At 72.0% G+C, this 54942-nt stretch carries 58 protein-coding genes (1 of these 58 only partly in view); 24 read left to right on the forward strand and 34 right to left on the reverse strand.

The window, feature by feature from the left end; translation table 11 throughout:
• Positions 1–645: 645 nt before the first annotated feature.
• Complete coding sequence (locus tag AB0F81_RS09165; protein ID WP_360193441.1) at positions 646–945, reverse strand: hypothetical protein; 300 nt, start codon at positions 943–945, stop codon at positions 646–648.
• Between the two features lie 417 nt (positions 946–1362).
• Here AB0F81_RS09165 and AB0F81_RS09170 point away from each other — a divergent pair, with 417 nt between their 5' ends.
• Positions 1363–1782: a hypothetical protein gene (locus tag AB0F81_RS09170; protein ID WP_360193444.1), complete on the forward strand. Its 420-nt coding sequence runs from the start codon at positions 1363–1365 to the stop codon at positions 1780–1782.
• 4 nt (positions 1783–1786) lie between these two features.
• Here AB0F81_RS09170 and AB0F81_RS09175 read toward each other — a convergent pair whose 3' ends face one another.
• From AB0F81_RS09175 to AB0F81_RS09200, 6 genes are all read right to left on the reverse strand, one after another.
• Positions 1787–2431: a response regulator transcription factor gene (locus AB0F81_RS09175; RefSeq protein WP_360193446.1), complete on the reverse strand. Its 645-nt coding sequence runs from the start codon at positions 2429–2431 to the stop codon at positions 1787–1789.
• Positions 2419–3660, reverse strand: coding sequence for a sensor domain-containing protein (locus tag AB0F81_RS09180; RefSeq protein WP_360193449.1), 1242 nt, complete (start codon positions 3658–3660; stop codon positions 2419–2421). The genes AB0F81_RS09175 and AB0F81_RS09180 overlap by 13 nt, the downstream gene beginning before the upstream one ends.
• A gap of 82 nt (positions 3661–3742) precedes the next feature.
• Entirely contained in the window at positions 3743–6223 is a 2481-nt protein-coding gene (locus tag AB0F81_RS09185) for an ABC transporter permease (protein WP_360193452.1), read from the reverse strand.
• Positions 6220–6945, reverse strand: coding sequence for an ABC transporter ATP-binding protein (locus tag AB0F81_RS09190; RefSeq protein ID WP_360193455.1), 726 nt, complete (start codon positions 6943–6945; stop codon positions 6220–6222). Before AB0F81_RS09190 ends, AB0F81_RS09185 begins: the two co-directional genes overlap by 4 nt.
• 88 nt (positions 6946–7033) lie before the next feature.
• Positions 7034–7747 carry a hypothetical protein gene (locus AB0F81_RS09195; protein ID WP_360193458.1) on the reverse strand — a complete coding sequence of 238 codons (714 nt, stop codon included), beginning with the start codon at positions 7745–7747 and terminating at the stop codon, positions 7034–7036.
• A gap of 22 nt (positions 7748–7769) precedes the next feature.
• Positions 7770–9014: an NADH:flavin oxidoreductase/NADH oxidase family protein gene (locus AB0F81_RS09200; RefSeq protein ID WP_360193461.1), complete on the reverse strand. Its 1245-nt coding sequence runs from the start codon at positions 9012–9014 to the stop codon at positions 7770–7772.
• 63 nt (positions 9015–9077) lie between these two features.
• Between AB0F81_RS09200 and AB0F81_RS09205 the strand changes: the two genes are divergently transcribed.
• From AB0F81_RS09205 to AB0F81_RS09215, 3 genes are all read left to right on the forward strand, one after another.
• A complete protein-coding gene (locus tag AB0F81_RS09205; protein ID WP_360193464.1) occupies positions 9078–9644 on the forward strand; it encodes a WHG domain-containing protein in 567 nt (188 codons plus the stop codon).
• Positions 9645–9775: 131 nt separating this feature from the next.
• The gene (locus AB0F81_RS09210; protein ID WP_360193467.1) at positions 9776–10585 is read left to right on the forward strand and encodes an acetoacetate decarboxylase family protein; all 810 of its coding nucleotides are present in this window, start codon (positions 9776–9778) and stop codon (positions 10583–10585) included.
• Complete coding sequence (locus AB0F81_RS09215) at positions 10582–12102, forward strand: succinic semialdehyde dehydrogenase (protein WP_360193470.1); 1521 nt, start codon at positions 10582–10584, stop codon at positions 12100–12102. Before AB0F81_RS09210 ends, AB0F81_RS09215 begins: the two co-directional genes overlap by 4 nt.
• Positions 12103–12145: 43 nt before the next feature.
• Here AB0F81_RS09215 and AB0F81_RS09220 read toward each other — a convergent pair whose 3' ends face one another.
• Positions 12146–12949, reverse strand: coding sequence for an alpha/beta hydrolase (locus AB0F81_RS09220; protein WP_360193473.1), 804 nt, complete (start codon positions 12947–12949; stop codon positions 12146–12148).
• An 83-nt stretch (positions 12950–13032) separates the two neighbouring features.
• Positions 13033–13395, reverse strand: a complete 363-nt coding sequence (locus AB0F81_RS09225) for an MmpS family transport accessory protein (protein WP_360193476.1) — start codon at positions 13393–13395, stop codon at positions 13033–13035.
• 70 nt (positions 13396–13465) lie between these two features.
• Between AB0F81_RS09225 and AB0F81_RS09230 the strand changes: the two genes are divergently transcribed.
• Genes AB0F81_RS09230 through AB0F81_RS09245 form a run of 4 tightly spaced genes read left to right on the forward strand, consistent with a single transcriptional unit; the run spans position 13466 to position 18248 of the window.
• The gene (locus AB0F81_RS09230) at positions 13466–16399 is read left to right on the forward strand and encodes an NACHT domain-containing protein (protein WP_360193479.1); all 2934 of its coding nucleotides are present in this window, start codon (positions 13466–13468) and stop codon (positions 16397–16399) included.
• A 51-nt stretch (positions 16400–16450) separates the two neighbouring features.
• Complete coding sequence (locus tag AB0F81_RS09235; RefSeq protein WP_360193482.1) at positions 16451–17668, forward strand: inorganic phosphate transporter; 1218 nt, start codon at positions 16451–16453, stop codon at positions 17666–17668.
• Positions 17665–17943 (forward strand): hypothetical protein, encoded by a 279-nt coding sequence (locus AB0F81_RS09240; protein WP_360193485.1) that lies wholly within the window; start codon positions 17665–17667, stop codon positions 17941–17943. Before AB0F81_RS09235 ends, AB0F81_RS09240 begins: the two co-directional genes overlap by 4 nt.
• The gene (locus AB0F81_RS09245; RefSeq protein ID WP_360193488.1) at positions 17940–18248 is read left to right on the forward strand and encodes a DUF3349 domain-containing protein; all 309 of its coding nucleotides are present in this window, start codon (positions 17940–17942) and stop codon (positions 18246–18248) included. Before AB0F81_RS09240 ends, AB0F81_RS09245 begins: the two co-directional genes overlap by 4 nt.
• Before the next feature lie 261 nt (positions 18249–18509).
• On the opposite strand, the gene AB0F81_RS09250 is transcribed toward AB0F81_RS09245, so the two are convergent.
• The 11 genes from AB0F81_RS09250 to AB0F81_RS09300 all read right to left on the reverse strand — a co-directional run bounded on the left by AB0F81_RS09250 (position 18510) and on the right by AB0F81_RS09300 (position 29090).
• Complete coding sequence (locus AB0F81_RS09250) at positions 18510–20024, reverse strand: MDR family MFS transporter (protein WP_360193491.1); 1515 nt, start codon at positions 20022–20024, stop codon at positions 18510–18512.
• Positions 20025–20094: 70 nt separating this feature from the next.
• Entirely contained in the window at positions 20095–20643 is a 549-nt protein-coding gene (locus AB0F81_RS09255; protein WP_360193494.1) for an AAA family ATPase, read from the reverse strand.
• Positions 20644–20671: 28 nt separating this feature from the next.
• Entirely contained in the window at positions 20672–21469 is a 798-nt protein-coding gene (locus AB0F81_RS09260) for an ABC transporter permease subunit (protein ID WP_360193497.1), read from the reverse strand.
• Positions 21450–22277, reverse strand: a complete 828-nt coding sequence (locus tag AB0F81_RS09265; RefSeq protein WP_360193500.1) for a 2-aminoethylphosphonate ABC transporter permease subunit — start codon at positions 22275–22277, stop codon at positions 21450–21452. Before AB0F81_RS09265 ends, AB0F81_RS09260 begins: the two co-directional genes overlap by 20 nt.
• Positions 22274–23326, reverse strand: coding sequence for an ABC transporter ATP-binding protein (locus AB0F81_RS09270; RefSeq protein ID WP_360193503.1), 1053 nt, complete (start codon positions 23324–23326; stop codon positions 22274–22276). The genes AB0F81_RS09265 and AB0F81_RS09270 overlap by 4 nt, the downstream gene beginning before the upstream one ends.
• Positions 23323–24369, reverse strand: a complete 1047-nt coding sequence (locus AB0F81_RS09275) for a 2-aminoethylphosphonate ABC transporter substrate-binding protein (protein WP_360193697.1) — start codon at positions 24367–24369, stop codon at positions 23323–23325. Before AB0F81_RS09275 ends, AB0F81_RS09270 begins: the two co-directional genes overlap by 4 nt.
• A complete protein-coding gene (locus AB0F81_RS09280; RefSeq protein WP_360193506.1) occupies positions 24363–25040 on the reverse strand; it encodes a phosphonatase-like hydrolase in 678 nt (225 codons plus the stop codon). Before AB0F81_RS09280 ends, AB0F81_RS09275 begins: the two co-directional genes overlap by 7 nt.
• A complete protein-coding gene (locus AB0F81_RS09285; protein ID WP_360193509.1) occupies positions 25034–26152 on the reverse strand; it encodes a TIGR03364 family FAD-dependent oxidoreductase in 1119 nt (372 codons plus the stop codon). The genes AB0F81_RS09280 and AB0F81_RS09285 overlap by 7 nt, the downstream gene beginning before the upstream one ends.
• A gap of 116 nt (positions 26153–26268) precedes the next feature.
• A complete protein-coding gene (locus tag AB0F81_RS09290) occupies positions 26269–27009 on the reverse strand; it encodes a GntR family transcriptional regulator (protein ID WP_360193512.1) in 741 nt (246 codons plus the stop codon).
• A 28-nt stretch (positions 27010–27037) separates the two neighbouring features.
• Positions 27038–28510 (reverse strand): alkaline phosphatase family protein, encoded by a 1473-nt coding sequence (locus AB0F81_RS09295; protein ID WP_360193515.1) that lies wholly within the window; start codon positions 28508–28510, stop codon positions 27038–27040.
• A 103-nt stretch (positions 28511–28613) separates the two neighbouring features.
• Entirely contained in the window at positions 28614–29090 is a 477-nt protein-coding gene (locus tag AB0F81_RS09300; protein ID WP_360193518.1) for an alpha/beta hydrolase, read from the reverse strand.
• Between the two features lie 208 nt (positions 29091–29298).
• Between AB0F81_RS09300 and AB0F81_RS09305 the strand changes: the two genes are divergently transcribed.
• Together AB0F81_RS09305 and AB0F81_RS09310 are read left to right on the forward strand one after the other, a co-directional pair.
• Positions 29299–29475 carry a hypothetical protein gene (locus tag AB0F81_RS09305; protein ID WP_360193521.1) on the forward strand — a complete coding sequence of 59 codons (177 nt, stop codon included), beginning with the start codon at positions 29299–29301 and terminating at the stop codon, positions 29473–29475.
• 93 nt (positions 29476–29568) lie between these two features.
• A complete protein-coding gene (locus AB0F81_RS09310) occupies positions 29569–29910 on the forward strand; it encodes an STAS domain-containing protein (RefSeq protein WP_360193524.1) in 342 nt (113 codons plus the stop codon).
• Positions 29911–29917: 7 nt separating this feature from the next.
• On the opposite strand, the gene AB0F81_RS09315 is transcribed toward AB0F81_RS09310, so the two are convergent.
• The gene (locus AB0F81_RS09315) at positions 29918–32461 is read right to left on the reverse strand and encodes a glycerophosphodiester phosphodiesterase family protein (protein WP_360193527.1); all 2544 of its coding nucleotides are present in this window, start codon (positions 32459–32461) and stop codon (positions 29918–29920) included.
• A 246-nt stretch (positions 32462–32707) separates the two neighbouring features.
• Between AB0F81_RS09315 and AB0F81_RS09320 the strand changes: the two genes are divergently transcribed.
• From AB0F81_RS09320 to AB0F81_RS09330, 3 genes are all read left to right on the forward strand, one after another.
• Positions 32708–32860, forward strand: a complete 153-nt coding sequence (locus tag AB0F81_RS09320; RefSeq protein WP_360193530.1) for a hypothetical protein — start codon at positions 32708–32710, stop codon at positions 32858–32860.
• A 91-nt stretch (positions 32861–32951) separates the two neighbouring features.
• On the forward strand, positions 32952–33449 hold the full coding sequence (locus AB0F81_RS09325; protein WP_360193533.1) for a SigE family RNA polymerase sigma factor: 498 nt from the start codon (positions 32952–32954) through the stop codon (positions 33447–33449).
• The gene (locus AB0F81_RS09330) at positions 33446–34258 is read left to right on the forward strand and encodes a hypothetical protein (protein WP_360193536.1); all 813 of its coding nucleotides are present in this window, start codon (positions 33446–33448) and stop codon (positions 34256–34258) included. The genes AB0F81_RS09325 and AB0F81_RS09330 overlap by 4 nt, the downstream gene beginning before the upstream one ends.
• Here AB0F81_RS09330 and AB0F81_RS09335 read toward each other — a convergent pair.
• From AB0F81_RS09335 to AB0F81_RS09355, 5 genes are read right to left on the reverse strand one after another with little or no spacing between them, the layout of a single operon-like run.
• Positions 34248–34421, reverse strand: coding sequence for a hypothetical protein (locus AB0F81_RS09335; RefSeq protein ID WP_360193539.1), 174 nt, complete (start codon positions 34419–34421; stop codon positions 34248–34250). The genes AB0F81_RS09330 and AB0F81_RS09335 overlap by 11 nt on opposite strands.
• Positions 34375–34653, reverse strand: coding sequence for a hypothetical protein (locus AB0F81_RS09340; RefSeq protein ID WP_360193542.1), 279 nt, complete (start codon positions 34651–34653; stop codon positions 34375–34377). Before AB0F81_RS09340 ends, AB0F81_RS09335 begins: the two co-directional genes overlap by 47 nt.
• 49 nt (positions 34654–34702) lie before the next feature.
• On the reverse strand, positions 34703–35740 hold the full coding sequence (locus tag AB0F81_RS09345) for an alpha/beta fold hydrolase (protein ID WP_360193545.1): 1038 nt from the start codon (positions 35738–35740) through the stop codon (positions 34703–34705).
• Positions 35737–35973 (reverse strand): hypothetical protein, encoded by a 237-nt coding sequence (locus tag AB0F81_RS09350; RefSeq protein ID WP_360193548.1) that lies wholly within the window; start codon positions 35971–35973, stop codon positions 35737–35739. Before AB0F81_RS09350 ends, AB0F81_RS09345 begins: the two co-directional genes overlap by 4 nt.
• On the reverse strand, positions 35952–36440 hold the full coding sequence (locus tag AB0F81_RS09355) for a hypothetical protein (protein ID WP_360193551.1): 489 nt from the start codon (positions 36438–36440) through the stop codon (positions 35952–35954). The genes AB0F81_RS09350 and AB0F81_RS09355 overlap by 22 nt, the downstream gene beginning before the upstream one ends.
• Positions 36441–36522: 82 nt before the next feature.
• Between AB0F81_RS09355 and AB0F81_RS09360 the strand changes: the two genes are divergently transcribed.
• Positions 36523–37563, forward strand: coding sequence for an LCP family protein (locus tag AB0F81_RS09360; protein ID WP_360193554.1), 1041 nt, complete (start codon positions 36523–36525; stop codon positions 37561–37563).
• A 59-nt stretch (positions 37564–37622) separates the two neighbouring features.
• Positions 37623–40370 carry an alpha-amylase family glycosyl hydrolase gene (locus AB0F81_RS09365; protein WP_360193557.1) on the forward strand — a complete coding sequence of 916 codons (2748 nt, stop codon included), beginning with the start codon at positions 37623–37625 and terminating at the stop codon, positions 40368–40370.
• Here the strand turns inward: AB0F81_RS09365 and AB0F81_RS09370 are convergent.
• The gene (locus tag AB0F81_RS09370; RefSeq protein WP_360193560.1) at positions 40343–40471 is read right to left on the reverse strand and encodes a hypothetical protein; all 129 of its coding nucleotides are present in this window, start codon (positions 40469–40471) and stop codon (positions 40343–40345) included. The genes AB0F81_RS09365 and AB0F81_RS09370 overlap by 28 nt on opposite strands.
• A gap of 290 nt (positions 40472–40761) precedes the next feature.
• Here AB0F81_RS09370 and AB0F81_RS09375 point away from each other — a divergent pair, with 290 nt between their 5' ends.
• Positions 40762–42774 (forward strand): transglycosylase domain-containing protein, encoded by a 2013-nt coding sequence (locus AB0F81_RS09375; protein ID WP_360193700.1) that lies wholly within the window; start codon positions 40762–40764, stop codon positions 42772–42774.
• 23 nt (positions 42775–42797) lie between these two features.
• Here AB0F81_RS09375 and AB0F81_RS09380 read toward each other — a convergent pair whose 3' ends face one another.
• Entirely contained in the window at positions 42798–43799 is a 1002-nt protein-coding gene (locus tag AB0F81_RS09380) for an NAD(P)H-dependent glycerol-3-phosphate dehydrogenase (protein WP_360193563.1), read from the reverse strand.
• Between the two features lie 111 nt (positions 43800–43910).
• On the opposite strand from AB0F81_RS09380, the gene AB0F81_RS09385 reads away from it, so the two are divergent.
• Entirely contained in the window at positions 43911–44627 is a 717-nt protein-coding gene (locus AB0F81_RS09385) for a sulfotransferase family protein (RefSeq protein ID WP_360193566.1), read from the forward strand.
• Between the two features lie 11 nt (positions 44628–44638).
• A complete protein-coding gene (locus tag AB0F81_RS09390; protein WP_360193569.1) occupies positions 44639–45037 on the forward strand; it encodes a VOC family protein in 399 nt (132 codons plus the stop codon).
• Between the two features lie 9 nt (positions 45038–45046).
• Here the strand turns inward: AB0F81_RS09390 and AB0F81_RS09395 are convergent, their stop codons facing one another.
• Positions 45047–46018 (reverse strand): CU044_5270 family protein, encoded by a 972-nt coding sequence (locus AB0F81_RS09395; RefSeq protein ID WP_360193572.1) that lies wholly within the window; start codon positions 46016–46018, stop codon positions 45047–45049.
• Positions 46018–46608, reverse strand: a complete 591-nt coding sequence (locus AB0F81_RS09400; RefSeq protein ID WP_360193575.1) for an RNA polymerase sigma factor — start codon at positions 46606–46608, stop codon at positions 46018–46020. The genes AB0F81_RS09395 and AB0F81_RS09400 overlap by 1 nt, the downstream gene beginning before the upstream one ends.
• Before the next feature lie 247 nt (positions 46609–46855).
• On the opposite strand from AB0F81_RS09400, the gene AB0F81_RS09405 reads away from it, so the two are divergent.
• Complete coding sequence (locus AB0F81_RS09405) at positions 46856–47416, forward strand: pyridoxamine 5'-phosphate oxidase family protein (protein ID WP_360193578.1); 561 nt, start codon at positions 46856–46858, stop codon at positions 47414–47416.
• A 4-nt stretch (positions 47417–47420) separates the two neighbouring features.
• Here AB0F81_RS09405 and AB0F81_RS09410 read toward each other — a convergent pair whose 3' ends face one another.
• On the reverse strand, positions 47421–47843 hold the full coding sequence (locus AB0F81_RS09410) for a DUF6157 family protein (RefSeq protein ID WP_360193581.1): 423 nt from the start codon (positions 47841–47843) through the stop codon (positions 47421–47423).
• On the opposite strand from AB0F81_RS09410, the gene AB0F81_RS09415 reads away from it, so the two are divergent.
• Positions 47842–48699, forward strand: coding sequence for a helix-turn-helix domain-containing protein (locus tag AB0F81_RS09415; protein ID WP_360193584.1), 858 nt, complete (start codon positions 47842–47844; stop codon positions 48697–48699). The two genes, AB0F81_RS09410 and AB0F81_RS09415, sit on opposite strands and share 2 nt — an antisense overlap.
• An 11-nt stretch (positions 48700–48710) precedes the next feature.
• Here the strand turns inward: AB0F81_RS09415 and AB0F81_RS09420 are convergent, their stop codons facing one another.
• Positions 48711–49163, reverse strand: a complete 453-nt coding sequence (locus AB0F81_RS09420) for a hypothetical protein (protein WP_360193587.1) — start codon at positions 49161–49163, stop codon at positions 48711–48713.
• A gap of 128 nt (positions 49164–49291) precedes the next feature.
• Here AB0F81_RS09420 and AB0F81_RS09425 point away from each other — a divergent pair, with 128 nt between their 5' ends.
• The 3 genes from AB0F81_RS09425 to AB0F81_RS09435 all read left to right on the forward strand — a co-directional run bounded on the left by AB0F81_RS09425 (position 49292) and on the right by AB0F81_RS09435 (position 52375).
• Positions 49292–50134, forward strand: a complete 843-nt coding sequence (locus tag AB0F81_RS09425) for a helix-turn-helix transcriptional regulator (protein WP_360193590.1) — start codon at positions 49292–49294, stop codon at positions 50132–50134.
• Between the two features lie 58 nt (positions 50135–50192).
• Entirely contained in the window at positions 50193–51563 is a 1371-nt protein-coding gene (locus tag AB0F81_RS09430) for an alpha/beta fold hydrolase (RefSeq protein WP_360193593.1), read from the forward strand.
• 128 nt (positions 51564–51691) lie between these two features.
• Entirely contained in the window at positions 51692–52375 is a 684-nt protein-coding gene (locus AB0F81_RS09435; protein ID WP_360193596.1) for a hypothetical protein, read from the forward strand.
• A gap of 55 nt (positions 52376–52430) precedes the next feature.
• Here AB0F81_RS09435 and AB0F81_RS09440 read toward each other — a convergent pair whose 3' ends face one another.
• Positions 52431–52901 carry a hypothetical protein gene (locus tag AB0F81_RS09440; RefSeq protein ID WP_360193599.1) on the reverse strand — a complete coding sequence of 157 codons (471 nt, stop codon included), beginning with the start codon at positions 52899–52901 and terminating at the stop codon, positions 52431–52433.
• On the reverse strand, positions 52898–54058 hold the full coding sequence (locus AB0F81_RS09445) for a hypothetical protein (RefSeq protein ID WP_360193602.1): 1161 nt from the start codon (positions 54056–54058) through the stop codon (positions 52898–52900). Before AB0F81_RS09445 ends, AB0F81_RS09440 begins: the two co-directional genes overlap by 4 nt.
• A 42-nt stretch (positions 54059–54100) precedes the next feature.
• Between AB0F81_RS09445 and AB0F81_RS09450 the strand changes: the two genes are divergently transcribed.
• On the forward strand, positions 54101–54942 hold the 5' portion of the coding sequence (locus tag AB0F81_RS09450) for a hypothetical protein (RefSeq protein WP_360193605.1). It continues 478 nt past the right edge of the window; 842 of the gene's 1320 nt are visible here — the first part of the coding sequence; it begins with the start codon at positions 54101–54103; its stop codon lies off the right edge, out of view.

The raw sequence follows: 54942 nt of genomic DNA on the forward strand, positions 1-54942 counted from the left end.
GCGGCCGACCCGAACGGACACTGGCCGCCAGCCGGCGGGCTCGGCTGCGCCTGAGTGTTGCTGCGGCTGGCCCGAACGGACGCTGGCCGCCGGCCGGCGGGCTTGGCTGCGCCTGGGTGTTGCTGCGGCTGGCCCGAACGGATCCTGGCCGCCGGCCGGCGGGCTCGGCTGCGTCTGGGTGTTGCTGCGGCTGGCCCGAACCAACACTGGCCGCCAGCCGGTTCGCTCGGCTGCGCCGGAGGAACGTTTCGGCCGGTCTGAACTGACACTGGCCGTCAGCCGGTCGGCTTGGCTGCGTCTGGGAGTTGCTTCGGCCGGCTCGATGCGACGCTGACGGTCAGCCGAGTGGTTCCACAATGGATCGCACAGTCCCGTTGTGGCGCGCTGAGCGCACCAACGTCACGCGGTCCGGCGTGGCAGTGGCCGGCGCTCTGGCAGGCACTTTCAGTCCGGCTGGTTCGCGTGACCTTGCGGCCCGGTCTTTCGCGATCTCGTCAATTCCGGCGCACCGTCAGAATGGACCTCAATGAACTCTGCGAACGGGCCCTGCCTCGGGAAGCTGGTGTGGAGCATCGCGTTGGCCGGCGAGTGTCTGCGCTCAGTGTGTGGAGTAAGTGTTGATGATCCACGCGCGCTGAGCGGTGATCAGAAGGTGAAGCGGGTGGCATCAGGCTCGCAGAACGATGTGCCCGCCGCCGGCCCGCGGCACTGGCCGTCGACGAGGGGCCGGCCGTTCAGCGGCTCACCGAGATCCACCTCGTAGGGCACTTGATCATTGCCCTGGCAGGAGGCCACCTCACCCGGTGGCTTCGCCGCCACGCTGAACGTCACCACCACCTCGGACCTGCGCGGCTCGATCCGGGGCGCCAGCACCTCGCCGGTGACGCCGCTGTTGCAGCCCAGCCGGGAGACCAGCGCGGTGAACGTCGTGGACGACCGCTGCAACCGCTGGTTCTCCGGCAGGAACCAGACTGCCGCGTCGCCGGGCGGACCCGGCGTGCCCGCTGATGCCGACGGACGCGGCGCGGCCGCTGAACCGGGCGGACCAGGCACGCCAACTGAACCCGACGGACGCGGCGCGGCCGCTGAACCGGACGAAGTCGGCACGCCCGCTGAACCGGACGGACTCGATGCGGCCGCTGAACCGGAGGAGCCCGGCAGGCTCTCGGCCGGGCCGTCCCCGCACGCCGGCAACGAGGCCATCCCCAGCACCATCACGACAAGCCCGCCTCTGATCCTCACCCGGCTGAGACGCCGCGCGCCCGGCGCCGGTTCCACGCCCGAAGGGGGACTCAACTCCCCCCCCCGATCCGGTGGCTGGCAGGAGTGTTCCCCGCCGCCGCCCGGCGAAGGCTTACCGGCATGACAACGACGACCCCAACCACCACCACCCCGTACGCGATCCGCGCCGCCTTCCTGTTCTGGATGGGCGCCCTGGCCGCCGGCGTCGCCGAGATGATCCTGCAGGTCGCCGAGTTCCCCGGTGTCGCCGTGCGGCTGGCCGTCTACGCGATCGTCGCCGCCGTCGCGCTGCGCATGCGCGCCGGCCGCAACTGGGCCCGCTGGACACTCGCCGTCGGCCTCGGCGTCTTCGGCACGCTGTCGCTGGTGATCGAGCCCATCACCTGGCTGCTCGACGGCAACGCGCTCGGCGACGCGCTCGCGCGTACCGATCTGACCGGCGTGCTCACCGCGGCCAGCCGGATCCTGCACATCCTGTGCGTCTGGGCCGCGGTGCCGCTGATGTTCAGCCCCGGCACTGGTGCGTACTTCCGGCGCTGACGCCTCAGCTGTTCAGGTACGCCAGGACGGCGCGAACCCGCCGGTGCGCGTCGTCGGCCGGCGGCAGGTCGAGTTTGCCGAAGATGCTGCTGATGTGTTTCTCGACCGACACCGGGGCGAGCACGAGGGCGGCACAGATCGCCGAGTTCGACAGGCCCTGCGCCATCAGGTCGAGCACCTGGCGTTCGCGGGGGGTGAGCCCGTCGACGCCGTGGTTGCGGGTGCTGCGGGTGAACAGCTGCCGCACCACTTCGGGGTCCATGGCGGTGCCGCCGGCGGCCACCCGTTCCACCGCGTCGAGGAACTCGTCGAGGTCGGTGACCCGGTCCTTGAGCAGATATCCGACGCCGCCGCGGCCGTCGGCGAGCAGTTCGGCGGCGTAGGCCCGCTCGACGTACTGCGAGACGATGAGCACCCGGGTGTCCGGGTCGGCGGCACGCAGCTTCAAGGCCGCGCGCAGCCCCTCGTCGCGGAACCCGGGCGGCAGGCGTACGTCGACGATCGAAAGGTCGGGCTGGTGCTCGCCGACCGCGGTGATCAGGCCGGCGGCGTCGCCGACGGCGGCGACGACGGTGTGCCCGGTGTCGGTGAGCAGCCGGACCATCCCGTCGCGCAGCAGCAGCAGGTCTTCGGCGATCACGATTCGCATGGCATCTCCGCGAGCAGAACGGTGGGCCCGCCGGGCGGGCTGGTCAGGGTGAGCCGGCCGTCCAGGGCCTCGACGCGCCGGCGGAGGCCGTCGATGCCGGATCCGTCCGGGTCGGCGCCGCCCCGGCCGTCGTCGCTGACCCGGACGGCGACGCCGCCGGGCGTACGCCGGACCGCAACCACGCACCGGTCGGCGTGCGCGTGCTTGGCGGCGTTGGCGAGTCCTTCGGCGACGACGAAGTACGCCGCCGACTCCACCGCCGCCGGGTAGCGCTCGTCCGCGTCGGCGTCGATCTCGACCGGTACCGGGCTGTCCCCGGCCAGCGCGGCCAGGGCGGCCGCCAGGCCCCGGTCGGTGAGGATCGGCGGATGGATGCCGCGCACGAGCCGGCGCAGTTCCGCGAGGGCGTCGTCCAGCTGCCGCCGGGCCAGCTGCACGTCGGCGCTCACCTCGGCCGGCTCGGTCGCGGTGCGCAGTTTCCGGGCGGTGAGCGCCAGGGTCATGCCGGCCGCGACGATGCGTGCCTGAGCGCCGTCGTGCAGGTCGCGCTCGATCCGGCGCAGCTCGGCGGCCTGCGCGTCCACCACCCGCCGCCGGCTGCGGGCGAGCTGTTCGGCGGTCTCCACCAGCCGCCGGTGCTCGCCGGGTGCGAGCAGTGCCCGGGCGAGCCGGATCTGCCCGGCGGCGAGCGACCGCAGCAGGGCCGCCACCAGCGGCGCCGCCAGCAGGCCGAGGACGACCAGGAGGAACCGGCCGCCGGTGGTGGTCATCAGCGGGTCGGCGGGGAACGGCGCCCGCGGGTTGGGGACCGCCCACAGCCAGACGGGCGCCACGATCGCGCCGAGGGTGAGCAGGGTGGTGACGATGGCGACGACCCCGCCGACCAGCCCGATCGGGAAGAGGATCATCAGCCAGGCCAGGTCGCGCCAGGTGGCCGGCTGCGTGCCGACCGCGGCGACCCGCCGGCTCAGCGGGCCGTCCGGCGACGGCAGGTACGGCGAGGGGATCGGCTCGCCGAGCACCCAGCCGGCCCGGCGCCGTTCCAGGCCGGCGAGCCGGCGGGTGAGCCAGGCGGCGCCGAGGAACGCCGGCCCGCCGGCCTGGGTGATCGCCAGCAGGGTGACGCCGAGGGTGGCGGCCAGGCTCCACAGCAGACCGGCCGCCCCGGCGACCGGTCCGGTGGCCAGGTAGGCCAGCGCCCGCAGGGTCGCCTTGATCCGCATCGACATCGCACCGGATCCTAGGGCCCGCCGGGGGCATCCGGCACCACCTGGACCTCGCCCTGCCATCGTGTGACGCATCAGATAGGCCTCAGACCTGGGCGGGGAGGCCACCGCGGCGCAGCATCAGCCGGGCCGGCAGGATTCCGGCGGCCAGGCCGAGCAGGGCGACCGTGCCGGCCATCGCCGCGTAGGTCCCCGGGTCGACGATCAGCCGCAGCACCCCGTCCTGGGCGACGCTGAACGTGCCCACCACGATGCCGCAGACGGCGGCGCCGAGCAGCAGGCCCACCGCGACCGTGATCGCCGCTTCCCGGCCGGCGAGCCGGTGCACCTGGCCCGTGGTCGCGCCGACCAGGCGCAGGTCGGCGAACTCGCGCCGCCGTGCGGCGGTGGCGATGGCGAACGTGTTGACGACGGCGATCGCGGTGAATCCGAGGGAGATGGCGACCATCAGCTCCCACGCACCCTGCTGTTCGGACTTGTCACCGGCCGCGACGACCGGCGGCGCGGTCGCGCTGTCGCCCGCCACGTCGCCGCTCAGTGCCACCGAGGCGACCAGGCCCTTCGGGTCGTGTGCCGCCACCAGCTCGGCGGGCAGCACCAGCTCGCCGAAGCCGCGCGCCCGGGTGTAGGTGGCGGACAGCCGGAGTTCCACCCGGGTGCCGTCGGCCAGCCAGAGCGGCACCGTCTCGCCGATCCGCCATCCGTACTGGCCGATCACGTAGGAGCTGGCGGCGAACGTGCTCGCACCGCCCAGCGCGCCGCCGGACAGGCCCAGATCGAGGGCCGGGGTGGTGCCGGTGCTCAGCAGGCCCTGCGCGGGGTAGTCCTCCGGTTTGCCACCCTTGACCGCGATCACCCGGGTCGGCAGCAGCGCGGCGGCGCCGGTCACCCCGGGCTGGGCGGCGATCTGCCGTGCGGCGTCCAGCGGCATGCCGCCGGGCGCGCCGACCAGCGCGGTTGCCGGGGCGGTCCGCTCCCGCTGCTCCTGCCCGGCGAGGCGGTCCAGCAGTGAGCCGTTGAGCAGCATGGTCGCGTTGACCGCGAACATCAGCACCAGCGGCACGGCGACCGCGGCGACCCGGCGCGACTCGGCCCGGCTGATCAGGCCGGCCAGCCCGAACGGGCGGCTCAGCACGGCGGTCAGGGCGCGGACCAGCAGCGGGCCGGCCGCCGCGACCGCGCAGAGCAGCAGGGCGGACGACACGAAGCTCATGCCCATGCCGAGCGGGCCGCCCAGCGGCACGAAGCTGAGCACCGCGACCGCCCCGGCCGTGGTCACCAGTGCGACGACCGTACGGACAATCCTGCTGCCGCCCGGCGCCGTCGTGGTCTCGGTGAGTGCCTGGGTGGGCGCGATGCGCGCCGCTCGCCGCCCGGCGATGCGCGCCGCGATGAAGGTCACCAGGATTCCGGCCAGCCCGGCCGCCAGCAGCACCGGCACGCTGACCGCCACGGTGAACTGGGCCGGCACGACGCCGAGCGCCTGGAAACGGGCCGCCACGACCTGCGCGAAGAACACTCCCAGCGGGGCGGCGGGCAGCGCGGCCAGCGCGGCGAGCAGCACGCTCTCCACGCCCAGCAGGGTGCGCAGCCGGCGCGGGGTCGCTCCGATGGTGCGCAGCAGCGCGAGTTCGCGCAGCCTCTGCCGCACGCTGAGGGTGACCGTGCCGGTCAGCACGAACACCGCCGCGAACGCGGTGATGCCGAGAACGAAACCGAAAATCGAGATCGGGGCGATGTAGTCGGGCAGCGCACCCGGCAGGTCGGCGCCGACCCGGTCACCATCGGTGAGCACGGGTGCTCCCGCCGCGTGCTCCCGGACGGCCGCCGCCAGCGCCGGCACGTCCGTGCCGGGCGCGGCCAGCACACCCATCGCGGTCGGTCCGGCCAGGCCGGACACCGCGGCCACCTCGCCGTCGGCGAGGAACACCGCGCCCTGCGCGGGCAGCCCGTCGCCGCCGGCAGGTGCCGCGACGCCACTGATCTCGACGGTACGGCTACCGGTACGCGTCGTCAGCACCAGCGGGTCACCGACCGCGAGCCGCCCCCGTCCGGCCAGGTCGGCGTCGATCACCACCTCGCCGTCTCCCGGCGCCCGCCCGTCACGCAGCGTGTACGGCGTCAGTGCCGCCGACGACCAGCCGTGCCCGATCACCGGCGCGTCGTCGGCGCCGCGCACCGGTGTCCCGCCCCGGGTGGCCGCCTGCACCGGGAAGGCGGCGTCGGCCACCACCCGCTCCACGCCCGGCAGCCCGCGCAGCCGGCCGGCCAGCTCCGCCGGCAGGGTTCCCGCGCCGGTGAGCCGTTCGGTCTTGACCTTGCGCTTGAGCTTGGTCTTGCCCTCTTTCTTCTTCTTGGTGGTGACCGTCTCCACGCTGACGTCCCGGGCGCCGGAGACCACCACCGCGGCGGCGGCGAACCGGTCGGCCGGCGGTTTCGCCGTCAGCACCGAGAACAGCAGCAGTCCGCCGCCGGCCAGCAGGGCGACCGCCAGGAGGGCGGCGAGGAACGTGCCCGCGTACGCGCCGCGGTGCCGGCGCAGTGTGCCCAGGGCCAGCCGGATCATCGGGTCACCGCCGTCAGCTGCTCGGCGACCTTCTCCGCCGACGGCGCGTGCATCTCGGTGACGATCCGGCCGTCGGCCAGGAACACCACCCGGTCCGCCCAGGCCGCCGCGGCCGGGTCGTGGGTCACCATGACGATCGTGGTGCCGAGGTCGTCGACCGCCTCGCGCAGCAGGGTCAGCACCTCGCGGCCGCTGGCCAGATCCAGCGCTCCGGTCGGCTCGTCGGCGAAGACCACCTCGGGCCGGGCCGCGAGCGCCCGGGCCAGTGCCACCCGCTGCCGTTGTCCGCCGGAGAGCCGGCCCGGGTGGTCGTTCTCCCGCCCGGCCAGCCCCACCCGGTTCAGCACCTCGCGGGCCCAGCGGCGGTCCGGCCGGACGCCGGCGAGCCGCTGCGGCAGCAGCACGTTGTGCCAGACCGACAGCGAGTCGAGCAGGTTGTAGGACTGGAAGACGAAACCGACCCGCGCCCGGCGCGCCTGCGTCAACTTGGGCTCACGCAGCCGCCCGATCTCCTGCCCGGCCAGCAGCACCCGGCCGCTGTCGGCCCGGTCGAGCCCGGCCGCGCACTGCAGCAGCGTCGACTTGCCGGATCCGGACGGTCCCATCACCGCCGTGAACGATCCCGCTCCGAATGCCACGGACACCCCGTCCAGTGCCTGGACGGCCGCCCCCGGATACCGCTTCATCAGGTCGATCACCTCGACCACCACCGTGTCTCGCATGGATCTCAGCCTGGTGAATCAAGGGCTGGAGCGGCACACGGCAAACCATGAAGTTCGGGGGTATGGACAGCCCTACCCTCACGGCTGGTCAGCCGCGCGGGAACAGGGCGCTGAACATCGGCCAGCTGATCCAGTCGGTCAGCCAGGTCGCGTCGAGCGTGGTGGCGGTGTCCGGGCGGTTCGGGTCGCAGGCCGGCCAGTGGACGGTCAGCCACCGCTGCTCGGCGCCGTGGACCCGGTCCCAGCGGCGGCGCACGAGGCCGGTCACGGCTCGCTGCCGCTGGGGGTCGGTGGCCGCGTGCCGCCCCAGGTAGCAGACGGCGGTGAGGAGCGTGGACTGGCCGGAGAGGGTCCGCTCGTCCAGGTCGCGGTCGGGATCGGCGGGCCGCTGCAGGAGGCGCTCCAGTTCGGCCAGCACCGCGGCCCAGGCCCGATCGTCGCCGGCGGCGGCCAGAGCCAGCAGCGCGTAGTCGCGGATCGACTCGTCCGGGTCGGCGAGGGCCCGTGCACAGACGTCACCGGCGGCGGGGCCCGAGCGTTTGGCGAGCGCGATCAGTGCCGCGCAGCGTTCCGGTGCGGATCTGTTTGGGTCCACGGCGACGGCGCGCAGGATCGCGGGGCCGTCCGGCCCGTCGGCCTCGCCGAGGGCGGCGACGAGGTCACAGGCGTGGTCCTCGTCCGGTGCGGCCGCGAGCGCCGCCAGCAGCGCCCGCTCACCTCGCGGCCCGGCGTGCACGGCGTCGGTCAGCGCCGTCTCGAAGCTGTCGTGGCCGGGGTCGGCGAGGGCTGATTCGATCGACATCGGCGCTCCTTCGTCCTGCCGATCATGAAGGATAGGCGGGACGGTTGCGCAGCCAGGCGCGGTACCGGCGCAGGGCGAATCCCTGCAGCACGGTCTCCGTCGCGAGTGCGATCTTCGGGTTGATGCCGGGTTTGGTCCGCCGGCCCGCACCGAGCCGGCGCAGCTGACGGCGAACCCGGGCCATGCCGGCGGCGGAGGCGATCGCCTTGTCCCTCATGCGGACCGGTGCGAGTTCGACTGCGGCGCCCGCGTCGTGATGCCACCGGGCCGGCAGGTCGGGGTCGACGGCCAGGGCGCTGCCCATGCCCACGAGGTCGACGCCGCTGGCCAGCACCTCTTCGGCGACGGCGCGGCGGACCACGCCTCCGGTGAGCATCAGCGGGATCTCGCTGGTCTGCACGAGTTGCTCGGCGAGGGTCAGGAAGTAGGCCTCCCGGGAACGGGTGCGGGCGTCGCCGGACTGCCCGGTCATCGCCGGGCTCTCGTAGCTGCCGCCGGAGAGCTCGACGACGTCGACGCCGAGCGGCGCCAGCATCGCGATGACCGCCCTGGCGTCGTCGGCGTCGAAACCGCCGCGCTGGAAGTCGGCGGAGTTCAGCTTGACGGCCACGGTGAACTCGGTGGCGACGACGGCACGCACGGCGCGGACGATGTCGAGCAGCAACCGGGCCCGGTTCTCCAGGCTGCCGCCCCACCGGTCGGTGCGCCGGTTGGCCAGCGGGGAGAGGAACTGGGAGAGCAGGTAACCGTGTGCGGCGTGGATCTCCACGCCGTCGAAGCCGGCCTCCTCGGCGCGCTGGGCGGTGGTCGCGAAACGGGCGATCGTCTGCTCGATCTGGTCCTGGGTCATCGCGACCGGCTCGGCGAATCGCTTGCTGTTCCTGCCGAGGTCGACGCGGACCGCCGACGGTCCCCAGGCGACGCCGGGCATGTCGGCGCGGACCTGCCGGCCGGGGTGGTTGATCTGCATCCACACGGCGGCGCCGCCGCTCTTGGCGGCCTCCGCCCATTGCCGGAAGGGCTCCAGCGGGGCCTGCGCGTCGAGGACGACCCCGGCCGGGCCGGTGAGCGCTTCGGCGTGGACCATGACGTTGCCGGTGATGATCAGACCGACCCCACCCTGACTCCAGCGGCGGTAGAGCCGGAACAGCGCCGTGTCCGGGAGCTGGCCGCGGGCGGCCATGTTCTCCTCCATCGCGGCCTTCACCAGACGGTTCGGCAGCACCGAGCCGTTGGGAAGCGGAAACGGTGTGAAGACGGGCGACATGGCGGCTCCTGGAATGCGGTATGTTTACGGCGCTCACATGAGCGTAGGAAAGGGATGTAAGCGGTGTCAACTTCTGAGAAGAGTGGCTACCATCACGGCGATCTGCGCGCGGCGCTGCTGACGACCGCGATGCGCATGCTCGAGGCCGGCGAGCCGTTCTCGTTGCGCGCCATAGCCCGCGAGGCGGGTGTTTCGCCGACCGCGCCGTACCGTCATTTCGCCGACCGCGACGCCCTGGAATCCGCGCTGGCCGCCCAGGGGCTGCGCGACCTGAAGGTGGATCTGGCCGAGGGGCGCACGCCGCCGGAGTCGCCGCGCGATCTCGCCGAGCTGGCGGTCACCTACGTCGCGTTCGCGCTGCGCCGCCCCGCCCTGTTCCGGCTCATGTTCGGCAACGCCTGCGACGGGGGCAGTGAGGAGCGGGTCCAGGCTGCTGCCGAGATCCATGAACTGCTGAGGGCCGCCATGGTGCGGGTCTTCCCGTCCGGTGATGCCGAGGCGCTCGCCGCCGCCGGCTGGGCTCTGGCGCACGGGCTGGCCTACCTGCACCTGGACGGCAAGCTCCCGGCGACGTCGAGTGGTGAGGTTGCGGACCGGGTCCGTGCCGCGTTCGCCGCCATCCTGTGTTGACGGTGCTTACATTGACCCATACTCTCCTCATGTAAGCACCGTAAACATGAGGAGAGTGGCGTATGGTCACGGTCGATCTGGGCGGTCGTTCGGTGGAAGTCGTGGAAGGCGGTTGGTACGACCGATACCGGATGAAGACTGATCTCGACGTCGTCGCCGCCGATCCGCGGGTGCGAAGTGTCGATTTCTTTCGGCGGCTGCCCAAAACGCGGGTCGATTCGCCCGTCGGCGAGACGCTGACGCCCAACTTCTACTACCGGATCTCCACTGCCCGGCTCACCATGGTCGCGCCGTCACGCGCGATCCGGAGCCGGCTCCCTCGAGAACTGTCTCCGCTGGAAGTGGCCCCGGGCCTCGGCCTCGTCTCGGTGATGTTCTTCCGCTACGACGTGTGCGACATCGATTTCTACACCGAGGCCGCCGTCGGCATCGCGGTTCGCCCGGCACGCCACGGTGGACTCGGGTTCGTCGACACGGTCGCGGCCCTCAAGAACGAGCATCTGCACTCCTACGTGCTCTCCCTGCCGGTCAGCAGCGAGATCGCTCAGGTCCGCGGCCACGACGGTTACGGCTTCCCCAAATGGGTCACCGACCTCGATGTCCAGATCGACGCCGAGCGTACGACGGCGCGGGTCGCGGACGACCTGGCCTTCTCCGCCGCCACACCCCGGCAGACCGCCCACCGCGGCGGGGACGTCGTCTCCGCGCTGACGTCTTACACGACCATCGACGGCGCCTGGCACGCGACCTTCAGCCAGACGAACGTGCTCTCCGCGGGCACGGTCCGCTTCCCGCGCGGCGTCAACCTGGAACTCGGCACCGGGCGGCTCTCCGACGACGTGCGCTCGCTCAAGCCGATCAGAACCATCCAGTTCGACGTCGTCGCCGAGGGTCAGCTCGCTCTCCACATGCCCGTCCCGACATCGGTGCGCGGACGATGAACCTCGCGAGCCTGGTCACCGCGGCCCCCGGCGCGGCAACGATCACCACCACCGAGCCCTACACGGGCAAGCCCCTCGCTGACCTCCCGACCTCGACCGCCCAGGACGTACGGGACGCCTTCGCCCGCGCGCGCGTCGCGCAGGCCGACTGGGCCGCCACGCCGGTCGCCGAGCGCAAGCGGATCATGCTGCGGTTCCACGACCTCGTGCTGGAGCGTCAGGAGCAGGCACTCGACCTCATGCAGTCCGAGAACGGCAAGACCCGCCGCGACGCCTTCCTCGAGGTCACCGACATCGCCATCACCGCGCGCTACTACGCGCGCAGCGCCGCCGCACTGCTCGCGCCGCGGCGCCGGCGGGGCGCCGTCCCGGTGCTGACCCACACCACCGAGCTGCGCCACCCCAAGGGCGTCGTCACGGTGATCTCGCCGTGGAACTATCCGCTCAGCATGGCGGCCGGCGACGCGATCCCGGCCCTGATGGCCGGCAACGCCGTCGTCCAGAAGCCGGACACCCAGACCGCGTTGACCGCGCTGTGGGCCCTGGACCTGATGCGCGAGGCCGGCCTGCCGGCCGACGTGTGGCAGATGGTGATCGGACCGGGAAGCTCGATCGGCGACGCGCTCATGGCCGGCGCCGACTACCTGATGTTCACCGGCTCCACCGCCAGCGGCCGCCGCATCGCCCGCGGCGCCGGCGAGCGGCTGATCGGCGCCTCGCTGGAACTCGGCGGCAAGAACCCGATGATCGTGCTCGCCGACGCCGACGTCGAGCGGACCGTCGAGGGCGCGATCGCCGCCTGCTTCTCGTCGACCGGGCAGCTCTGCGTGTCCGTGGAGCGCATGTACGTCGCTGACGAGATCTTCGCCGAGTTCACCGCCGCCTTCGCCGCCCGGACCCGGCAACTGCGCATCGGTGCGGCCTACGACTACAGCGTCGACGTCGGCAGCCTCACCACGTCCGCCCAGCTCGACACCGTCACCGCGCACGTTCGGGACGCCCTCGCCAAAGGCGCGACCCTGCTCGCCGGTGGCACCGCCCGCCCCGACCTGGGCCCGCTCTTCTACGAACCGACCATCCTCACCGGCGTGACCCCCGACATGACGCTCTTCGATCAGGAGACCTTCGGCCCGGTCGTCTCGATCTACCGGTTCACCGACCTCGACGACGCCGTCCAGCGTGCCAACGCCACCCCCTACGGGCTCAACGCCAGCGTCTGGACCCGCGACGGCGCCGCGGGCCGGGCCGTGGCCGCTCGCATCCACGCCGGCACCGTCAACGTCAACGAGGCGTTCGCCGCCGCCTGGGGCAGCGTCGACGCTCCGATGGGCGGGATGGGCGACTCCGGCCCCGGCCGCCGCCACGGAGCCGAGGGCCTGCTCAAATACACCGAACCGCAGACCATCGCCCACCAGCGGCTGCAAGGCTTCACACCCCCGGCCGGGATCAGCCCCGAGCGCTGGACGCGCATGATCACGACCGTACTGAAGGCCCTGAAACGTCTGGGGACCCGCTGAGCAAGCGGGTGGCGGGCGAACCGCCCGCCACCCGCGCCGAAGGTCAGGCGCGCTCGCGCGCCGCCTTCTCGATGAACGATGCGGTGATCGACGGCTGCGACACGAACACCGCGTGCGAGGCGTTCTTGACGGTACGCACGGTGCCGCCGGCCCGGTCCGCCTGGTAGTGCTGCACGGCGGGCGGGATGTTGAGGTCGGCCCCGGCGACCAGGAAGTAGCTGGGGATCGTCGTCCAGGCCTGCGGGCCGGCCGCGTCCTCGTTGAGCGCGGCCGCGGTGACCGGGCGCTGGGCGACCGCCATCAGCGCGGTCTGCGACGCCGGGACGTCCGCGGCGAACTGCTTGCGGAACAGCTTCGGGTCGACGTAGAGGTCGGCGTTGCCGTCCGGCAGCGGGACGGTCCGCAACGTCTCACCGAGGGTGCTGCCCGGGAACTTCTCTGACAGTTCCACCGCGCTCTCCCCGGCCAGCGGGGCGAACGCGGCGACGAAGACCAGCGCCTTCACATCGCGGTCGCCGGCTGCCGCGCTGCTGGCCACCATGCCACCGTACGAATGACCGACCAGCACGATCGGACCCTCGATGCTGGCGAGCAGGGCTTTGACGTTCGCGGCGTCGGCGGCGACGCCGCGCAGTGGGTTGGCGGCCGCCACCACCGGATAGCCGTCGTCCTGCAGCCGGCGGACGACACCGTTCCAGCCGCTGGAGTCGGCGAACGCGCCGTGGATCAGAACGACGGTGGGTTTCGGCTGGTGCGCGACGGCCGGGCCGGCGGCGACCACCGTGGCGGTGGTGAGTACGGCAGCCGCGGCCAGTCCGGCGACGCGGTTGATGGCGTTCGATGCCATGGTGCTGCTCCTGACGAAGACGGGAAATCTCTCGGGTCAGGACGCTAGGAACCGGCAGTGGAAAATCAGTTCCGATCGAGTGTTCACCAGCCGGTGACGTGCGCGGTGCAGCCGGTGGCGTGGTCCGCCGTCGCCTCCGCCGCCACCGTGCCGTCGACCGTGATGCGGCAGGTGACCACATCGGACTTGTCGGCGAGCGCGGCGAGGGTCACCCAGGCGCTGAGCCCGCCCACCGTGACCTCGGCCGACCAGGGCGTGGTGAGTTTCCCGCCCTCGGTGCCGCGCTCGCCGGCGGCGTCCCACCGGATCTGGCCGGCGGCCCCGCTGCGGGTGGTCACCTCCAGCCGGACCCGGTGCTCCGCGAAGCGGTGCAGGGCGACGATCGTGGCGCCGCCGGCGAAGAGCAGCACCGCCGCTGTGATCAGGAGGCGTCGAGGTCGGGTCACCGCGGCAGGATAGGCGATGCGGTGTCTCAGTAGGATCGAAGTCCGGACGTCGACGGGGGTAACTGCGTTCATGGACTTCCTGCTGGGCGCCGTCGCTGCGGCGGTCGAGTTCCTCGCGAGCAAGGCGATCGACGCGCTCTTCCAGCGGCTGCGCCTGGATCCACGGCAGGGTGACGTCGACCATCGGGCGGTGACCGCGCAGGCCACCCGCAGCCTCACCGCGCTGCGCGAGGGCGAGCTCCGTTCGGTGCCGGAGAACGAGTGGCAGGCCGCCGTCCTGGCGGTGCGGGACTCGTTGCAGGCCGCCGTGCCGGTGATCGAGAAGGAGATGTTCGACGGGTCCCTGCGGCTGGAGCGCCTGCAGCGGCTGATCGAGCACAAGGCCGCGCCGGTGCTCGCCCGGGCCGGCCTCGGCGACGCCGGCCGCGGGGCGTACCAGCGGATTCTCGCCGAGGTCAGTGCCGCGCTGGCCGATTACGTCCGGGGCCGTGACGAGTGGGCGCTGGCCGTGCAGGAGCGGATCCGTAACCAGGTCGACGAGGTGCAACAGCAGGTCGTCAACCTGCCCGGCCGCCTGCTCTGGGAGCGTGCGGAGGCCGCCCGCGCCTTTGAGGTGCGCTACCTGGCGCAGCTGTTGCGCCGCCTCGACGAGATCGAGCTGTTCGGCGTGGCGATGGGCCGCGGGGTGGAGAAATACCGGCTCGACGACGCCTATGTGGGCATGAAGGTGGCCCGGGCCGCCGGCCACGACCGGGACTACAGCGGTTCCGGCATCGCGGTCGCCGACGCCCTCGCCGAGGACCGCCGCCTGCTGATCCGGGGCGGAGCGGGCGCCGGCAAGACCACGCTGCTGCGCTGGCTCGCGGTGACCGAGGCCGGCCCCGACGGGTCGGGCCGGTTCGTCCCGATCTTCCTGCCGCTGCGCCGCTATCTGGACCGCAAGCTGCCCGAGCCGGACCGGATGGTGCTCGCCGCCGACGACATGCTCGCCAACGAGATGCCGTCCGGGTGGGGCAACGCACTGCTGCGCTCGGGGCGCGCGTTGGTGCTGGTCGACGGCGTCGACGAGGTGCCCGCCGACCGGCGGGCCGAGGTGCGCACCTGGCTGAGCGAGCTGGCCGACGCCTACCCCGACGCGCGTTACGTGGTGACCACCCGCCCGTTCGCGGTGGAGACCGCCTGGCTGTCCGGTCACCGGTTCGTCACCTACGACCTGTTGCCGATGAGCCGCCGCGGCATCGGGGAGTACCTGGCCTTCTGGCATGACGCGGCCGGGCGCCGTACCGGCACCGACGAGGACGAGCGGGAGCGGCTGCAGCAGACCCGCGAACATCTGGCCACGCTGCTGGAACGCAACAGCGAGCTGCGGCGGCTGGCGGGCAGCCCGCTGCTGTGCGGGCTGATCTGCGCGCTCGCCCAGAAGCCCTACATGCGCTTGCCGCACGACCGCAAGGGCATCTACGAGGCGGCGCTCGACCTGCTGCTGGAGGGCTGGGACGAGCAGAAGCACCCGCACATCGGCCGGGAGCTGTCGCTGGAGAAGGCCGAGCAGCTGGTGCTGCTGCAGCGGCTGGCGTACTCGTACGTGCGCAACCAGAACCTGCTGATCAGCACCGAGGAGGCGGTCCGCCGCATCGCCGGGCACATGCGCGGCCTGCGCACCCATGACGCCGACCCGGAGCAGGTGCTGCGCTGGATCCTGGAGCGCACCGGCGTGCTGCGCGAGCCGGACGACGACCAGGTCCAGTTCCTGCACCGCACGTTCCGCGACTATCTGGCCGGGCGGGAGATCGCCGACGTCGGCGACTTCGACTATCTGCTCAGCAACGCCCACCACAGCGAGTGGTACGACGTGGTGGTCATGGCGGTCGCGCACACCTCCCGCAAGGAACGCGACCGGATCCTGTCCGAGCTGATCGCCCGCGGCAACCGGGAGCCGCGCATCCGCGACCGGCTGCACCTGATCGCCGCGGCCTGCCTGGAACACGTCGTGGTGACCAACACCAACGACGTCCGCGACCAGGTGCACGAGGCGGCCCAGCGGCTGATCCCACCGGCCGGGCCGGACGAGGCGGAGCTGCTGGCCCGGGCCGGATCGTTCGTGCTGGAGCTGCTGCCCGGCCCGGACGGCCTGTCCGAGGATCAGGCGGCCGCGGTCATCCGGGCCGCCGCGCTGATCGGCGGCCCCGGCGCCTGGGAGCTGATCAAACGGTTCACCGACGTGCCGCAGCAACGCGTCGTCGAGGAACTGCTACGTGCCTGGCGCGAGTCCGACGACCCCTCGGAGTACGCCCGGGAGGTCCTCGCCGACGTCGACTTCGGCGACCTCTACCTGGACCGCAACGGCTGGCGTGAGGTCCGCGACCTGATGTATCTGAACCGGCTGACCGCGGTGGCGGTGCGCGGTGACGTCATGCCGCTGAACCCGCTCGCCGCGATCTCGTCGCTGCGCCGGCTGAAGCTGATGCAGAACGACGTGGTGCGGGACCTGTCGCCGCTGGCGCAGCGCCGGTCGCTGCGGTCGCTGTCGCTGATCCGGTGCAGTGCCCTGCGTGACCTGTCCGGGCTGGCCGGCTCCACGGTCGTGGACCTGTCGCTTTTCCAGACCCCGGCCGACCTGTCCACGTTGCACGCCGCGCCGCTGCGGATGCTGACAGTGCGGCACCCGGACCTGCACGACGGCCTCGCGGCCCTGCCGGACGGGCTGCCGCTCTCCGCACTGAAGATCACGAACCGGGCCGAGGACCGGCGGCTGGACGGCCTCGACCGGTTCCCGCGGCTGCGCTGGCTGTCGATCACCGGTGCGCCCACCGACGACGACCTGGCCGCGCTCGCCGCCTCGCCGGTCAGCGTCCTCACGGTCGAGGAGCCGCGCACGCTGAAAACCCTGTACGGACTGGCCGGCACGGGCGTACGGGTGCTGTGGGTCGTCGAACCGCCGGAGGGGGAGCGGGTGACCGAGCTCGCCGCCGCCCTGCGTGACGTCAAGGTGTACACCGCGTGAACTATTGCCCGAACCGGGATAGGCCGGACCGTACCGGGCACCGCTGCGGACGTGACCGAGACATCAGTGATCCTCGTTCTTGTGGTCATCACCGCCCTCGGGTTCGACTTCACGAACGGCTTCCACGACACGGCCAACGCGATGGCGACGTCGATCGCCACCCGTGCGCTGCGGCCGAAGGTGGCGGTCGCGCTGTCGGCGGTGCTGAACCTCATCGGCGCGTTCCTCTCCGTCCAGGTCGCCCTGACGGTGACGAACGCGGTGGTCCGCATCCAGAACAGCGACGGCACACCGAAGCCGGAGTTGCTCGACGGCGGCGGGACGGCCCTGCTGCTGATCGTGCTGGCCGGCCTGGTCGGCGCGATCGTGTGGAACGTCTTCACCTGGCTGCTGGGCCTGCCGTCCAGCTCGTCGCACGCCCTGTTCGGCGGGCTGATCGGCGCGGCCGTCGCCGGGCTCGGCTGGGCCGGGGTCAAGTGGACCGGTGACGGCTCCAAACTCGACGGCGTCGTCGGCAAGGTCCTGCTGCCGGCGGTGATGTCGCCGGTGATCGCCGGTCTGGTCGCCGGCGTCGGCACCTGGCTGATCTACCGGATCACCGTGGGGCTGGCCCAGCGTTACACCGACGCCGGTTTCCGCTGGGGTCAGATCGGCAGCGCGTCGCTGGTGTCACTGGCCCACGGCACGAACGACGCGCAGAAGACGATGGGCGTCATCACCCTCGCCCTGATCGCCTCCGGCGAGTGGACCGACACCGGCAGCATCCCGTTCTGGGTCAAGGCGACCTGCGCGGTGGCGATCTCCCTCGGCACCTATCTCGGGGGCTGGCGCATCATCCGTACCCTCGGCAAGGGTTTGGTGGAGATCGCGCCGCCGCAGGGCCTGGCCGCGGAATCGGCCTCGGCCGCGGTGATCCTCTCCTCCAGCCAGCTCGGCTTCGCGCTGTCGACCACGCAGGTCGCGACCGGCTCGATCCTCGGCAGCGGCGTCGGCCGGCCGGGCGCGCTGGTGCGCTGGGCGGTCGCCGGCCGCATGGTGGCGGCCTGGCTGATCACCATCCCCGCGGCCGGCCTCACCGGCGCGCTGATGTGGTGGATCGGCGACACGGTCGGCGGGACAGCCGGTGCGGTGGTCATCTTCGCGATCCTCCTGCTGCTGACCGGCCTGATGTACCTGCGGTCGCGCCGCGCGCCGGTCAACCAGCACAACGTCAACGACGAGTGGCAGCACACGCCGCGACCGCGAGCCCGGGTGGAGGTGGGCGGATGAGCACCCTGCAACTGGCCCTGGAAGGCGCCGGAAAAGTCCTGGTCGCCAGCCTGATCCTCGGCGCCGGCCTGCCCGCGCTCTTCGCGCTCGGCGTCCGGCAGTCGGCCGGCGGCGGCCACCAACAAAAACACCCCGTGGGTACGGCCACCGCATACCTCTGTTTCGGTGTGGTCCTGCTCGGGGTCCTGCTCGGCCTGACCTACATCGTGGCCACCGGCTTCGGCAAGACGCTGAGCTTCGACGGCGTCCTCCCCGCGCTGGTGGACAAGCCATGAGCGAGCAGCGCGCCGGTTTCGTGGCCCGCGCCGTCGAGTGGCTGCGCGCCGGCTATCCGGACGGGGTGCCCCGCCGGGACTACGTGGCCCTGCTCGGCCTGCTGCGCCGCAAACTGACCGAGGACGAGGTCCGCAAGATCGCCCAGGAGCTGGCCGCCCAATCGGTCGATCCGATCACCACCCAGGACATCGAGAGCATGATCAGCAGCACGGTCCTGCAGCAGGCCTCACCCGAGGACACCGTGCGGGTGGCCGCGCACTTGGCCGCCGGCGGCTGGCCGCTGGCCGACCCACCCGCCGACTGACCGCTCTTCGGACGTGCTGCGGGCGACCCTGCGCGTCAGCCGGTGGGCTCGGCTGTCGTCCAGGGCGCGTTGAGGGCGCGAAAGGCGGCCCTGCGCGTCAGCCGGCGGGTTCGGCTGTCGCCCAGGGTGCGCTCCGGGCGCGAAAGGCGACGCTGCGCGTCAGCCAGAAATGATCCAGCGAACTGGATCGCCGCTCGAGCACCCTGGGAAGGGAGCCCAGGTCTCGTCACCTGGGCTCCCTCCGAACCGACTAGCTACGCGTCACGCGTTCGTCGTTGCGCTCTCCCGGACTCGCCGCTCCTCGCCGGTGAGGGTGGACAGCGGCTTCTCCCGGATGAACAGCACCGCGACCACCGCCAGCAGCGCGATCGGCGCCGCGATCAGGAAAAGGTCGGCGGTGGCGATGCCGTAGACGTCCTTGACCACGGTCAGGACCTCCGGCGGCAGGGTGCCTAGGTCCGGCACCTCGCCGCCGACGGCCGCGCCCTCGCCGAACCGCTCGGTGAACAACGAGGTCACCCGGTTCGCCAGGACCGCGCCCAGGGCGCTCACCCCGATCGCCCCGCCCATGCTGCGGAAGAAGGTGAGCGTCGAGGTGGCCGCGCCCAGGTCGGCGGCGGGCACGTCGTTCTGGGCGGCGAGCACCAGGTTCTGCATCAGCATGCCGACACCGATGCCCAGCAGCGCCATGCAGGCCGCCAGCCGGAGCATGCCGGTGTCCGCGTCGATGGTGCTGAGCAGCAGCATGCTGCCGGTCATCACGATCGAGCCCACCACGAGGTACGCCTTCCAGCGCCCGAACCTCGTGATCAGCTGCCCGCTGATGGTGGAGGAGACCAGCACCCCGAAGACCATCGGCAGGCTCATCAGCCCGGCCACCGTCGGGGACTTGCCGAGCGAGATCTGGAAGTACTGCGACAGGAACACCGTGCCGCCGAACATCGCCACCCCGACCAGGGTGCTCGCCACCACGGCCAGCGTCAGTGTGCGGTTGCGGAAGATGCGCAGCGGGATGATCGGGTCGGCGGCCCGCGACTCGACCCGGAGCGCGACGGCGAGCAGCAGGACACCACCGCCGACGAACACCGCGGTCTGCCACGAGCCCCAGGCGAACCGGTGACCGGCCAGGCTGGACCAGACCAGCAGCGTGCTGACCCCGGACATGATCAGCAGCGCGCCGGGCCAGTCGATGGTCACCGGCCGGCGGGTCACCGGCAGGTGCAGCGTCTTCTGCAGCAGGACGATCGCGGCCAGGGTGAACGGCACACCGATCAGGAAGCACCAGCGCCAGCCCAGCCACGAGGTGTCGACGAGGACACCGCCGATCAGCGGGCCGGCGATGGTGGCCACGCCGAAGACCGCGCCGAACACGCCGGAGTAGCGGCCCAGCTCGCGCGGCGGGATCATCGCGGCCATCACGATCATCGCGAGGGCGCCCATGCCGCCGGCGCCGATGCCCTGCACGATGCGGCTGGCCAGCAGCACCATGACGTCCGGGGCGAGGCCGGCGATCAGCGAGCCGGCGGCGAACATGACCAGCGCTAGTTGGATGAGCAGTTTCTTGCTGTAGAGGTCGGCCATCTTGCCCCACAGCGGGACGGTCGCGGTCATCGCCAGCAACTCGGTGGTGATGACCCAGGTGTAGACGGACTGGGAGCCGCCGAGGTCGGCGATGATCCGGGGAAGTGCGTTGGAGACGATCGTCGATGCCAGGATCGTGACGAACACACCGAGCATGAGCCCGGAGAGCGCCTGGATCACCTCGGCATGAGACATACGGATCGCTGGCTGGGAGTGAACTGTCACCGTTCTCCTTAGACAGGTCTTGGCCAGCGAGTTTGCGCCCTCACCCCGGTCTTGCCGCAAGCCCCGAGGTGCGATATACGTTTAAGTGGGAGGAGAGCGCCGTGCGGATTTCGCCGGCGACGCGCGTGATGTCGACCGCCCCCTCCGTGTTCACCCGGATCAGAGTTCCCACGCCCAGCGGCTCGACCTCCCGGCCCCACAACTCGTCCTCGGTCCGCGCCCGGTCCAGGTGCCGTTCGTCGCGGACCCGGCTGCGGTAACGCTGCCGGGCCACCTCGACCGGCACCTGACACCGGACCTCGGCGACGGGGCCGGGGAGGGCGCGCACCAGCGGAATCGTGTACGGGAACCAGGTGCTGTCGATGACCGCGCCGGGACAGCCCCGGGCCGCCCGCAGCACCGCGTGCACGGCCGCGGCGCCCAGGACCCGCGACTGCTCCACGGTGCCCGGGGCGCCGAGGGCGTCCATCAGCGCCTCCTTCACCTCGTCCTTCGCCAGGTAGGCGACGTCCAGCTCGGATGCCAGGGCCCGGGCCAGCGTCGTCTTTCCCGAGCCCGGCCACCCGCCGACCAGCACAAAACCACGCATGACCGTGCTATGCCCGTTCGGCGCGTGCTCACGCCGCGATCCGGCGCCGGGAGAGCCGGCCCAGCAGCAGCATCAGCACCAGGGTGGCGGCCAGCAGCACCAGCGTGGCGGCCGCGGCGTCGAAGGTGCGGCCCCGGTCGGTGAGGGTGAAGACGGTGACCGGAAGGGTCCGCCACTCGGGCGGGTAGACCATGACGGTCGCGCCCACCTCACCCATCGACAGGGCCATGGCCAGCGCGGCGGCCGCGGACATCGCCGGGACCAGCATGGGCAGCCGGACCCGCCACAGCACCCGCGTCGGGTGTGCGCCGAGCGAGGCGGCGACCTGGGCGTACGAGTCGTCGACGCGGGACAGGGCGGAGGCCACCGTGCTGTAGGAGAACGCCAGCACCAGCATCACGTGTGCCACCAGCACGATCCACCGGGTGCCGTTGAGCAGCAGCGGCGGGCGGCTGAAGGCGACCAGCAGCCCGAGGCCGACCACCACGGACGGGATCGCGACCGGCAGGTGCAGCAGGGCGTCGGCGACCCGCCGCAGCGGGCGCGGCGCGGTGCTTAGGGCCAGCGCCGCCCAGGTGCCGGCGAGCACCGCGAGCAGGCCGGCGACCGCCGCGGTCTGCAGGCTGACGAGCAGGCTCGCCCGGTTCAGGCCGGTGAACGCGGCCCGCAGGTGCTCGGTGGTGAGGGTGGCGGGCAGCACCGCGTTCCACTCGCCGGCGAACGCGGCGGTGACCAGCACCGTCACCGGTGCGACGATCACCGGCACGAAGAGCAGGGCGAAGACCGCCCACAGCGACCACCGGCCGCTACGCGTCCAGACGAGCATCGCGGCCTCCGGTACGGGTGAAGATCCATCGGTAGAGCAGGTACAGCGAGACCGAGAGGGCAACCTCGACCACCGCCACCACGCAGGCGGCCGGGTAGTCGAAGGTGACCACGCCCTTGCTGTGCACCAGCATCGGCAGGGTGATCACGTCCTTGGCGCCGATGAACAGCACGATGCCGAACTCGTTGAGCGTCAGCAGCAGGGTCAGCGCCCCACCGGCGGCGACCGCCGGCGCGATCTCGGGCAGCACCACCCGCCGCAGCACCTGCCACGGCCGGGCGCCGAGCGAGGCCGCGACGTTGAGCCGTTCGGCGGGCAGGTGACTGAGCGCGGCCAGCGCCGGGCGCATCACGAACGGCGTGTAGAAGGTGATCTCGGCGAGGATGACGCACCACCGCGAGTAGAGGAAGTCGCTGAGCCCGAGCAGGCCGGCCGAGCCGTACAGGAACGTGAAGCTCAGCGCGATCAGGAACGACGGGAAGGCGAGGAAGGTGTCGACCGCGCGGGACACGGCGCCCGCGCCCGGGAACGGCACCAGGGCCAGGATCACGGCGAACACGGTGCCCAGCACGACACACCCGGCGGTGGCGGCGGCCGCGATCAGCACGGTGTTGCCGATGGCCCGGTGGAACTCGCCGGCGGTCAGGATCGACCACCACGCGTCGCCGGTGAACGACTCGCCGGCCACCAGCGCGAGCGGATAGAGCAGGAACCCGGTGAGCAGCAGCAGCGGCGGCAGGGTCCACAGCACCGGCGAGAGCCGGCGGGCGCTGCGGGCGCGGGGTACGACAAGCGCCGCCGCGGTCACCGGGTCACCGCCGCCGCGCCGCGTTCGGGCAGCCGGACCCGCACCGGTGAGCCGACCGCCGGCAGGCCGTCCACCGAGGACATGTCGGCGTGCACGGTGACCCCGTCCACCAGGCAGGTGAGCCGGTAGGTGGAGCCCCGCCACTGCAGCCCGGTGAGGACGGCCTCGATCCCGTCCCCGTCCCCGCTGACCGCGATCGTGTGCGGGCGCACCGCGATCTGCACACTGTCCCCGCTGGTCAGCGGCTCCAGCGAGCTGGCGGTCACGGTGACCGCACCCACCCGGACCAGCCCGGACGACTCGACCACGGTGGCCGGGAGCAGGTTCGCCCCGCCGAGGAACGCCGCGGTGAACCGGCTGGGCGGCTGCCGGTAGAGGCCCTCCGCGGTGTCCAGATCCACCATCCGGGCGTCGCGCATCACCGCGATCCGATTCGCCAGGGTGAGCGCCTCGGTCTGGTCGTGGGTGACGTAGAGCATCGCCACGTCGGGCAGTTCGTCGCGCAGCCGGCGCAGCTCGTCGAGCAGGTCGGCGCGCAGCTGGGCGTCCAGCGCGGACAGCGGCTCGTCGAGCAGCAGCACCGCGGGCCGGATCGCCAGCGCCCGGGCGATCGCGACCCGCTGCTGCTGGCCGCCGGAGAGTTCCCGGGGGTAGCGGTGCCCGTAGCCGGGCAGGCCGACCAGCCGTAGCATCTCCTCGACCCGGGCCTTCGCGGCGTCCCGGCGCATCCGCCGGGCGCGCAGGCCGAACGCGATGTTGTCGGCGACGCTCATGTGCGGGAACAGGGCGTACTGCTGGACCACGACGCCCAGCCCGCGCCGGTACGGCGGCAGGCCGGTGACGTCGCGGCCGTCGAGGAACACCCGCCCGGCGGCCGGCCGGACGAATCCGGCCAGCGCCTTGAGCGCGGTGGACTTGCCCGACCCGGAGGGGCCGAGCAGGGCCACCGTCTCGCCGGCGGCCACCTCGAGCGAGAAGTCGTCCAGGGCGATCACGTCGCCGTAGCGGACCTGGACGCGGTCGAAACGGACCGCCGGCATCCTGGTCACGACAGGCCCAGGGCCTTGTTGTAGGCGGCGATGTCGGCCTTGTTCTCGGCCAGGATCGTGGTCCAGTCCGGCTGCCAGATCTCCACCCCGGTCAGCGCCTGCTCCACCTGCCGGTACTGGGCGTCGGTGGGCTTGACGTCGGAGCGGGCCGGGATGCCGTACGCCTGGGCCGAGACCTGCTGCTGGGCCGCGGGGGAGAGCAGGAAGTCGGCGAGCTTCTTGGCGGCGTCGGCGTGCGGCGCGCCGGCGGCGACGCCCATCACGTACGGCAGGGCGAACGTGGACGGCTTGCCGTCCGGACCAGCCGGGAAGAAGATCTTGAAGTTGGACCTGTCGTTGTTGATCGACGCGAGGTTCATCTGCACGTCGCCGTTGGCCACCCAGATCTCGCCCTTGCTGACCTTCGGCTGGAGCTTGCCGGTCGACGAGGACGGCCCGACGTTGTTGGCCTCCAGCTTCTTGAGGTACTCCAGGGCCTTCTCCTTGCCGAGGATGTGCTGCAGGTGCAGCAGCACCGCGGTGCCGTCACCGGCCTGCCCCGGCGTGGAGTACTGCAACTTCTTGGCCAGCTTCGCGTCGAGCAGGTCGTCGAAGGTCTTCGGCGCGGCCGGCAGGTGTGCCGGGTTGTAGATGAAGCACAGGTAGTTGTTGACCACGGGCACGTAGTTGGCGCTGCCACCGGTGACCTTGTCCGCGCCGGCCGGGGTGTAGGGCTGCAGCAGCCCGTCCGCGTCGGCCTGCTGGATGTAGGGCGGCAGGGTGACGACCAGGTCGGCCTGGACGTTCGTCCGCTCCTTCTGCAGCCGGGAGACCACCTCACCGGAGCCGGCCTCGATCATCTGCACGGCGATGCCGGTCTGCTTCTGGAACTCGGCGAACTGCTTGCCGTACCAGTCACCGAGCCCGTCGGCGGTGTAGACGGTGACGGTCTTGGCGGCGTCGCCGCTGTCGGCGGTGGCGGTGCCGGAGCCGCAGGCGGCGAGGGTCAGGGAGGCCGCCGCGAGCGCGGCGGTCAGGAACATGCGGACAGGGCGCATCAGGATCGCTCCAGGATGAGAGGTTCGAGGTCACGGACGGAATCGAGGACGTGGGTCGCGCCGGCGGCGCGCAGCGTGGCGGCGTCGTGCGCTCCGGTGAGCACGCCGGCCGCGACGGAGGCGCCGGCCCGCCGGCCGGCGAGGACGTCGGTGCTGGTGTCGCCGACGGTGGCCAGGGCCCGCACGTCGGTTCCGCCGAGGCGCAACAGTGCGGTCAGAGCCAGATCGGGGTAAGGTCGCCCGCGCCCCGCCTCGGCCGGCACCAGGGTGAGGTCGGCCAGATCGGTCCAGCCCAGGGCGGTCAGGATCCGGTCGGCGGTGTCCCGGGAGAACCCGGTGGTCAGTGCGGTCCGGACCCCCGCCGCGCGCAGGGTGCCGAGCAGTTCCGCGGCGCCGTCGATCGGGGCGCAGTCACCGTCCGCGACGCTGCGGGCGTACGCCTGCTCGAAGGCCGTGTTGAGCCGCCGCGCGGCGGCCTCGTCGCCGCCGGTGAGGTGCCGGAAGACGGTGATCTTGGACTGGCCCATGGTGTCGTTGACGTAGCGCAGGGCGGCGTCCCGGTCGCCGACCTTCTCGCCGGCGGCGTCGACCGCGGCGATGAAGGCCCGCTCCACCAGGCCGTCGTCGGCGACGGTGGTGCCGGCCATGTCGAACACGACGATTTCGATCTTCACCACGACAGCTCCTCGGCGGTCTGCTCGGCGATGGCGGGGGAACAGGTCATGCCGCGGCCACCCGGGCCGGTGACCAGCACGGCGTTGCCGGTGACCTGCTGGCGGTGCGCGACGGCGGCCGGGTCGAGGCACTGGGCGTAGACGCCGTGCCAGCGCCGCCGGATCGCCGGCAGCGGCCGCCCGAGCAGCGCCGAGGCGACCTCGATCAGGTGCTCGTAGGGTTCCTCGACCTGGTCGAACGGGAACGGCTCGGCGTACGCGTGGGTGTCGCCGATGGTCAGCCCGCCGTCCAGCCGCTGCACCATCAGCAGCTGCATGGCGTGCTCGGCGGCGACCGGCGGCTGCGGCTGGGCGACGGTGAGCGCGTTCAGTTCGGGGCCGCGGAAGGCCGGGTAGTAGCGGAAGCTGTCGGCGTCGGCGACCGAGGTGGTCAACGGCTCGCCGAGCGGGGCGGTCTGCGCCATCTGCAGCCACACCCGGCGCACCGGCAGGTCCGGGACCAGTTCGCGGACCAGGCCGGACAGGGCTGCCCCGGTGGTCAGCACCACCTGGTCGCCGGTGTGGACGGTGCCGTGGTCGTCGCGTACGCCGGAATCGGTGAGAGCGCGCACCTCGCGGCCCGGCAGCCACTGATAGGCGCCGGTCGCGGCAAGCGCGGCCCGCAGGGCCGGCAGCGCGACGCGGGATTCGACCGCGCCGTCGCGCTCGCACCAGAGGGCGGCCTCGAACTCGCCGCGCAGCGCGGGGTTGAGCGCCCGGGCCTCGTCGCGGCCGAGCAGTGTGAAGCCGCGAGCCGCGGCGTCCGGTGCGGCGGCCGCGGCCTGCGCCACGGCAACCTCCTGCGGGGTACGGCAGACGGTGAGCGAACCGTTGCCGCGGAAGCCGACGCCCGGCACCTCGGCGCCGATCCGCTCCCAGAGTTCGCGGGCGCGCAGGGCGGTGGACAGCTCCGGCCCGGCGGCCCGGCCGGACACCCAGACCAGGCCGAAGTTGCGGACCGAGGCGCCGCGCGCCTCCGCCTCGCGTTCGAGGTGCACCACCTCGTGGCCGCGCCGGACGGCCTGCCAGGCGTGCATGGTGCCGAGCACCCCGCCGCCCACGATGATCATTCGCATGTTGTTCTCCCTTGCTCGGTGTCGAGCTTGGGAGTCGCCGCTGACCCGCCGGTGCAGGCGATGTGACTCAGCGGTGAACGAACCTCAAAGGTTCGAACCTTTTACCAAGGCGGCGGTCAGCCGGTCAGGCGGGTGACGAAACCGATCCGGTCGCCGCGGTAGAGCGACCGCACCCGCTCGATCGGATCACCGTGCTGATCAGCGGAAACGCGCTGCATCAGCAGCATCGGCTGGGCCGGGTTGGTGTCCAGCAGCTGCGCCTCGCGCGGGCTCGCCAGCACCGTCTCGATGTGCTCGGTCGCCTCCGCGTAACGGATCCCGTAACGGGCGCTGACGTGCTGGTACAGCGAACCGGTGGCGTCGAAGCCGTCCATCAGGTCGCCGAACCGGGACACCGGCAGATAGGTGCTCTCCAGCCCGAGCGGTTCGTCGTCGGCGAGCAGCACCCGCTCCAGGTGCAGCACCGCGTCGTCCGGGCCGATCCGCAGGTCGGCGGCGAGCTGCTCACCGGCCGGGCGTTCCTCCACGGTCACCACCCGCCGGCCGGGATTGCGGCCCATCTCGCGCAGCGCCTCGGTGTAACTGCGCAGGCTCAGCGGCTGCACCACCTTGGGCGCGGCGACGAACGTGCCGCGCCCGCGGTGGGCTCGCAGCCTGCCCTCCATCACCAGCTCGGAGATCGCCTGCCGCAGGGTGGAGCGCGCCACGCCGTACGCCGCGGCAAGGTCGCGCTCAGCCGGCAGCAGCGCGCCCTCGCCGAGTTCGGCGAGCAGGTTCAGCAGCTGGCTCTTGACCACGTAATACTTCGGGACCCTGCCGTGCTCGGGCACCCCGCCGCGGACCGCGTCGACCGTCACCGGCCGACCCTATCTGCACGCTGAACGGCTACGACACGCGCAGGTCGTCGATGACCCAGTACCAGTTGTTGTTGGCGTCGTAGTAGCGGAACTTCACGGTCATCGTGGTCGCGCCGGCCGGGACGGTCACCGGCAGCGACTCCACCGTGGCCCGTGCGTCCGCGGAGTAACGCTTCACCAGCTGGTCGGCGCCGCCGTTGAAGGAGACCAGCACGTCCGCCTTCTGTGAGCCCTCCTGCCGGTAGTGGGTCACGTACCGCACCCGCGCCACCGAACCGGCGGTCACCGGGTAAGCGGGGGAGACCAGCGTCGAGTCGAAGCTGGTGCCGCCGGACTTGTCGGCGTACTCGTCGCTGTCGGCCACCGCGAACACGCCCCGGGTGCGCAGCGCGTTCTCCCGCTCCTGGCCGGACTGGGCCCGGCTCCAGAACTCGTCGGTGGCGAACGACCAGCCGCGCCACTCGGTCATACCGCCGGCCGGCATCCGGCTGCGGTCCACCGACCAGCCGGACGGTGCGGCCGGGGTCCAGCCGGCCAGCGTCGACGGGATGCCGGTCTCGTCCACCCGGGTCCGCAGCGCGAGCCGGTCGAACGGGTCGGCCGAGCGCGTCTTCACGCTCACGCCGTCGAGAGCGGGCGCGACGCCGAAGTGCTGCAGCGCGGTCGCTGCCACGTCGACCTGCCGGGTGTCGATCGGGCGGGCGCCGGCGGTGATGCCCGCACCGGCGGCGAGCACGAACGTGCCCCGCTCGTCGATGCCGCAGCCACCGTGCCCGCCCAGCGGCGTCCGGTGCCCGTGGTCGGTGGTGACCATGATCAGCCAGTCCTCGTTCGCGTACGTCGCCCGGTTGCGCACCGCGCCGAGGATCTGGCCCAGCTGCTGGTCCTGCTTGGCGATCGCGGTGCGGTACGCGGTGCCGGTGCCGACCGAGTGCGCCACCACGTCGGTGTTGCCCAGATAGACGAAGGACGCGTCGGGCCCGCCGCTGCTCAGCCGGCTCACCGCGTCGGCGGTGATCTTGGCGTCCTCACCGGCGTACCCGTTGGCGTCGCCGTCGAAGGTCACCCGGGTGTCGATCGCCGCCGAGAAGGTGCCCTGGCTGTGCAGCACCGCCCAGTCCACCGCCGAGTACGTCCCCAGCGCCGGGTTCGCCGACTCCAGGCGGGTCAGGAAGTCCGGGTGGGTGGCGTACTGCTTGCCGGCGAAGGTGTTGTTCTTGACGCCGTGCCGGTCCGGCCAGACGCCGGTCGCGATGTTCGACCAGCCGGGACCGCTCGACGAGTCCGCCACCGAGGGGCACTGCACCAGGCTGCGCCCGAGCGTGCCCTGTGCGGCCAGGTCGTCCAGGTTCGGCGCGTCGGCCGCGACGGCGATGTCCCAGTTGAGTCCGTCCATGCCGACGACCAGCAGTTTCTTGACCGGAGCGGCGGCCGTCGCGGGCGTGGCCAGGCCCGCGACGGCGACGCCGGCGAGCAGGGTGACGGCCAGAGTTCGATGCATGTCGTGCCTTTCGATCAGACGATCGGTGTCATCTGCATCGAAAGTGGTGATCGTGAACGTCGGGGAGCAGCCGGCGGGCCGATCGGTAACAGGTTCGAACCAATCAGGGGAGCTGTGCCCGGATGAAGGCGGTGACCTCGGCGAGAACCTCGTCCGCGTTGAGCTCGTTGAACAGCTCGTGGCGGGCCTCGGGATAGGTGCGCTCGACGAAGAACCGGCCGCGCAGGTGCTCGATGCCGGCCCGGCTGCCGCCGATCGGCACCAGCTGGTCCTGTTCGCCGTGGATCCACATCAGCGGCAGGTCACCGAGACCCGGGCCGGCGGCGATGTCGGCCAGCCCGCGCTCCAGCGCCTCCAGCGTGGGCCGCTTGAACGGGCCGTGCCACACCAGCGGGTCGACCGCGTAGACCACGGCGCCGTTGCCGACCAGCGCGTCAGCGACGTGCTCGTAGCGGCCGATGTGCTCGCCGTAGCCGTGCGCGATGACCACCACGTGGGTCGCGGCCTCCGGCCCGCTCCAGGTCCGCGCGGTGAGCGCTCCGTGCGCGCCCTGGTAACTCCACTCTCGTGAATGCGCCACGGTGGCTTCCCCTCTCGGTCAGCGACGACGGAACGGCCGGGAGACTACCGGTCTGGTTCCCCGGGGCCGGACCCGGTACACAATCGGCTGCACCTGACCCTGGAGTTGGTGTGCTGTTCAGGCGGCATTGACCTGCGCGCAGCACGCCGGCAGCCGTGGCGGCGACAACAAACGGATACGCCCGAAACCCTCGCCCACGGAGCACACCATGATGATTCTGGTGGTAACCGGGTCGGCACTTCTCGGCGCAACGACCTGGCTCGCCCTGCAACAGCGGACCGCCGCCGATCCCGAACTCAATCACCGGCTGACCGCGGTCGGTCTGGTCTCGTGCCTGGTGCTCGCCATCGTCACGCTGGCCGTCGCGGCCGTGATCTCCTTGTGATCAGGTGAATTCTCGCGACCGGATCTCGACGGCGTCCGAAGCGGACTCTAGCGTGGACGCACCAATAAGCACGGGTAACGGGAAGGCAACGCGATGACCGCTACCACGGTCGACATCGGCAACCAGCCCGATGGCACGCTCGTCATCCGCCCGCACGGCAGCCTCGACGCCTCCGACGCCGTCGAGTTGCGGCGCACGCTCGTGCAGGCCATCCGGCACACCCGGCCGCTGCGCCTGATCCTGGATCTCGGCGCCGTCGGCGAACTCGACCCGATCAACCTCGGCACGCTGGTCGCGGCCTGCCATCTGGGCGACGACCACCAGGTCGCGGTCTTCCTCGACCACCCCCGGGCGGAGATCGCCGCCCAGCTCAGCACGGCCGGCGTGCCCACGCACCGGCTGCGCCACGTCGCCGGGGCGCAGCCGATGCGGTAACCGTGCTCTACCGCAGGCCGTTGCGGATCGCGACGCGGATGAGCAGGCCGGGGTCGTCGCTGATGATGCCGTCGACCCCGAGGTCGATCACGCGCTGCATCACCGCGGCGTCGTTCACCGTGTACGGCACCACCTTCAGCCGGTGCCGGCTCTGCAGCACCGGAACCTCGGGCCCGTGGAAGTAGGCCGGGTTCTGCCGCAGGTACCAGTCGGAGGACGCCACCACCGGCTGTTCCGGGTCGTGCACCTGCCAGTTCGCCGACACGGTCGAGGCGCCGGCCGCGCGGACCAGGACGCCCACGTCGCGGTAACGCCACCAGTCCAGCCCGCCGGTCCACGGGCTCTTCACCTTCGGGTTGCCGTGGACCGCCTGCAGCGAGCACTCGTCGGCCAGGGTGGCGCACTCGGCCGGACCGTACTGCCAGATCAGCGCCACCGTCTCGATCCGCCGGTCCAGCGTGCGCGCGTAGCGGATAATCCGCCAGTCGAACGACTGCACGGTGACCCGGTCGGTGAACCGGAAACGCTGGATCTCGCGCACCAGCTTGCGGGTGAACTCCCGGTAGGGCGCAGTGTCCTCGACCAGTGGGCTGATCTTGGTCTCGATGTTCAGGCGGACGTCGTCGCGGTCGCTGCCGCGGACCAGCGTGAGCACCTCGGCCAGCGTCGGGATGCGGGCGCCGGGGACCGCCACCTGCTGCGGGAACTCGGGCAGCGTCTTCGACCCGCAGTCGAGGGTCTTGATCTGGGCGAGGGTCAGGTCGTGGACGAGCTTGCCGACGTACGGGAACTCCGGGTCGCCCGGGCGCACCGGCTTCGTGTCGGCGCAGTGTGATCCGCTGACGGTGCGGTCGTGCAGCACCACCAGGTGGCCGTCGGCGGTGACGCCGGTGTCCAGCTCCAGCGTCGAGATCGCCGGGTCCTTCAGGGCCTGCTGGAACGCGGGCAGGGTGTTCTCCGGCAGGGTGGCCCGGCCGCCGCGGTGCGCCTGCACGTCGAACGGCGAGGCGTACGCCTTCGGCAGCCGGTAGCCGCGCTCGGCCAGCAGGGTACGCAGCCGGTCCGGGTAGTCGGTGATGATCCCGTCCACGCCGTCGTCGATCAGCTTGGCCATGGTGGCGGTGTCGTTGATCGTCCACGGCACTACCTTGATGCCGTACCGGTGGGCGCGCCGCACCATCTCGGCCGTCACATACGGCCGGTAGGCCGGGTCGGTCACCGTGCCGTTCTGCGGGAAGCCGTGCACCGGTGAGAAGGTGCCGGCGCCGAAGCTGCGGATCGCCCGGATCGGGTCGCCGCCGAAGTCGTCGATGTCGATCCCGCCCAGCCACGGCGACGCGCCCGGCTGGCCGGTCTGCAGGAAGTCGTAGTTGGTGAGCGCCACCAGCGGCAGGCGCGGCTCGACCTGGCGCATCCGCATCAGCGCGCCCCAGTCGAAGCTCTGAACGGTGACCTGCCGCAGCAGCCCGGCCTTGCGGATCTCCGCGGCGGTGATCTGCACGAACTGCTCGCGCGGCGCGGTCTCGGTCGGCGCGCCGGCCTCCACCTTGGTCTCCACGTTCAGCTTGACGCCGTTCGCCCGATAGCGCTTGACCAGTGCGAACACCTCGCTGAGCAGCGGCATCCGGGCGCCCGGCACGGCGAGCTGGCCGGGGCGGTCGGCGAGCGTCTTGGAGCCGCAGTCCAGGGTGCGGACCTGCGCCAGGGTGAGCGTGTTGACGTACTTCCCGACATACGGAAACTCCGGGTCGCCGGGCACGGCCGGCGCGGTGTCGGTGCACTTGGCCGCGCTGACCCGGCGGTCGTGGGTGACCACGGCCTGCCGGTCCTCGGTGATCTGCACGTCCAGCTCGAGTGTGCTCACGCCGAGCTGCAGCGCGTTGCCGAACGAGGCAAGGGTGCTCTCGACGCGCAGGCCCAGGCCACCGCGGTGCGCCTGCAGGTCGAATTCGGCTTTCCGTTCAGCGGCCCCGGCGGTTGCCGTGGCCGGGATCGCCAGCGTGCCGGCCACCAGAAGCGGCACCAGTCCCCACATAGATGTCTCCCTCCATCGGCGGGAAGTCTCTCTACATTCGGCGGACACAGGGATACAGGTGGATGAAGCGCTGTTGACGCCTGCGCGGCGCTGGAAACTCGCGGCGCCGTGGTGGAACAACCGCCCCAGACCGACCGTGAAGATCGTGATGCCGTAGAGCGCATGCTCCACCGACACCGTAAGCAACGAACGCGTCTGCTGAAACCGGCGAGCGAAAATCCACCCGCCGCCCACCGTCAGCACCACCGCCAGCGCGTTCCCGAAGATCAGATGGGCGAACCCGAAGGCCACCGCGCTCGCCGCGGCCGTGTGCGCCCCGAAGAGCGGCGCGTACCGGCGCATGAGGAAGCCGCGGAACAGCAGCTCCTGCGGATACACCGACAGCAGCGGGTAGAGGATCAGAACCGCGGCCCACAGCCACGGCTCGCGGCGCGGCAGATCGAACAGATGCTCCGCGTCGAAGACCGCGACGCCACCCGTCGCGACCAGCGAGATCAGCGCCCACCGGCGCAGCATGCCGGGCAGCGCCGCACGCAGCGCGCCGGCATTCCACCGGCTGAGCCTGTCACCGCGGACGAGGTGTCCACCGGCTGAAGACGAGGTCCACGACAGGGGCGACCGGGCAGGCCAACTCGGGATCGCCGGACACAGTGGCCTCCTGAGCCGTGCGGGACTCCGGGATGGCTGGGACGATCCTGCGGCCAGCCGGTCACCTTCGTCGAGCAGACTCCGGACCAGGCCCGCGCGCAGATGCTGCAGTTCATGCCCGAACCGGTGGTCGACGGCACGCTGTCCATCCTGGGCGCGCCCACCGCTGCGGAACAGCAGGTCAGCCCACACATCGAGCAGGTACTGCGCCGGCCCGCGCGCACCTTCGCCGACTGGTCCCGCCGCCACCGCCACGCCTTCGCCTGATCCCCGCCGCGCGCCGGAAGTTCACGCGCTCGCGTGCAACCCTGCGAAGCGGGCTCTCCGTCGTGCCAGGAGAAGCGAAGGGTGGGCGAGGGTGAACAGGTCCGAGGAGGACGAATTCCGATCGTTCGTCGGCGTCCGGATGGAACGGTGGCGGCGGGCGGCCTACCTGCTGTGCCACGACTGGCACACGGCCGACGACCTGGTCGGCACCGCGGTGGCCAAGCTCTACCGCCATTGGCGCCGGGTCGCCACCGCGGACAACCCCGATGCGTACGCCCAGCGCGTGCTCACCACCGCGTGGATCGACGAACGGCGCCGCCCGTGGCGCCGGGAGCATCCGGCCGACGTGCTGCCGGACGCCGGCTGGACCCCACCGGACCGGGCCGGCGACCGGGACCGGCTGGCTCAGCTGCTGGCCCCGCTCGGTCGCCGGCAGCGGGCCGTCGTGGTGCTGCGCTTCTACTTCGACCGGTCGGTCGAGGAGACCGCGGAGCTGCTCGGCATCTCCACGGGAACGGTGAAGAGCCAGTCGGCGCGGGCGCTGGAGATGCTGCGCGCGCTGTCGTACGAGTCGGGGAGCCCACGATGACCCAGGAGATGCTGGACCGCCTGATCGGCGCGGCGCCACCGTCCACGGTCGATGTCGACGCCGTCATCGTCCGGGCGCGCCGCGGGCAGCGGCTGCGCCGGCTGGCGGCAAGCGGTGCGGTCGCCACCGCCGTCGCCGGTGCGGTGCTGGCCGGCGTGAGCCTGACCGGCGGGGGACCGGCGCCCCTGCCGGTCGCCGAGCCGCCGCCGGCGCAGCCGTCGACCACACCGTCGGTCGCGCCGTCCGGCACCGGGACGGTGGTGGAGACCGGCACCGAGGCCGGGCGCCGCCGTACGCTCGAGGTGGTGCGCGAGGCCCTGGAGAGCGCGACCGAGAAGCACGCGCCGGGGACCGCCTGGATCTACATGCCGGACGTGCCGGGGGAGAAACGCCTGCCGGACGGCCGGCCGAACCTCTGGATCGGCAAGGACCCGGTGTCGTTCGAGGGCCGGTCCGGGATCACCGGAGACGGCCGCAAGGGCGGCTTCTACCTGTCCCTGCGCCCGGCCGGCTGTGTGGCGGGCCAGTCCTGCTCACCGCTGTACGAGTGCGACGGCACCGTGAAGACCTGTGCCACCACCCGTACCGCGTCCGGCCTGAAACTGGTCCACTGGATCGACAAGCCGGGCAGAGGCTGGGTCTTCTACGGCGCCGACGTCGCGCTGCGCGACGGTGATCATGCGCTGCGGCTGCAGGCGGTGAACTACTTCGGCGGCGACGGCAGCCCGACCTCCGCCAAGTTGCCGGTGCTGACCCGCGCACAGCTCGACGCGATCGCCACCGACATCGCCGACGTGTTCACCGGCTGAGCCGGTTGAGCCGGCTGAGCCGCAGCCAGGCGTCCGCCGGGAAGAGCGTCCGCGCCATCCGCCACTGGAACCGCGAGTAGTACGGCCGGGCCGCCTCCGCGTCGATGATCTCCGGATCACCGGCCCGGTGGTCGGCCCCCCTTCCAGCGGATCGTGCAGCCACCCGCGGCGATCACGTTGCGCACCCAGTTCGTGCGCGGGCCCCACGGCAGGTTGATCACGAAGTGGTCCGGGGTGGCGACGACCGCGATCGGCACCCGCAGGTCGCGGCCGCTGACCCGGCCGCGATGGTGCACGACCGCCCACACCGGGATCCCGCGCCGGCCGGCCAGGATCCGGACGGCGGGCGCGGTGGCGCGGGCGAAACGCCAGGAGGTATCGGCAGGCGAAGTCATACCTCGCATGGTTCACCCCGGGTGGCGGCCGGCGCGTCCCGGTGATCAGTCAGCGTTCGTAACGGGTTTCCGTCATGGCGTAGGCGACGGCGTCGGTCCGCCCGCGGGCGCCGATCTTGCGGTAGAGGTTGGCCAGGTGCCGTTCCACGGTGTGCACCGCGATCCCCAGCTGCCGGGCGATCTCGGCGTTGGAGTCGCCGGCCGCGAGCCGGTGCAGCACCTCGCGCTCACGCGGGGTGAGCAAGCCCGCCGGCCGGCTCGGCGGCCGGCTCACCCGGCCGTCGGTGACGAAGCCGGTCACCAGCCGCAGGTCCGCCTCGGGTTCCTCGACGAACAGCGTCGGGGTGGATCCGGGCAGCTCCACCAGCCGCGCGTCCGGCAGGCCGGCGGCGAGGCGGCGGCACACCTCGACCGGGATCTGCTCCTCGCTCTGGCGGTGCAGGACCAGCGCCGGCGCCCGTACCCGTGGCATCTCGTCGCTGACGTCGATCTCCGCCGCGGCGGCGAACCAGGCCTGCGCGACCGGCGCCGTGGTCGCCGTCCGGAAGGCCTCCGCCGTCCACCGTCCGGACGCCGCCCTGTCCCAGCCCAGCCACGCGGTGGCGGCGGCGTCGGCGAACAGCCCCCAGTCCTGCCCGACCAGCGACAGCAGCGCCTGCGTCTGGGCCGGCCGCATCGCCTCCCGCATCCGGGGCGCCCCGCCGAACAGCACCATCCGCTCCACCCGGCCCGGCTCGCGCGCCGCGAAGGCGATCGCGGTCGCCACCGAGTGGTAGTAGCCCAGCAGCGACGCACGCCGGATCCCGGCGTGGTCCAGCACCGCACGCAGGTCCCGCAGGTGCGCGTCGACACCGAGGTCGGTCAGGTCGATCGCCCGGTCCGAGCTGCCGGTGCCGCGCCCGTCGTAGAGCACCACGGTCAGGTGCCGGGACAGGCCCAGGTACGCGGCCCGCAGCGCCGGGATCCGCCACTGCGCGACGATGTTGCTCAGCGACGGCATCCAGATCAGCACCGGCCCCTGCCCGAAGACCTGGTAGCCGATCGTCACCCCGTCCTCGGCTCGGGCGAAGCGCAGCTCGGGGGTCATCCGAGCGCCGCCCACAGGGACGGGGCGGGCCAGCGGTCGCGGCGGTCGGACTCGGTCAGCGGGCGATACACGTCGTCGACCAGGTCGTGGTCGTCTTCCTCGTCGTGGCGCAGCACCACGACCGAGCCGAAGTCGCCCCACAGGCCGGTGCCCACCGGCACGCTCGCGGGCAGCGCGGGCACGCCGTGTTCCAGCGCGGCCGAGAACAGGGTCAGACGCCGAGTTCGTCGCACAGGTCCTCATAGCGGTCGAGGTAGCCCGGCGGGCTGCGGTGCGCGCCGAGCCCGACCGTGTCGAACTCGTCGCGCCCGGCCGCGGCCCGCACGCCCAGGACGCGCAGCGCGCTGTTGATGTCGTCGGCGCCCGGCACAGGCCGGCCGGCCTGGTAGGCGCACGCCCACTGATCGCCGGCCCCGCCGAAGTAGTCGGTCATGACCAGCGCGAACGTCGGCTGCTCGGCGCCGGTGAGCGCACCAGCCAGATCGGTGACCACGGCCTCGCGCGGGAACACGGGCGGGAACCGGGACGGCACGTCCAGCGTGCCGGTCGTGCCGCGCCGGGCCTGCTGGTACGCCGTCCAGTAGTGGCTGAGGTGGAACAGCCACAACCCGCCGTCCAGCGCGACAGCCGACACGTCCCACTCGGTGGCCGCGCGGTCGTCGTACGCCGAATTGACGATCAATGCGGTGATGCTGTGCATCGCCGCACGCTATCAACGCCTGCTGAAGTGACGAATCATGTAATGATTCGCTAATCGGTAAAAACGGGTGGTAGGAGGCCGAGTGTCCAGGTCCGCGAAAACCCCGCTGTGGGCCCGGCTCGCCGTCACCCTCGGATGCCTGCTCCTGCTGCTGCCGGCCCTGGTGGCCCGGGCCGGGCACGCGGGCTCCCGCGCGGAGATCGACGGCCCGCTCAACATGCTGCTGGTCGGCATCGACCCGCGGGGCTCGCACACCATCCCGCTCGCCGACACGATCGTCGTGGCGCACGTCCCGGCCGACCGGAGCCGGGTCTACCTGTTCTCCCTCCCGCGCGACCTCGTGGTGCAGATCCCCGCGTTCGCGGCGTCCGGCAGCCCAGCCCAGCGCGCCAAGATCAACGCTGCGATGGCGCTGGGCAGCCGGACCGGCCCGGCCAGTTTCAGTCCCGCCCAGGGTTTCCAGCTGCTGTCCCAGACCGTTCGGGAGGTCACCGGGATCCCGAAGTTCGACGCCGGCGCGATCATCAACTTCGGCGGGTTCACGAAGCTCGTCGCGGCGATGGGCGGGGTGAAGATGGTCATCGACCAGGACGTCGCCTCCGAGCACCGCAAGCCCGACGGCAGCCCGCGCGACCGGCTCCCGGAGTGCCAGGGGCACCACCGGTGCCTGCGGCCGTACACCGGTGAGCAGAAGATCTATCACCGCAGCGACAAGCCGGTTCGGCTGAGCGCGTGGGAGGCGCTCGACTACGTCCGGCAGCGCTACGGGCTGCCGCGCAGTGACTACGACCGCCAGCGGCACCAGCGCCAGTTCCTCACCGCGGTCGCGAAGCGGGTCAGCCGGGACCCGGCCGAGTTGCCGCGCCTGGTCGCCGCGGTCGGCGACTCGCTCACCCTGGTCGACGGCGGGCACAGCCTCACCGCGTGGGCCGGGGAACTCCAGGGCCTGCGCGCCCGGCACGTCACGGCGATCGACCTGCCCGGGTCGGCGCTCTTCGAGAACGGGCGCTACCTCGGCGAACAGTATCCGGACGGGGTGCGCCAGTTCTTCGCCGCGGTCGTCGAGGACCGGGTGGCCCGCTTCCTGCTCGACCATCCGGGCCACGTGAACATCGACGAGTAGCCCTGCCGCCGGCCGCTCCAGCGTGGAATCATCACCGCTGTCGGGCATAGGGGGAACGCATGTCGATTCGTCGCTACGTAGCCGTCGTCCTGTCCGCGGTTCTGGGGGCCGCGCTGACCGTCACACCGGCCGCAGCCGGTGACAAGGGCCTGCCGGGCCGGCACTCGCTGCGGGCCCCGGTCACCGATGAGAACTTCTACTTCGTCATGGCCGACCGGTTCGCCAACGGCGACACCACCAACGACACCGGCGGGCTGCCGGCCGATCCGCTGGTCTCCGGGTTCGATCCCACCCGCAAGGGCTTCTACAACGGTGGTGACCTGCGCGGCCTGCTGGACCGCATCGACTACATCCGCGGGCTGGGCACCACCTCGATCTGGCTGACGCCCAGCTTCAAGAACAAGCCGGTGCAGCCGGAGGACGGGCCGTCGGCCGGCTACCACGGTTACTGGATCACCGACTTCACCCGGATCGACCCGCACCTGGGCAGCAACGAGGAGCTGCGGGCCCTGGTCGACGCGGCGCACGCGCGCGGCATGAAGGTCTACTTCGACATCATCACCAACCACACGGCCGACGTGATCGGGTACGAGGAGGGGGCGCGGCAGCCCTACGTCAGCAAGGACGTGGAGCCCTACCGGACCGCCGCCGGGGTGCCGTTCGACGACCGGGATCCCGGGCCGTTCCCGCCGCTCGACCCGGAGGTGTCGTTCCCGTACACGCCGGTGCTCGACCCGGCCGAGCGGGACCTGAAGGTGCCGGCCTGGCTCAACGACGTGACGCTCTACCACAACCGCGGCGACACCACGTTCACCGGCGAGAACTCGTACTACGGCGACTTCTTCGGCCTCGACGACCTGTTCACCGAGCACCCGCGCGTGGTCCGCGGCATGATCGACATCTACAAGACGTGGATCGCCGACTTCGGCGTCGACGGCTTCCGGATCGACACCATGAAGCACGTCGACGACGCCTTCTGGCAGAAGTTCGGCCCCGAGGTGCTCGAGTTCGCCCGCCAGCAGGGCAAGCGCGAGTTCTTCATGTTCGGCGAGGTCTTCGACACCAGCCGCAGCTTCACCTCGCAGTACACCACCCGCAACCGGATGCAGGCGGTCATCGACTTCCCGTTCCAGGACGCGGCCCGCAACTTCGCCTCGCGCAGCCGGCCCACCAGCGACCTCGGCGCGTTCTTCGCCGCCGACGACTGGTACACCGACGCCGACTCGAACGTCTACCAGCTGCCGACCTTCCTCGGGAACCACGACATGGGCCGGATCGGCACCTTCGTGGTGACCGACAACCCGGGCGCCGGCGACGCCGAATGGGTCGCCCGGGACCGGCTGGCGCACGAGCTGATGTACTTCTCCCGCGGCAACCCGGTCGTCTACTACGGCGACGAGCAGGGCTTCACCGGGCCCGGCGGCGACCAGGACGCCCGGCAGACGATGTTCGCCAGCCGGGTGCCGGAATACCTCGACGACGACCTGCTCGGCACCGGCGCCACCCACGCGCAGGACAACTTCGTCCCGTCCCACCCGCTCTACCGCACCATCAGCGGGCTCGCGGCGCTCACCCGCCAGCACCCCGCGCTGCGCGACGGGGCGCATCAGCACCGGTTCGCGACCGACGCCTCCGGCGTCTACGCGTTCTCCCGCATCGACCGCGGCCAGCAGCGCGAATATCTGGTCGCTTTGAACAACAGCGAGCAAACCCAATCGGCAAACATCGAGACGTACGCCGGGAAGCGCACGTTCCAGCTGATCTACGGTACGGGTCCCGCCCGGGTGCGCAGCGCTGCCGACCGTACGCTCAGCCTCACGGTGCCGCCGCTGTCGGCGGTCGTGTACGCCCTGGACGGCCGGATCCCGAAGTCCAAGGCGGCACCCGCGATCAGCCTGGCCGCGCCGGCGCCCGCCACCGAGTCGCGCAGCCGGATGCGGGTCGAGGCTTCGGTGGCCGGGGACTCGTTCTACGAGGTCACGTTCTACGCCAAGGTCGGCAACGGCGGCTGGGCGCCGATCGGCACCGACGACACCGCGCCCTACCGGGTGTTCCACGACGTCAGCTCGCAGCGGGCCGGCACCCCGGTGCAGTACCGCGCGGTGGTCCTCGACAACGGGCGGCACACCGCGACCAGCCCGGCCCGCGCGGCCCGGGTTCCGGCGCCGCAGCTGACCATCGAGGCACCCGCAGAGAACAGCAACGTCCGCGGCCGGGTCGAGGTGCGGGCGGTGGCCGACCCGGAGCGGGGCACCCACGTCGTCCGCTTCGAGCGCAGCGTGGCCGGCGCCGCCTGGACCCGGATCGGCACCGACAGCTCGTCGCCCGCCTACACCGCCTTCGACGACCTGGCGGCGCTCAACCTGGCCACCGGCACCCAGATCCGCTACCGGGCCGTGCTGACCGAGCCGGACGGCACCACCGTGACCAGCGCGGTGCGCACCGTCCGCTACGCCGGGCCGCCGCTGCAGACCGCCACGCTGCACTACCAGCGCCCGGCCGGCGATTACGACGGATGGGGCCTGCACCTGTGGGGCGACGCGGTCGACCCGGAACTGCTCGCGCAGATCGCCTGGGACCGGCCGATGCCGCCGACCCGCATCGAGGACGGCTGGGCGGAGTACGACATCGCCCTGGTGGACGACACCAAGCCGGTCAACTTCATCATGCATCTGCCCAACGGCGACACGGTGCCGACCTCACGCGAGCCGGGCGGTGACCGGTCGTTCCTGCCGATCGATCACCCGAACGTGTGGATCAAGCAGGGTGACCCGACGGTTTACACCAGCCCACCGGCCACCGGCTGAGCCGGCGGGTAGGGCTCGTTGCACGTGGCCCGCTCCATCTCGTCGCGGGACGGCGTCCAGTCCCGCGGCTGGGTGGTGTTCGCCTTGGCCACGTCGTTCATGGGTGCTCCTCGAACAGATATCCGCATCGACGCCCATCCGTACCCCGTCTCGCCGTTGTCGATGCCTGCCCGGCGCATTTCCTCAGCCGTTTCTCAGCGGCGGCAAAGGCGGCGGTTAAACCTCGTGTGACGGATTTCCCTTGCCCTGCACGACGCCGAATCGGCTCGTTAGCCTGGTTCGGGTGACTGCCCTTCCCGAACGCCCCCTGCTCCGCAGCGCGGCGGTGCTGACCCTGTGCGGTCTGCTCGCCGGGCTGGTCGTTGCCGCCGCCTCCTTCCCGGCCGTCGCGATGTCCGGGCTGGCGGCCAAGGCCGGGTCGGAGGAGCTCGGTGAGATGCCCACCGAGCTGATCGAGCAGTCATCGCCGCAGGTCTCGCGCATCTACGCGGCCGACGGCCGAACCCAGATCGCGGTCATGTATGACGAGTTCCGCAGCGACGTGCCGCTCGCCAAGGTCTCGCAGAACATGCAGGACGCGATCGTCGCCGCCGAGGACCACAAGTTCTTCGAGCACCACGGCGTCGACCTCAAAGGCGTCGCCCGCGCCCTGGTGAACAACAATCAGGGCGGTTCCAAGCAGGGCGCCTCCACGCTGACCATGCAATACGTGCGGATGGCGCTGGCCTATTCGGCAACCGATCCGCAGGACGTCGTGAACGCCACCAAGGACACCGCGGAACGCAAAATCGCCGAGATGAAGTACGCGCTGCAGGTGGAGAAGGACCTCACCAAACAGCAGATCCTCGAGCGTTACCTGAACATGGCGCCGTTCGGCAACGGCGCCTACGGCATCAACGCCGCCAGCCAGGTCTACTTCAGCAAGACCCCGGCGGAGCTGACGGTCGCCGAGTCGGCCCTGCTGGCCGGCATGGTCAAGGCGCCGACCGCGTTCGACCCCACGACCGAGACCGGCTATCCGCAGGCGCTGGCCCGGCGTGACTACATCATCAACAACATGCTGGAGCTCGGGCAGATCACCGCCGAGGAGGCCGCCGCGGCCAAGAAGGTGAAACTGGGCCGCACCACGAAACGCCCCAGCAGCGGCTGCGTGTCGGTGGCGAAGAACCACTGGGGCTTCTTCTGCGACTACTTCCACCGGTGGTGGCTGAGCCAGAAGGCGTTCGGCGAGACCTCGTACGATCGGGAGCGCCTGCTCAAGAGCGGCGGCTACCGGATCGTCACCACGCTCGACCTGGAGGCGCAGTCCGCGGCCCGCAAGGAGATCACCGAGCGGCAGCAGGACGACGACCCCAACGCGCTGATGCTGGCCGCCGTCGAGCCGGGCACCGGCGCGGTGCGGGCGCTCGCCGCGAACCGCAAGTTCAAGAACGACGACGCCGAGGACCCGAAGAACAAGCTCTCCTCGAACCCGGCCGAGGCCCGCAAGGGGGTGCGCGGCAGCTATCCGAACACCACCAATCCGATCATCACCGGCAGCGCGGACATCCCCGGTTACCAGGCGGGTTCGGTGTTCAAGATGTTCACCATGGTCGCCGCCCTGGAGAACGGGATGGGTCTGGACACCACGATCTACTCGCCGCAGCGCTACAAGTCGCGCTACCTCGACTCGGCCGCCCCGGCCGGCTGCGGTGGCTACTACTGCCCGTCCAACGCCTCGGCGAGCGAGAGCGGCAACTTCACCATGTGGACCGCGTTCGGCCGGTCGGTGAACACCTATTTCGTGCCGCTGCAGGAGCGGGTCGGCGCGGAGAAGGTGGTCGACGTGGCCAAGCGCTTCGGTGTGCAGTTCCGCCAGCCCGACGACGCCGAGCGGGCGAACAACCCGGAGGCCGCGCACGAGTGGGGCGCGTTCACCCTGGGCGTCTCCGCCTCCACCCCGCTGGACATCGCCGCGGCGTACGCGACGCTCGCCGCCGACGGCGAATACTGCGCACCCACCCCGGTGGAGAGCATCACCACCGAGGACGGCAGCAAGGTCGACGCCGGCGGAGCGGCCTGCACCCGGGCGACCACCGCGGACGTCGCCCGTAAGACCCTCGACGCGGCCCGCTGCCCGGTCGGCGACCAGGCCCAGCTCGGCTCCTGCGGCGGCGCGACCGCCGCGCAGGTCCGCGACGTGGTCGGCCACCCGGTGTTCGGCAAGACCGGCACCACCGACGACGACAAGACCGCCGCCCTGGTGGTCGGCACCCGGTCCCTGGTGGTCGCCGGTTACCTGGCCAACCCGGACTGGGCCGGCCACACCGACCGCATGTCGCACGGCATCGTGAATCCCGCGGTCTACGAAACCCTGGCCGATTACATGCGTGACAAGCCGGTCGAGGAGTTCCCCACCCCCTGACCGGGCACCCGGCCCGCCCGCTGTCAGCCGGGTTCGGACTCGTGGCCGGCCGGGTGGGTGCGCAGCAGGCCGTCGTAGGCCCGCTCGGCCGTGATGTCGCCGGTGATCACCCGGTGGATGGTGCGGGTGATGGGCATGGGCAGCCCGTACCGGTCGGCCAGCTGCACCGCGGCGTGCACGGTCTTGACGCCCTCGGCCACCTGGCCCATCTCGGCGAGGATGTCGTCCAGGCTCCGGCCGCGGCCGAGCTGCTCGCCGACGTGCCGGTTGCGGCTGTGCGGGCTGATGCACGTCGCCACCAGGTCGCCCATGCCGGCCAGCCCGGCGAGCGTGGTCTGCTCGCCGCCCATCGCGACCGCCAGCGTGGTCAGCTCGGCCAGCCCGCGGGAGATCACCCCGGCCCGGGTGTTGTCGCCGACGCCCAGGCCCTGGGCGATGCCGGTGGCGATGGCGACGACGTTCTTCAGCGCCCCACCGACCTCGCAGCCGATCACGTCGTGGTTGGTGTAGACGCGCAGCAGACCCCGCCGGAACACCCGCTGGATCTCGGTGGCGACGGTGAGGTCCTCGGTCGCGATCACCGTGGCCGCCGCCATGCCCGCCATGATCTCCTTGGCCAGGTTGGGGCCGGTGAGCGCGGCGGCGGGATGTCCCGGCAGCACCTGCTTGATCACCTCGGTCATCCGCAGCAGCGAGTCACGCTCCAGGCCCTTGCTGAGGCTCACCACCGGGATCCACGGGTGCAGGTCCGGCCGGACCTGCTCCAGGGTGGCGCGGAAGGCCCCGGTCGGCACGCCGACGACGAGCAGCTCTGCGTGAGCTGCCGCCTCGGCCAAATCGGAGGTGGCGCGAAGCCGGCCCGGCAGCGGGAAACCGGTGAGATAGCGCTCGTTGGTGTGCTTGGCGTTGATCTCGTCCGCGGTGGCCGGGTTGCGCGCCCAGATCAGCGACTCGTGATCCCGGCGGGTGAGGACGGACGCCACCGTGGTACCCCATGAACCAGCGCCCAGCACGGTGATCCGCATGATTCCCCATCTCCCTCGGGTGCGAGATGAGAATACGGTGCGCTACCGCCGGTGAGGGCGGGCGCGCCGGTAGCATCGGATCGACTTTCATGGATCGGCGGGGAGGCGATCGTGCTGCAGGTGATCGGCGTCGGTTTCGCGCGCACGGGCACCACGTCACTCCGGTCGGCGCTGGACGTGCTCGGTTTCGGGCCGTGCTATCACATGCTCGACGTGATGAGCGACCCCCAGCGCGTGCGGCAATGGCTCGACATCGCCCGCGGCGCCGCGCCGGACTGGAACCGCGTCTTCGGCGGTTTCCGCAGCGCGGTCGACTGGCCGGTCGCCGCCTACTGGCGGGAGCTCGCCGACGCCTTCCCGGAGGCGAAGCTGGTGCTCACCGTGCGCGACCCGGACGCCTGGTACGACAGCGCCCGCAACACCATCTTCAAGCAGCGCGTCGACCCGCCGCGCGGACCCGCCCGCGTCGCCGCCCGCGTGGCCGAGCGGGTGAGCCCGGACCTGCGCGCGTTCCTGGCCATGACCCGGGAGACCATCGAACAGCCGCTCTTCGACGACCGGCTCGCCGACCGTGCGTACCTGACATCGGTCTTCACCCGGCACGTCGAGCAGGTGCAGGCGGCTTTCCCGCCCGACCGGCTGCTGACCTTCCGGGCCACGGACGGGTGGGCGCCGCTCTGCGCGTTCCTCGGCAGGCCGGTCCCCGAGCAGCCGTTCCCGCGCGACAACAGCTCCGCGGATTTCCGCCGGCTCACCGGCCCGTACTTCGCCCGGCTGGTCTACGGGCCACTGGTGCGCTGGAGGCGCCGGCCGGCCGCCGGGTTGTGAGAGGGTGGCCTATGCCCTTGAGCGCGTTTCCTCTCCGAGCGTCGATCGCCGTCTCCGACATCACGAGGGCGGTCGAGTTCTACGAAGGCAAGCTGGGCCTCCCGGTGCTGCAGTCCGGCCCCAGCGCCAGGATCGCCGACGGCAGCCGGGTCTACGGCGCCGCCGGCGAACCGGCTCTGAACGTCTACCAGTCGGTCACCGCGGGCAAGACCCGCGCGACCCTCGTGACGTGGTATGTGGATGATCTCGACCGGATCGTCGACGAGCTGGCCGCGTCCGGCGTCGAGATGGTCCGCTACGACGAGTACGACCACGATCCCAAGGGGATCACCGCGCGGGCCGGCGGCGGGCGCATCGCGTGGTTCCAGGACCCGGACGGCAACACCTTCGCCCTGGAGGCCGACGTCTGACCGGCTGTCTCAGACCGTGTCGCCGGGGCGGTCGACGATGCCGGCCCGGCTGCGCACGACCAGCCGGAAGACGTCGCCGGCCTTGATCCGCGTGGTCCCGTCGAGGGACTCCCTGACGTGGTCGTCGACGGCCACCAGGCGGTCACCGATCAGCGCGTAGGTCCGCGGGTCGAACAGCAGATCCTTCTTGAGGTAGCCCTCCTCGGTCCAGGTCAGCGCGATGGCCGGGCGCCCGTCGAGGTTCACCGAGTGCAGGTCGACCTGGACACCGGGCTGGCGGGCCAGCCACCGGTAGATCGCGGCCTCCACGTCCGGCGGGAGCACCTGCTGCATGAGCAGCGCGTCCGGGTCCGCCCCGAAGGTCTTGGGAGCGTCGAGCCACCCTTGGAACTTCTCCGGCGTGGTCAGCCCGGCCAGATCCGCGTACGGGATGGTGCCCCACGACATCGTCGCGGTCCGCCGAGTCACCTCCAGTCTGCCGCCCCGTTCACGCGACGCCATCACGTCGCCGTCGACGCGCATCCACGTCTCCTGGCGTACCGTCTCGGTCTTGCCGGGCACCAGCGGGCCGTTCGGCGCGGCCTCCAGGATCTTCCTGCGGTTCAACGTGGAGATCGTCTCGACGTACATGAACTGGTCGTCGCGGGGCATTGCCCAGGGCTTGCGGGCGGCCGCCCAGGCCGCGTTCTCCAGCAGCTCGGCGGCCTTCGCCGGTTTGGCGAACGGCAGCGCCGCGACCACCGGCCGGCTGGTGCCGCGCTCGTCGACGGCGCCGATGTTCTCCAGTGCCACGATGCCCACCGCGGCCGCCGCCGCGGTCGCCACCATCGCGGTGATCCGGATCGCCCAGCGCGGCCGCCGGCGGGCCGGCCCGGGGTCGTTGATCCGGTGCAGCAGGGCCGCGCGGGCCCGGTCGTGGGCCGCCGCCGACGGGACCTCGTCCGGCCCGAACACTTCCTGCAGCACGTCGATCTCGTTCATCACAGGTCCCCTTCTCCCAGAGCCGTACGCATCTCCTGCCGCGCCCGGTGCAGCCGGGACCGGACCGTGCCGGCCGCGACGTCGAGCGCCGCCGCCACCTCGAGCTGGCTGAGGCCCGCCCACGCCACCAGCAGCAGCGCGTCCCGCTCGCCGCCGGAGAGCCGGGCGAGCGCCGCCGCGAGCCGCCCCCGCTGGGTGGCCGCGTCGAGGCGGCCGGCGACGGCGTCGTCGTGCCCGTTGACGGCCTCCTCCGGCGCCAGGCGGGCGAGCGCCCGGTAGCGCCGTGACTCGGCCCGTCCGTGGCGGGCGATCAGGTTGGACGCGATGCCGTAGAGCCACGGCGCCGCGTCCGGGCGGGCCGTGTCGTATCCGCCGATCCGGCTGAACGCCACCGTGAACGTCTCCGACGCCACGTCCTCGGCCAGGTCGCGGCCGAGCCGCCGGGCCGCGTACGCGTAGATCCGGCCGTAGTGCCGGTCGAACACCGTCGCGAAGCATTCCGGCGCCTGGCGTGCGCCGGCGATCAGCTCGGCGTCGGTGCGCACGTGCCGGCCGTCGGGGCCGGGAGCCACATCAACGTCCGTCTCCATCGGCTGTCACCATCCTCTCGACCGCTCTTCGCCGGACGGCGCGGAAGTGTTCGCGGTAACCCGATCGGGTGATATGCCATCGGGCGAGGGTGGGACCTCGGGAGAGTGCCGTGCTCCAGCCGGGCTGCGCGAACGTGCCCGGATCGGCCACATTAGAGCCCGTTCTTTGCAAGTTGCAACTCTGTGCAACTGGCTGACTACTCCCTGAAACTGTGGCGCAGCGTATCCGCCAGCAGGAAGGGCCATCATGAACCACGGTGAGCGGCAACTGCAGGACCGACTCGGCACCCGGCAACGAGCCGACGCCTTCGATGCGCGGCAGACCCTGCACCACCTCAACGACACGATGCGCCACTTCATCAGCCGTCAGGAGATGATGTTCCTCGCCACCGCCGACGCCGGCGGCAGCTGCGACAGCACCTTCCGTGCCGGGCCGCCCGGATTCGTCCGGGTCCTCGACGACGAGCATCTGAGCTGGCCGGAGTACCGCGGCAACGGCGTCATGGCCAGCCTCGGCAACATCACCGAGAACGGCCACGTCGGACTGCTCTTCATCGACTTCCAGGACGTCATCGGCCTGCACGTCAACGGCACCGCGGAGATCGTCGAGGACCCCGACGAGCAGGCCGGCACGCCACCGGGGCTGCGTGCCCGGCTCTGGGTCGTGGCCCGGGTCCAGGAGGCCTACATCCACTGCGCCAAGCACATCCCGCACATGGTCAAGCTGCCACGCCCGCGCGGCCGCCACGCCGGCATCGAGCAGCCGAAGAAGAGCAACTACTTCGTCGCGGACCGGGAACCCGCGTGACCCCTCACCGGCGGCTGCTGCGCATCGCCCGGGTCACCGTCACCGCGGTCCCGTCCGGTGCGCGGCCGGCGGCCAGCTGGTCGTACTCGGCCGAGCCCACGGCCGCCAGGGCGACCCGGCCGTGCGCGTCGCAGTGGATGCCCCACCCGTACCGTTTGCCGAGGTCACTGGAGCGCAGGCAGGGCTGGCCCTTGGCGAAGAAGGTCTCCCGCGCGGCCGCGCGGGAGGCCTCCGGCAGATCCTGCCGGTCGGCCCAGACCGTGAAGATCACGTCGTCGGACGTGTAGCGGTAGGGCGCCTCGGCGATCATCCGGAACGTACGCTCGGCGACGCTGGGCGTGGCCCGCTGCGGTGGAACGGACGCGCTCGCCGCCGCGCTGTCCGCCGCGACCATGATGAACGTGTTGACGTAGTCGGTGCTGTGCATGGGCGCCATCCTGTACGCGGCGGGCAGAGAGGTCTTGGAGATTCGCGACACGAACACCCCGCGGCTGCTCGGCCGGGCCGAACGGTCGGGCGTGCTGCACCCGGAGAACCTGACCCGGTACGCGGCGACGATCTACCCGGCCGGCGCCGCGATCGCCGCCGTGGTCGACCACTTCTGGACCGTGGCCTGGAACCTGCCCGGCGGCGAGCGCATCGAGCAGCGGGTTGTCACCGACCCGGCGGTGACGCTCACCGTCGAGGAGGGCCGGGTTCCCGCCGAGCTCGTGCTGACCGGCGTGCACGCCCGCGCCTGGTCACGGGAGATCGCCGGGTCGGGACGGGCGTTCGCGATCCGGCTGCGCCCGGCCGGGCTGGCGGTCGTCAGCGACCTGACGCCGCAGGCCGTCGCCGACCGGACCCTGCCGGTCGGCCCCGGGCTGGACGCTCGGCTGCACACGCTGCTGCGGGCGGTCGCCGACGCTCCCGACGTCGAGTCCCGGATCGTACGGGCCACCGCGCTGATCACCGAGATGGCCGCCGAACGGCCGCTGACCGCCCGTCAGCGGCTCGCCAACGACGTGGTGGCCGCCATCCACCGCGGCGATCCGCTGCCGGCCGGCGCGTCGGCGCGCACGGTGCAGCGGGCGTTGCGCGAGACGATCGGGCACGGCCCGGCGTGGGTCCGGCGGTGGGTGCGGCTGCAGGACGTGGTCCGCCAGTTCGCGGTCGACGGCGAGGCCGGTGCGGCCGCCATCGCGGCCCGGCTCGGCTACACCGACCAGGCGCATCTGGTCAACGACTTCCGTGCCGCGGTCGGCACCACCCCCGGCGAATACCTCCGGGCGCTGCGCGGCTGACCGGCGCCCGCTCAGGTGCAGTGGCGCTGGACCGGCGCCAGCCACTCGGTGAGGGTCGGGCCGATCGTCTTGTCGACGTCCTCGGGCTTCTTGATCGTGCTGAAGAACGCCTTGTCGGTGGACTTGGCCCGCATCTGGTCGGCGGCCTGCTTGCCGTCGGCGCGCACCTGGCGGTCCTCGCTGCCCTTGGTGGCGTCCTGCACGGCGGTGGCGAAGGCCGCCAGCGCCTGCTGCGCCGGCGCGACCGCCTTGCGGTCGGCGACCAGGTCCGACAGCGACTGCGCCAGCGGCGCCATGTTCTTCCCGTACGCCTGGGCGAGCGCCTCGCAGGTGGCCGCGATCGCCGGGGGTGCGCTCGGGGCGGAACTCGCTCCGGTGGCGGTCGGCGCGTTCGGTGCGGTGCCGCAGGCCGCGCCGGTCAGCAGAACGCCGCCGACGAGCAGGACACGAATGGCGCGGCTCATGAAGAACCCCCCAGGGTGGTAGGAAGGCGGAGGTGGGAGCGCTCCCACCGGTCCTGCACCATACGTCGTCCATGCGCGATTGTCGATTCCCCGCGGGGCGGCTGGCATACTCGGCTCGCGGAGGTTCCATGGGACGGGCATGCCAGCAGTGCAGGGCCCGATACGCCGGCCAGCCCGGCTCGGGCAGGTGCCTCGGGCACCTCGACGGCGTGCGGCTGTTCGAGGCGCGGTGCGGGGTCGACGGCAGACGGTTCAGCCCGCCCGGGTACGAGACCGGCCACCGGCTCGTGCTGCCCCGCTCCGGCGCCTACCTGCTGCGGGTCAACGGCGAGGAGCTGTTCATCGACGGCAGCGTGGCGACCCTGACCCGGCCCGGCGACGAGATGCGCGTGGCGCACCCGCTGGGCTGCGGCGACACCTTCACCGCGGTGGAGCTGGATCCGGAGGTGGCGGACCGGTGGCCGCGGGGCGTCTGGCAGTTCCGCCTCGACGACGCGCTGGACCTGCACCACCGGCTGCTGCTCACGACCTGCCGGCGGGGTGACGACCTGCTCGCCGTGGCCGAACAGGTGCACACCATCATGGACCGGCTCGCCGCGGCCCCGGACGGCGCCGCCCGAGGTGGCCCGGCGCGGCCGGCGACCGCGGTCCTGCACCGGCGCCTGGTCTCCGACGCCCGCGAGGTGCTCGCCGACCGCCGGTTCGCGCTCGGCCTCGGCGAGATCGCCGCGGCGGTGAACTGCTCGGAGCACCACCTGAGCCGGATCTTCCGCCGGGTCACCGGGGAGACGCTGACCGAGTACCGCAACCGGATGCGGGTCCGCGCCGTGCTCAGCGACCTGCAGGACGGCGCCGACTGTCTGCGCACCCTGGCGGCCCGCTACGGGTTCGCCGACCAGTCACACCTGACCCGGGTCGTCCGCAAGCATCTCGGCCGGTCGCCGAGCACCGTCAAGCGGATGCTCGCCTGACGGCAAACGCGCATGAAAGTCCAACGCCGCGCCGCCCGGCCGGGTGTCGCATGGCGACATGACAATCCCGGCAGTAGTCCTGGCGACCTTCGCGCTGCTGATGCCGCTCGGGGTCCCCGCGGCGAGCGAGCAGCGCCCGGCCCGGCCGGCCCTCACCGAGGCTCAGCCGTGCACCGAGATCGCGACCTACACCTGTTCCGTCCTCACCGTGCCGCTCGACCGGAGCGGGCGCGTGCCCGGAGAGCTGCGGCTGCGTGTCGCGGTGGCGGACAACGCGGACGCGCCCCGCGGCGTCTTGCTGGTCCTCTCCGGTGGCCCGGGCCAGCCCGGGCCCGCCCTCGTCCCGCGGATCTCCCAGCGACTGTCCTATCTCGTCGACGACTACCGGCTGGTCATGATCGACCAGCGGGGGACCGGCGCGGGCGCGATCGACTGCCCCCGGGTGCAGGCGGAGGTGGGCTCCTCGGACATCACCCCGCCCTCCGCGGCCGCCGTGCGGGAATGCGCCGGCCAGCTCGGGCGCACCCGGAACCATTACACGACCGCGGACACCGTCGCCGACCTGGAGGATCTGCGCCGGGCGCTCGGGGTGCCGCGGTGGACCCTCGACGGCGTCTCCTACGGCAGTTTCGTCGCCTCCCAGTACGGCCTGACCCATCCCCGCCGGGTGACCCGGATGGTCCTCGACTCGGTCGTCCCGCAGAACGACCCGGACGCCCTCTACCTGGACAGCCTGCGCCGGTCCGGCACGGTCCTGCGGCGCGCGTGCCAGGAGCAGCGATGCGGTTACGACCCGGCCGCCGAACTGGCCCGGGTGGTCCGCCGCCACGACATCGGCGTCGGCGTCTTCGACCTGCTCGTGATCGCCAGCATCGTCGATCCGAAACTGACCGGGGAGACCTTCTTCCCGGTGCTCGACCTGCTGCATCAGGCGGCACAGGGCGATCCCGGCCCGCTGACCGCCGCCATCGCCGACCTGCAGGGCGGCGGCGCCACGCCACCGGCCGAGTTCAGCGCCGGCCTGCACCTGGCGACCCTCTGCGCCGACCTGCGCAGCGCGCCGTGGGGCGACGCGACCGCGACGCTGCGCGAGCGTGACGAGGCCGTCGCCCGCGCCCTCGACAAGATCTCCCCGGACGAGGCCTGGCCCTTCGAGGCGAAAACCGCGATCGAGCAGGGCATCATCCAGGGCTGCCGGCATTGGCCGCCGTCGCGGCCCAACCCCGAGCCGCCGTACGACCAGCTGATGATGCCCGTGCTACTGCTCAATGGTGACCGTGACCTGTCCACACCGGTCGAGTGGGCGCGGGAACAGGCGGCCCGCACCCCCTGCGGCAAGCTGGTCGTCATCCGCGGCATGGGTCACTCGATCCAGGGCCGCAACGCCGAGGGCGATCGAGCCGTCCGGCGGTTCCTGATCGGATCCTGAGCAGCGTGGCCGGTCAGCCTACGCGGGGCGGGGCCGCGGGGCTGTCAGCCGGACGGCAGAGGGCGCAGCCCGCGAAGGCGGGCGTGGCGGCGTTGCCTCAGCGCTGGTCAGGCTGACACCGTGGGGTCATGGCGGTGACTCGGCGTGTGCTGTCCGTGCTGGCTCTGCTCGCCGTGCTGGCGGCCTGCGGTGACGCCGCGCTCACCTCGGACGAGCAGTCCTATCAGGTGGACGAGCCGGTCGACGCGGTGGTCGTGGACGCCCGCGCCGCCGCGATCACCATCGAGGCCGGGCCGGGTCCGATCCGGGTCACCGAACGCTTCCGCTACGGCGAGAACCGGCCGGAGACGGCACACAGCGTGCAGTCCGGCAGGTTCACCCTGACCGAGACCGGGTGCCGCGACGACGGCATCCGGTGCGAGGTGGAGTTCCGCATCCAGGTGCCGGCCGAGACGCGGACCGATGTCACCGCGAAAGCCGGCGCCGTGACGCTGACCGGGCTGACCGGGCCGGTCCAGGTGACGACCGACGCGGGTGCGATCCGCGGGAGCGGCCTGGGCGCCCCGCAGGTGAAGGTCGGCAGCCAGGCCGGCGCCACCGAGTTGGAGTTCACGAAGGCGCCGGCCAGCCTGGCGGTCCGGACCGAGGTGGGTGCGGTGAGCCTCGGCCTGCCGCCGGAGACGGCCTACGCGGTCTCGGTCACCACGGAAATCGGCCGGTCGAAGGTCACGGTCGATCAGGATCCCGCCTCGAAGCACCGCATCGAGGTGCAGACCCGGGTGGGCGCCGTGTCGATCGAGCCGGCTTCCTGAGGGCCGGCTTCCTGAGGATTGGTGGTCTGAGGGGCTAGCGTTCTGTGGGCTGGCGTCAAGCGAGGGCGTCCGCCGCGGCGCGCAGGCGCTCGTCCTCGGCGAACACCCGCCAACTGCCGGAATACGCCAGTCGGCGAGGGCTGTTCAGCACCGCCCGCGCGACCGTCCCAGCCGCGCCGGCGGGCCCTGCTGCGGCGACAGGATCGGCGGCGGCTGCCGGGCCGATCGCGGCGAGGTGCTCCAGGGCAGTGATCATCACCGGCAGGCAGCGACCCTCGGCCAGCGGGGCGACCAGTTCGGTGAGCACAGGGACGGCCACCTCCGCGGAACCGGTGACGCGATGATGCGCGTATGCGGCCTCCGCCCGTACCCAGTCGTCTCCGGAACCGGCCAGCTGCCGCAACCGATCGGCCGTGCCGGCCGCGAGCGTGCCCGGATCGCCGAGCTCCCGCAGCTGCTCGTGGCGCATGCCGGCGTCCAGCTGGCGGGTGAGCGCCGGCAGAGCCGTCCCCGGATCGCCCGTCATCCGCCAGTGCGCCCACGCGCCCGCGGGCCGGTCAGGCGTTCCACCAGTGCGGGCAGACACCGTGGATCATTCAGCCGGGCGAGCGCCCACGCCGCCGCGTCGCCGACCGTGGTGGACTGCCGGGTGTCACGCGGGGCCGCGTCCGCGGCCAGGCCGGCGAGCACGTCACCCGATGCGGTGGCCGGCACACAGCCCATCAGGTACGCGGCGCGGAAACGCACCTCGGGGTCGTCGTCGGCGAGCCGCTCGGCGAGAAAGTCGGCGAGTCCGGGCGCGACGGCACGCCATTCGGCGAGCAGGGTGGCGGCCTGCTGCATCCCGGCGATCCGTTCGTCGCGGTCCGCGGCGCGGCCGACGGCCAGGGTGAACGTCGTCGCCGACGCCGGATCGTGGCGCAGCAACCGGGCCGTCTGGTTGACGATCACCTGTCGTGAGCCGCCGCCGAGCCACGCGGACTCCTGCCAGTCGGCGGCGTCGTCGTGCCGGACCGCAGCCACCGCCTCGGCCAGCCGCCGCACCGGCAGATCCGGCAGGGTCGGCGCGAGTGCGTGCAGGGCGGCGAGGCCCAGCTGGCTGTCGGAGGAGTCGAGGGCGGCGTACAGCTCGGAGCGGAGGCTGTCCTCGCTGGGATCTCGGGCCAGCAGGGCACCGAGGGCCAGCGCCAGGTCCCGGCGGGTGATCCGGTCGGTCTCCGTACGCCAGCGTTGCGTGAGCGCGGCGACGGCCGTGCCGGCGGGCAGTCCGGGCCGGCTGACCAGGTAGGTCGCCTCGCGGCGTACCTGCGGGTCCGGATCGTCGAGCAGCGCCAGCATGCGCGGGACGGCCGGCTCGACCGCCCCGGGCCAGTCCTGGTCGACGAAGCGCGCCTCGACGATCGACGCCTCGTCCACCAGCCGGGCGACCAGTGCGACCGTCTCGGGTCGATGGTGGACCGTCACGTCCTCGGCCAGGTCCAGCAGGAACGGCAGCGCGGCGGACGCCGCCGAGCAGACCCAGCCGCCCTGGTGGTAGAGCAGATTGGTCAGGTCGTCGAGGGCGTCGCCGGCCGCGGACACGTCGCGGTCGCCGCACCGGCGCAGCAGGGCCGGCACGTCGGTGGCCCGGCCGTAATTGTGCCGCAGCAGCTTCCACGGCACCCGGTCGAGATCTTCCCGCATCCGGGAAGGATCTCATCCCCGGTTGGCGGCATACTGACCGCCGTGGATGATGATTGGCGCCTCGGGGAGACCCGGTTCGGGGACATGTACACGCATGAGCTGGTCTTTCTGGAGGAGGTGGCCTCGGATCGCGAGGATCTGGTGGCCGAGATGGTCGAGTTCCTTCGGACGGTGCCGGGGGTGACTGCGGTCGACCACGTGGACCGGGAGGCCGTGCTGATCACCGCGCCGGCGGTGCCGGCCCAGCGGCTGTCCACCGCGCTGCGACGGCAGTGGGAGAAGTCCGTGAAGAAGCGGCCGCCGTGGATGGCCGCGATGGACCGGGCCTTCCGGACGGTGGAGGAACTCACCGGCTTCACGCGCGACGGCGAGCGGCTGATCCGCGTCGTCGACGACGAGCTGACCCACGTCATCACCCTCGACCACCGGTTCGGCTGTGAGCCGGACGAGCACCTGCTCCTGGCCGGGGCGTACGTGCGGCTGCACCTGCCGGACATCCACCACCAGTGCGTCCTGGAACACCGCGGGGACCTCAGCGACGAGGCGTCGCTCGGCGAGGTGGTCGCCGGCCGGATGCTGCCCGCGCTGAACGCGCTGACGTCGGTGGACGTGATCCTGGAGCGCTTGCAGAACCAGGAGCCGATCGAGGTGGGCGGGGCGTACCGGCTTCCGGAGATCCGGCTGCACGCCCGCATCCTGACTGCGCGTGGCCGCCTCACCGAGGCCCGGGACCTCTACCAGATCGAGTTCGACCGGGACCAGCCGCGGCACCGGCCGTACCTGTTGCGGCAGCTCGCCGAGCTGGGCGTGCCGCCGGTGACCACGGCGAGCGAGCCGCGGCTCAGCGTCGAGCAGGAGGCGACGCTGATCGCCTGGCACACCAG

The sequence above is a fragment of the Actinoplanes sp. NPDC024001 genome (assembly GCF_040638955.1).
Taxonomy (GTDB): domain Bacteria; phylum Actinomycetota; class Actinomycetes; order Mycobacteriales; family Micromonosporaceae; genus Actinoplanes.

Bases quoted from the DNA above. Each gene is read 5' to 3' on its own strand.
- AB0F81_RS09320 (WP_360193530.1), top strand. From the start codon at position 32,708: ATGCCCGAACCGGTGGTCGACGGCACGCTGTCCATCCTGGGCGCGCCC.
- AB0F81_RS09420 (WP_360193587.1), bottom strand. From the start codon at position 49,163: ATGAGCCGCGCCATTCGTGTCCTGCTCGTCGGCGGCGTTCTGCTGACC.
- AB0F81_RS09210 (WP_360193467.1), top strand. From the start codon at position 9,776: ATGAAGACTGATCTCGACGTCGTCGCCGCCGATCCGCGGGTGCGAAGT.
- AB0F81_RS09185 (WP_360193452.1), bottom strand. From the start codon at position 6,223: ATGATCCGGCTGGCCCTGGGCACACTGCGCCGGCACCGCGGCGCGTAC.
- AB0F81_RS09345 (WP_360193545.1), bottom strand. From the start codon at position 35,740: ATGACCCCCGAGCTGCGCTTCGCCCGAGCCGAGGACGGGGTGACGATC.
- AB0F81_RS09330 (WP_360193536.1), top strand. From the start codon at position 33,446: ATGACCCAGGAGATGCTGGACCGCCTGATCGGCGCGGCGCCACCGTCC.
- AB0F81_RS09390 (WP_360193569.1), top strand. From the start codon at position 44,639: ATGCCCTTGAGCGCGTTTCCTCTCCGAGCGTCGATCGCCGTCTCCGAC.
- AB0F81_RS09230 (WP_360193479.1), top strand. From the start codon at position 13,466: ATGGACTTCCTGCTGGGCGCCGTCGCTGCGGCGGTCGAGTTCCTCGCG.
- AB0F81_RS09375 (WP_360193700.1), top strand. From the start codon at position 40,762: ATGTCCGGGCTGGCGGCCAAGGCCGGGTCGGAGGAGCTCGGTGAGATG.
- AB0F81_RS09305 (WP_360193521.1), top strand. From the start codon at position 29,299: ATGATGATTCTGGTGGTAACCGGGTCGGCACTTCTCGGCGCAACGACC.
- AB0F81_RS09295 (WP_360193515.1), bottom strand. From the start codon at position 28,510: ATGCATCGAACTCTGGCCGTCACCCTGCTCGCCGGCGTCGCCGTCGCG.
- AB0F81_RS09370 (WP_360193560.1), bottom strand. From the start codon at position 40,471: ATGAACGACGTGGCCAAGGCGAACACCACCCAGCCGCGGGACTGGACG.
- AB0F81_RS09430 (WP_360193593.1), top strand. From the start codon at position 50,193: ATGACAATCCCGGCAGTAGTCCTGGCGACCTTCGCGCTGCTGATGCCG.
- AB0F81_RS09245 (WP_360193488.1), top strand. From the start codon at position 17,940: ATGAGCGAGCAGCGCGCCGGTTTCGTGGCCCGCGCCGTCGAGTGGCTG.
- AB0F81_RS09395 (WP_360193572.1), bottom strand. From the start codon at position 46,018: ATGAACGAGATCGACGTGCTGCAGGAAGTGTTCGGGCCGGACGAGGTC.
- AB0F81_RS09195 (WP_360193458.1), bottom strand. From the start codon at position 7,747: ATGTCGATCGAATCAGCCCTCGCCGACCCCGGCCACGACAGCTTCGAG.
- AB0F81_RS09380 (WP_360193563.1), bottom strand. From the start codon at position 43,799: ATGCGGATCACCGTGCTGGGCGCTGGTTCATGGGGTACCACGGTGGCG.
- AB0F81_RS09415 (WP_360193584.1), top strand. From the start codon at position 47,842: ATGGGCGCCATCCTGTACGCGGCGGGCAGAGAGGTCTTGGAGATTCGC.
- AB0F81_RS09285 (WP_360193509.1), bottom strand. From the start codon at position 26,152: ATGCGAATGATCATCGTGGGCGGCGGGGTGCTCGGCACCATGCACGCC.
- AB0F81_RS09175 (WP_360193446.1), bottom strand. From the start codon at position 2,431: ATGCGAATCGTGATCGCCGAAGACCTGCTGCTGCTGCGCGACGGGATG.
- AB0F81_RS09355 (WP_360193551.1), bottom strand. From the start codon at position 36,440: ATGCACAGCATCACCGCATTGATCGTCAATTCGGCGTACGACGACCGC.
- AB0F81_RS09310 (WP_360193524.1), top strand. From the start codon at position 29,569: ATGACCGCTACCACGGTCGACATCGGCAACCAGCCCGATGGCACGCTC.
- AB0F81_RS09440 (WP_360193599.1), bottom strand. From the start codon at position 52,901: ATGACGGGCGATCCGGGGACGGCTCTGCCGGCGCTCACCCGCCAGCTG.
- AB0F81_RS09365 (WP_360193557.1), top strand. From the start codon at position 37,623: ATGTCGATTCGTCGCTACGTAGCCGTCGTCCTGTCCGCGGTTCTGGGG.
- AB0F81_RS09405 (WP_360193578.1), top strand. From the start codon at position 46,856: ATGAACCACGGTGAGCGGCAACTGCAGGACCGACTCGGCACCCGGCAA.
- AB0F81_RS09255 (WP_360193494.1), bottom strand. From the start codon at position 20,643: ATGCGTGGTTTTGTGCTGGTCGGCGGGTGGCCGGGCTCGGGAAAGACG.
- AB0F81_RS09260 (WP_360193497.1), bottom strand. From the start codon at position 21,469: ATGCTCGTCTGGACGCGTAGCGGCCGGTGGTCGCTGTGGGCGGTCTTC.
- AB0F81_RS09435 (WP_360193596.1), top strand. From the start codon at position 51,692: ATGGCGGTGACTCGGCGTGTGCTGTCCGTGCTGGCTCTGCTCGCCGTG.
- AB0F81_RS09220 (WP_360193473.1), bottom strand. From the start codon at position 12,949: ATGGCATCGAACGCCATCAACCGCGTCGCCGGACTGGCCGCGGCTGCC.
- AB0F81_RS09340 (WP_360193542.1), bottom strand. From the start codon at position 34,653: ATGACTTCGCCTGCCGATACCTCCTGGCGTTTCGCCCGCGCCACCGCG.
- AB0F81_RS09315 (WP_360193527.1), bottom strand. From the start codon at position 32,461: ATGCTGCGCCGGTGGGCGCTGATCTCGCTGGTCGCGACGGGTGGCGTC.
- AB0F81_RS09215 (WP_360193470.1), top strand. From the start codon at position 10,582: ATGAACCTCGCGAGCCTGGTCACCGCGGCCCCCGGCGCGGCAACGATC.
- AB0F81_RS09445 (WP_360193602.1), bottom strand. From the start codon at position 54,058: ATGCGGGAAGATCTCGACCGGGTGCCGTGGAAGCTGCTGCGGCACAAT.
- AB0F81_RS09180 (WP_360193449.1), bottom strand. From the start codon at position 3,660: ATGTCGATGCGGATCAAGGCGACCCTGCGGGCGCTGGCCTACCTGGCC.
- AB0F81_RS09400 (WP_360193575.1), bottom strand. From the start codon at position 46,608: ATGGAGACGGACGTTGATGTGGCTCCCGGCCCCGACGGCCGGCACGTG.
- AB0F81_RS09170 (WP_360193444.1), top strand. From the start codon at position 1,363: ATGACAACGACGACCCCAACCACCACCACCCCGTACGCGATCCGCGCC.
- AB0F81_RS09425 (WP_360193590.1), top strand. From the start codon at position 49,292: ATGGGACGGGCATGCCAGCAGTGCAGGGCCCGATACGCCGGCCAGCCC.
- AB0F81_RS09200 (WP_360193461.1), bottom strand. From the start codon at position 9,014: ATGTCGCCCGTCTTCACACCGTTTCCGCTTCCCAACGGCTCGGTGCTG.
- AB0F81_RS09250 (WP_360193491.1), bottom strand. From the start codon at position 20,024: ATGTCTCATGCCGAGGTGATCCAGGCGCTCTCCGGGCTCATGCTCGGT.
- AB0F81_RS09410 (WP_360193581.1), bottom strand. From the start codon at position 47,843: ATGCACAGCACCGACTACGTCAACACGTTCATCATGGTCGCGGCGGAC.
- AB0F81_RS09240 (WP_360193485.1), top strand. From the start codon at position 17,665: ATGAGCACCCTGCAACTGGCCCTGGAAGGCGCCGGAAAAGTCCTGGTC.
- AB0F81_RS09190 (WP_360193455.1), bottom strand. From the start codon at position 6,945: ATGCGAGACACGGTGGTGGTCGAGGTGATCGACCTGATGAAGCGGTAT.